This is a genomic window from Acidobacteriota bacterium (assembly GCA_016712445.1).
In the GTDB taxonomy this organism is placed as follows: domain Bacteria; phylum Pseudomonadota; class Alphaproteobacteria; order Caulobacterales; family Hyphomonadaceae; genus Hyphomonas.
The window spans coordinates 55,927-111,995 of the sequence record JADJRB010000003.1 but is presented as its reverse complement, the minus strand read 5'-3'; the positions used below and the strand labels follow the sequence as shown (position 1 = coordinate 111,995).

Below are 56,069 nucleotides of genomic sequence, written 5' to 3'. Positions count from 1 at the left end.
CGGCACGTTCATGCTGACCTGGGGCGACGGGGTTGCCGACGTGAACATCCCGGAACTGATCAAGTTCCACAAGTCGCACGGCAAGCTCGCGACGATGACGGCGGTGCGCCCGCCGGCGCGCTATGGCCACATGGAAATGGATGGCAACCAGGTGCGCGAGTTCTCCGAGAAGCCGCAGACGGGCGAAGGCTGGATCAACGGCGCCTTCTTCGTGCTTGAGCCCGGCATCTTCGACTATATCGAGGGCGACTCGATGATGTTCGAACACGATCCGATGCGCCGCCTGGCGGCAGACGGACAGCTGATGGCGTACAAGCACGGCTCCTTCTGGCAGTGCATGGATACGCTGCGCGAGAAGAAGATTCTGCAGGATTATTGGGACAGCGGAAGCGCGCCCTGGAAGCTCTGGTAAAGGTGGGAAAGATGAAAGTACTCCTGACGGGACATTGCGGATACATCGGCACGTTGCTGGGGCCGATGCTGCTGGAGCGTGGCCATGAAGTGTTCGGGCTCGACAGCGATATCTTCCGGGGCTCGAGCTTCCTGGACATCCGCACGCAGCTGAAGGCGCGGATCAAGGATTGCCGGGACGTCAGCGCAGATGATCTGCACCCGGACCACCTGGCGGGCTTCGATGCGGTGATCCACCTCGCGGGCCTCTCCAACGATCCGCTCGGCGATTTCCAGCCGCACCTGACCGAAGAGATCAACTACAAGGCTTCGTTGAAGCTGGCGCAGCTGGCAAAGGCCGCCGGCGTGTCGCGCTTCCTGTTCGCGTCGTCGTGCAGCAATTACGGCGCGGCAGGCGAAGACTTCCTGACCGAGAAGGCCGCCTTCAATCCGGTAACGCCTTACGGGGAATCGAAGGTCGCGGTGGAGCGGGCGGTGGCGCCGATGGCCGACGAGACCTTCAGCCCGACCTTCCTGCGCGCCTCGACCGCGTATGGAGTTTCGCCGCGCCTGCGGTTCGATCTCGTTGTCAACAACCTGACCGCCTGGGCGGTTGCGACCGGTGAAGTGCGCTTGAAGAGTGACGGCCAGTCCTGGCGTCCGATCGTGCATGTCGAAGACATCGCGCGCGCGTACGTGGCGATCCTCGAGGCCGACCGTGCCGACATCCACAACGAGGCATTCAACGTCGGTTCGACCACGGAGAATTACCGTATACGCGACATCGCGCATCTCGTGCAGGAAGTCGTGCCGGGCAGCCGCGTGAGCTTCGCCAATGATGCCGCACCCGACAAACGCAACTATCGCGTCGACTGCAACTACATTGCCCGCAAGCTGCACGGCTTCAAGCCGCAATGGACTGCGCGCCGGGGCATCGAGGAGTTGTATGACGCCTTCCTCAGCCGCAACCTGACAATCGAGGATTTCGAAGGCGCAAAGTTCAAACGCATCGCGCACGTCAAGCAGTTGATCGACGAAGGCAGCCTGTCGAACGACCTGCGCTGGCGCACGCCGGCGACGACCGAGGCCTGAGAGGACACAGATGATCGACGTTGAAGCGCCTTACGCGGCCCAGTCCAAGACCCTGACGGCATGCCGCTCGTGTGGTTCGCAGAAGATCGAAGTGTTCCTCGATCTTGGTATCGCGCCGCTGGTGGACCGCCTGGTCGAGGCGCACCGGAAGGACGAGATCGAGCCGGCCTTTCCGTTGAAGACGGTACTCTGCCACGACTGTTCGCTGGTGCAGATCACCGAGACGGTTGATCCGGAGCTGCTGTTCGAGGCGTCGTATCCGTATTACTCGTCCTTCTCGCCGGCGCTGCTAGCGCATTCGCGCGCCAACGTGCTCGACATCCTGGCGCGCCGAAAGCTGGGGCCGGACAGCCTGGTGATCGAACTTGCGAGCAATGACGGCTACCTCCTGAAAAACTATGTCGAGGCCGGTGTGCCGGTGCTCGGCATTGATCCCGCGCCGGGGCCGGCGGCGGCGGCGATGAAGATTGGTGTGCGGACGGTCAACGAGTTCTTCACGAAGAAGTTTGCCGATAAGCTGGTGGCCGACGGCGTGCGCGCTGACGTCATCCACGGCAACAACGTGCTGGCACATGTCGCCGATACGAACGGCTTCGTGGCCGGCATTGCCGCTGTGCTGAAGGATGACGGCGTGGTGGTGATCGAGGCGCCGTACCTGCGCCCGCTGATCGACCAGGTTGCGTTCGACACGATCTACCATGAACACCTTTGCTATTTCTCGGTCACCTCGTTCGATATCCTGTTCCGGCGCCACGGGCTTTACCTCAACGAGATCAAGCAGCTCGACATCCACGGCGGATCGATCCGTTATTTCGCCGAGAAAGTGGAGCGCGTCGGTGCGAGCGTGAAGGATGCGCTGGCGGCGGAGAAGCGCGACGGCCTGACGGGGATCGACTATTTCAAGGACTTTTCCGCGCATGTTGATCACCTGCGCCACGACCTTGTGTCGATGCTGAAGCGTCTCAAGGCGGAAGGCAAGACGATTGCGGCTTACGGCGCGGCCGCCAAAGGCTCGACGATGATCAACTATGCCGGGATCGGCACGGACCTGATCGATTTCGTCGTGGACCGCAATGTGCACAAGCATGGCAAGCTGATGCCGGGACAGAAAATTCCCATCCGTCCCGCGGAAGCGCTTGCCGAGGCGATGCCGGATTATGTGTTGTTGCTGGCCTGGAACTTTGCGGACGAGATCATCGCCCAGCAGGCGGCTTACCGCGAACGGGGCGGCAAGTTCATCATCCCCGTGCCGGTGCCGCGGATCGTCTGATGCGGCAGAATGGATCAGTTTTCGGGAGACGTGCGAATGTCCGGGCTTGAAACGAAGACGCAGGCGCGCGCCTCCGGAGCGACGGCCTGCCTGTGCCCGGCCTGCGGCGAGGCGCCGATGCGCGTGTTCCACGAGGCAACCGGCGTGCCCACGAATTCCTGCATCCTTCTGTCCTCGGAAGAGGAGGCGCGGGCCTATCCGCAGGGCGATATCCGGCTCGGCGTCTGCGAGGCATGCGGCTTCGTGTTCAACACCGCGTTCGACATCGCGAAGACCGAATATTCGGGTCGCTACGAGGAGACACAGGCCTATTCCGGCACGTTCAACAAGTTCCATACCGCGCTTGCCGAGCGGCTGATTGCGAAGCACCAGCTCTACGAGAAAGACGTGCTCGAAATTGGCTGCGGCAAGGGCGAATTCATTGCGCTGCTCGCAGACCTAGGCAGCAATCGCGGCGTCGGGATTGATCCGGGCGTCGATGTCAGCCGCATCGAGGGGAAGGCGGCCTCCAACGTCAAGTTCATTGCCGACTTCTACAACGAATCCTACGGCGACCACAAAGTCGACTTCCTCGCCTGCAAGATGACGCTGGAGCACATTCCGGCTGCGCTCGAGTTCGTGTCGGTGGTGCGGCGAGGGCTTGGCAACCAGACGGATGCGATCGTGTTCTTCCAGGTGCCGGAAGCCGGGCGCATCCTTGGCGAATGCGCATTCGAGGATGTGTATTATGAGCACTGCGCCTATTTTACGCCGGGCTCGCTCGCGCGCATGTTCCGCCGCGCCGGGTTCGCGGTGGATGAAGTGACGATCGAGTATGGCGCGCAGTACCTGACCATCGAGGCGAGGCCTCTGGCGGAGGGCGCGGACCCGACGCCGCCGCTCGCCATCGAGGACAGTGTCGGCGAAACGCTCAAGCTGGTTGATGCGTTCACGGCGCAGTTCGCGCGCACGCTGGCGAAGTGGAAGAAGGTCGTCGATGACGCCACGCGGCAGGGCCAGACGATTGTCCTGTGGGGGTCGGGTTCGAAGGCTGTCTCATTCCTGACGACGCTGAACGTCGGGGACGATGTGAAATATGTCACGGACATCAATCCGCACCGGCACAATCACTTCATGCCAATCACGGCGCAGCGGATCGTGCCGCCGGTGGAGCTGAAGGCGATCAAGCCGGATCTGGTGATCTGCCTGAACCGCATCTATGAGGATGAGATCAAGGCCGACCTCGCGGCGATGGGCCTCACGCCGCGCGTGCTCAGTCTTTAGCGCTTGCGCGCGGGCGCCGGCATCTTGAGCAGGTGGTGATGGACACCCACGGTCCGCTTCCTTTCGCAGAGATCAGCCCGGCGGCGTGGGACGCGGCGGCGGGCGGTCGCCGCACACCGATGCAGCAGCATATCTGGGCCAGCGCCTATGCCGAAACGCTGGCGCGTGGACCGGTCGAGGTTCATGTCGCCGGTGATGTCGGCGCGCCGCAGGCACTGGCGGCGTTTGCCCGGTCGTTGGTCGGGCCGGGGCAGTTGACCCTTCTTGGTGCCGAAGACCTTTGGGAATCGATTGAGGTTTCGTCCGTATCCGGAGAAGCGGAAACGGCGCTTGCAGCGGCACTGGCGGCGGGCGGCCGGCCGCTGAGGTTCGGGCATTACCCTTCGGACAGCGCTTTCGCCGCTGCGCTTCGCGCGCAGGCCAGAGGCGGCGGCCTGTGTGTGTCGCGGCCATTTCCGGGCCGGGCGATGCCGCGCATTGCGCTCGACGCCAGCTGGCGAGTGCCTGAGGCGAAACTCAGTGCGCGGCGGCGGTCCGACCTGAAGCGCATGGCGAGGATCGCAGGCGAGTTCGGCGCGGTAACCTACGAGATTGCCGCGCCGGGGCCGGCGGACATGGATGCGCTGGTGGACGAGGCGTTCGAGGTTGAAGCGCGCAACTGGAAGGGCCGGGCGGGCACGGCGATGGCGAGCGTGGCGCCGGTGGCGGCATTCTACCGGGCCTATGCGCGCCGGGCAGCTGCGGCCGGCATCCTGCGGCTCGCCTTCCTGCGGATTAACGGGTTGGCGGCGGCCATGCAGTTTGCCGTTCAATGCGATCAGGGATTCTGGCTGCTGAAGATCGGGTATGTCGACGAGTTCAAGCGGTGCTCGCCGGGAAACCTGCTGATGCGCCACACGATTGCGCATGCTGCTGAGGCGGGGCTGGGCACGTTCGAGTTCCTGGGCAAGGAATCCGAGTGGACGCGCCTGTGGACCGACGAGGCCCGGCCTGTGGCCAGCCTCAGGTTCTATCCCCTCAATCTTGCCGGTGCGGCCGTGTTGGCGGGTGATGCGGCCGGACAGATCCGCAAGAAGCTGCAGCGGCGAGAGACGGCGCCGGCGTCAGGGCAGGCGGACGTTTGAGACCAGCCGCCCGGTGGCGCGGCGCGGGATGCTCTCATAGCTGCCGAGCGGCAGGCGTTCGGAGGCCTTGGACACCAGCTTGTGTCCGGCGCGCAGCAGGGCTGCGACCGTGCCGGTGCGGGCGATGGCGCCTTCGCAGAGGTCGTACTGGTCGTTGGAGAACACCATCTTGTAATGCTGGTTGCCGCGGCCAAGGTCGATGACGGTCAAGCCGCGCGCGGCACCTTCCCGGATCGTGCTGAGGAGAAGCATCAGGCCGGGGCCATATTGGCGGTAGGTTTCGTCAAACGTGGTGTGCCACCAGCAGAGCACTGGTCCGCGGCGCATTCCGAAATGGGCGGCGATCAGTTTGCCTTCGCAGGTGAGGGTCGACATCAGGCCGGAAAACTCAGGCGCGTGGGCGCGGCGCAATTCGGCATGCAGTTGCTTGATCCACGGCAGCTCGAAGCCTGCCTGTGTGCCCTCTTTCGCGAGGGCGCGTGTCTTTGTCTCGACCAGCCAGTCCCAACATTCTTCGCGCCGGTCATCGAACGTGTAGACCACTTCGCCGACCTCGCGCTCGATCTTGCGGCCGCGGCGTTCCGTGTTCCGCACGGCGTCCCTGAGCGACGATGTGCAACCGGCGAGGTATGCCTCGTAGCCGTCGTCAAATCGGATGCGAGGCGATGTCGACTGGACGAACCCGCCGGACGCGAGCGGCTCAAGCTGGGCGGGGCAGTGATTGAAATCGTAGGCGCGCAAGCGGCAGGCCAACAACAGGTTCGAGGCGGTAACGCGGATACCAGGCGCGAGGATGGGGCCCTGATAATCCGAAAATGTTCCGCCCACGGGCTTTCCGATGCCGCGCCCGGTCGCGTGGAACGGGAAAAACCCGGCGCGCTTGCCGCCTGCGTGCAGGACCGCAACGCGCGTATCGCTGCGCGCGGCGCCGACGGCGCAGGTAAACTCGGGACTGAGGAAGGGACTGTCGAGCCAGGGACTCAATTGCTGGAACGCGCGCCAGCCGGCGATTTCGTCTTGTGTTAGATCCCGGGGGTGCTTGATGTCGGCGGACAAGCTTGCGCCCGGGCCCGGTCCCTCGTTCGGCACGATCAAGGGCGGTCCAGATACGCCGCTCAAAATCCGTCCCCCAAACACGTCGGTTTCAACTCGAGCCGCCATGCAATCATGCCGGATCGATGCCGCCAATATGTAAAACAAGTTCACGTCATTTTATTGGCAAAATACGTGTTGTGCCTGCGTTTCACTTGCTGTTGCAGGGTTATTCTTGCATAAATTTCCGGGGGCGCAATTCCGTTCAAGGATACAGGCTGGTGGTGCATGAAAATTTCACCTCCCGAGCGATTTGAAACCACGATTGGCGGCAAGACCGTCCACGGTCTGGCCATTCGCCTGACGGAAGAGCGGACCGGATCGGAGCGGCGCATCTGGGTGGCCGTGGATGCCGAACACGCCCGCCACCTCAGCACCCGGCAAGACGTCTTCCTGCCGTCCCTCGTTTTCCACGCGATGCTGATCGGGGAGGACCTTGATCTGGGCGGTCTCGCCGTCGAGGAATTTTTCCTGAGGAATGTCAGCCATGCGGCGAGCCAGTATGGGCACTGGTTCCACAAGCTGCGGGTGCCAAAGATCAGCAACCCATCGCATGCGGGCAGGGCGCCGAGAGGTGGGGGCTTCGCCGCCTTCTGTTCGGGCGGCGTCGATGGCTCTTTCTCGGTCTATCGGCACACGCGGAACAATCCGGCCGATGTCTCCCGCAGCCGGGAGCAGGACCTCGGTCATGCCTATCACGTTCTCTATTCCGACGAACCGGAGGGCATCGCCGGGCATGGCAAGGCCGCAGATGCGCTTGCCGAGGCGACCGCCAGCTGGGGCGTGCAACTGATCCGTGTCTACACGAACATTTACCTGTTCGCGCCGGTGCAGACGCAGAATTATGCAATGGTGTCCCACGGGGCAGCCTTTGCGAGCCTTGCGCATGCGCTGTCGGCAGAGACCGGGGCAACCTTGCTCGCCTCAAGCCACACCGACGGCTATTACCATCCCTATGGTTCGACGCCGGAAGTCGATCCGATGTTCTCGTCGGGCAGCATGGCTTTCATCAATGACGGCGGCCACTACACGCGGGCTGAAAAGGTGGAGTGCCTGTGCGGCGATGCGGCGGCGCGCCGTGCGCTGAATGTATGCGACCGGCGCGCGCCGATGGCGGACTATAAGAACTGTTCGCGGTGCCACAAATGCCTGCGCACGATGATCACCATTGATCTCTACGGAAAGGCAGGCGAAGCGACGCCTGCGTTTGACTGGCGCGACTATTCGCCGGAGGCATTCGGGCGCCTTCAGCTGCGCGGCGTGGGCATCGGAGATGAGCAGTTCTATGCCGAAGAGATCCGCGATGCGGCCGTTGGCAAGCGACCCGATATCGTCGTTGCCGCAAACCGTGCGGCCGTCCGCTCACGGATGTTCAAGCCGATGTTCATGGTGGAGGACATCGCCAAGAAGCTGCCGATCGGCGCCAGGGCGCGCCAGTCCCTGAAAGGCATCAAGAAGCAGATGCTGTCACTGATCGGGTCGGCGCGATGAAGCCGGACGGCGATCAATATGCGCGTTGAAGCCATCCGCGATATCGAGGCCGGCGACCTGCTCGGCCGCGCGATCACGCTGCGTTTCGACAAGGCGCGCGCGTCGCAGGAGCTTTTCATCCTTGTGCCGGCGACCTTTGGCGAAGAGATCAACCGGCGCGATGATGCTTTCCTGCCGGCGCTTGTCATGGCGGCGCTTGTCAACCGTGAGGATGTTGACCTTGGCGGCATGAAGGTCGATCCGCTGCTGCTTCGCAACTGCATCGCAGCGGCGCGCCAGCATCAGGCCTGGGTGAACCGGTTCCGGGTTCCCGAGGTTACAAACTTCCTCGAAGACGCTGCGCCGCGGCCGACATCGAAGCGCGTCGCGTCGTTCTTCTCGGGCGGCGTGGACAGCCTGTTCACGCTCCTGCGACACAGCCCTCTGGCGAGTGCAGAGGCGTCGCGCATCACCGACGAGAATATCTGCATGACCATGCACGTATTCCATTCGGGCGATGCAGGCGCCATCGTGCGCAACACGGAAGCGGAAGCGTCACTCGGCAAAGGCGCGACCTCGCTTGGCGCGGCCTTTGTGCCGGTGTTTTCGAACATCATGTCGTTCGACTACGAATGGTACCAGAACTATGCGCGCGTCACCCACGCGGCCGGTCTTGCTTCGATTGCGCGCCTGATGTCGAACGGCCTTTCGGACTGTCTCATCGCGTCCAGCCACACTTACGGGCAGCTGCAAGCCTGGGGGTCGTCGCCGATTGTCGACGGGTTGTACTCCGGGCGTGACCTGACCATCACGCATGACGGGTCGACGTTCAGGCGGTTCGAGAAGACGCATTTTCTTGCGCGCTCTCCGGCCGCTCTGGCGGCGATCAACGTCTGTGACCGGCTGATTGAAAACAAGGGGTATGTAAACTGCTCGCGGTGCCAGAAATGCCTGCGCACGATGACCGCGCTCGACCTCTGCGGTGTTTCTGGTGATGCCGTGCCGGCGTTTGACTGGTCCGACTATACGCCGCGCTCGTTCGGCGAAATCTACCTGAAGAACTGGAGCGAGCTGACCTTTGCGGAAGAGTTGGTCAAGGCAGCGCAGGCGAATGGCCGCACCGAGACGGCTCGCAGCATTCGCTCGGCGATCCGGCGGTCGCATCTGCTGGCACCCCTCGCGCATGCGGAAGACAGCGTTCGCCACTTCTCATTCGCGCGGCAGGGAAAATCCATACTGCTGAACCTTCGGGCAGGTACGTATCGCGCGCTTGGGCTGAGACGATAGGCGCGCCATGATCGACGTTCCTGTGTCGCATATAGAGCTCCTGATTGGCTTCATCATCGAAGCCACCGCGCCGTTCGAAGCGTGGCATGAACGCCTCATCCGTGAACTGAGAGCCTTGCCGGGCGTACAGATCGCTTGCGTGATACTCGATCCGGCGCGGCGGCGGCCTGCCTTCGCGAGTTCGCTCGAACAGGCAGCGTTCCAGATCGACAATCTCGTTACCAGGCGGCGCGGCGCGCAGGCGCGTCCGGATTGGCGCGGCGTGCAGATCGACGCAGGCGCTGCCGTGTGCGACAGGCCGCTGGATATCATGCTGGACCTGCGTGCCGAAGCGGGCGAGCTGTCTCAGCCGGTGGGCGAGGTCTGGACGGTCGACTTCCTGCGGGGGCCTGCCTCGCCTGAGCGCACCGGCATGCAGATGGCGGTGACGAGCCCCGGTGCTTTCCCGATCGCGCTGGAAGCCAGGACAGCGTCCGGCTACCAGACTATCGATCAGGCGGTGTGCGCCAGCCGGCGAAGCGCGGCCCGCAATCTCGAGCAGGCGCAGCAGGTGATCGTGGCGATGATCCTGCGGACGCTGCGCGCGCGGCTTTCTGGTGCGCAAGTCCGCGCGGGCCGGGCGAACGCACAGGACGCACTGACGCTGCAGGCGCCCGGCGCGGCGCCAAAGGATCAGGCGCTCTTGTTTGCAGGAAACTTCGTATCCTATGCGGCGGCCCGTGGTGCGGATACGTTGTCGAAGCGGGTGAGTGCCTGGAGCGGGATGCTCTCGCCGCATTTCCGGCTCTACCACGGGCGCGGGTCGCCACTCGACTTTTCGCCCGGTGAGGCGGAGGCGTTGTCGTCAAGCCGGAAACATTATCTCGCGGATCCGTTCCTGTTCCGCCGCGATGGCAGACTCTGGGCTTTCTTTGAAGTGTTCGACTATGTCGAGGACACGGGCTCGATCGGTGTTGCAGAACTCACGCATGACGGGCTCGGGCCGGTCAGCATCGTGATGTCCGGCGGCGGGCATCTCTCCTATCCGCATGTATTCGAGTATGCGGGGGAGATTTACATGATGCCGGAATGCTGCGCGCGCCGCCGCGTGGAGATCTGGCGGGCGGTGAATTTCCCGTTCGAGTGGGAGTTGGTTTCGTCAGCGCTCGAAGGTGCGTATGCAGTGGATTCCAACCTGCATTTTGACGGAGCAAAATGGTGGCTGTTCACCAACGCGGCGTTTGATCCGTCGGTTGATGCGGGGCTCGAGCTCAGCGTCTATGAAGCAGATGGTCCATTGCTCAAACGGCTGGAGCCGCACGCGCGAAATCCGGTCGTGGCCGACGCGCGCTACGCCCGAAATGGCGGGCGGGTATTCTGGAAGGATGGAAAGCTGTATCGCCCGGCGCAAAGCCTGGAATATGGACAGTATGGCTACGGACTATACCTGATGGAGATCCTGCGCCTGAGCCATTCTGAATATGAAGAGCGCCCTGTGCGCTTCATTCGGGGGTGCCACCATGTTGATTCCAACGGCGAGGACGTGATCTTCGACCTGCGGCGCGGCGTGTCGGGTGTGCAGGCAACGGCCATGGACAAGGCGAGGTGAAGCCTGCCGTGCGTGTGCAGAAAGTTGTCATTCTCAACGACCGGTCTGAAGCGCTGGGAGGAGCGACTTCGCTGGCGCTGCTGTCGGCGCGGCTGTTGCATGCGGCCGGCCTGAAGGTCGTCTACGTGACGGGGGACAGCGGGGCGCGTCACGGTCTGCCGTATGGCATTCGCGTAGTGGCGCTGGGCGGGTTGCCCTTGCTCGACCAGCCCTTCGCGCGCCGTGTCCGTGACGGCTTCGACAATGAAGCAGCTTTCCGGTTGGTGCGCGACGTGATTGCCGCAGAGGATGGTCCCGATACTGTCTATCACCTGCACGGATGGGCGCAGACCTTGTCGCCGGCGGTGTTCCGCGCATTGGCGCCGGTAGAGGAACGCCTTGTCGTATCAGCGCACGATTTCAGCCTCGTTTGCCCGAACGGGTCATATTTCAATTTCCAGACAGACACGGTCTGCCCTTTGGTTCCCCTCAGCGGTGCCTGCCTGGCGACGCACTGCGACAAGCGAAAGCGGGCCGAGAAAGCATTCCGCGTGCTGCGTATCCTTCGCCGCCAGCAACTGATTTCGCTTGCGCGGACGCCGGCCTTGATCGCGATGATTCACCCGGCGATGGAGGACTGGATCACGCGTGCGGGTGCCGACCATGGCCGGCTGCGCGTGCTGCGAAATCCGGTCACGCCTTTTTGCGCGACGCGGGTTGAGGCGGAGCGCAATGCCGACCTGTTCTTTATCGGCAGGTTGCAGCCGGAGAAGGGCGCGGTGCTGGCAGCCGAAGCGGCGCGCGCTGCGGGCAGGCGGCTGCGCGTGATCGGCGAGGGGCCAGAGCGCGATCTGCTCGCGAGCAGGTTTCCGAATGTGGTGCTGGAAGGCTGGCGGTCGCACAGCGAGATAGCCGGGTTGATCCGGGAAGCGCGCGCGCTTGTGATGCCGAGCCGGTTGCCCGAACCCTTCGGGCTGGTCGCGCTGGAGGCCTTGCAGAGCGGGGTGCCGTTGATTGCATTTGCGGATTCGTTCGTGGCGCAGGAGGCGGCCGGCACGGGCGCCGCGTTCCTTGCCGGCGAGCGCTCGCCAGAAGCGCTTGCGGGTGCGGTACGCCAGCTCGGATCGGACGACGTTGTCGCCGCCGCCAGCCGCGCGGGCTTCGAGAATTGCCGCGCATTCGCATCGACACCGGACAGCTGGCGGGACCAGATGATCGCGCTGTACGACGAGCAGTTGAGCCGTGCGCCCGTGTTGACGGGAGCCAGCCCATGAGAATTGCAGTCGTGGTCGCGACGCTCGGGCGGCCGGTTGAGGCAGGTGAACTGGCCATGGACCTTGCGGCGCAGACACGGCCGCCGGACGCCGTTGTGTTTTGCGTGATGGAGGGCGCGGACGCGCCAGCAGGACTCGACGGCATCTGCATGCGAACGATCGCCTGTGCGCGCAAAGGTTCGTGCGCGCAACGAAATATCGGCATTGATGCGGTGGCGGAAAGCGCGGATGTCATCGTGTTCATGGACGACGACTTCGTTCCGGCCGCGGACTATTTCGAGCAGCTCGAGCGGTTCATGGCGGCGCACAAGGAGGCGGCAGGGGTTACCGGCGAGGTGCTCGCAGACGGTGTGACGGGGCCTGGCCTGTCGCGCGAGGACGCCCTTACCCTGCTTGGGATAGACCGCGCCGCGGGAAATGCCGGCGGCGTGCGGCGCCGGCGCGGGCTGTATGGCTGCAACATGGCGGTGCGCGCGTCGGCGATGGGTGAATTGCGCTTTGATGAGCGCTTGCCGCTCTATGGCTGGCTTGAAGACCTTGATCTCAGCACGCGCCTTTCGCGCCGGGGCACGCTATATCATGCGAGCGCGCTACGCGGCGTGCACCGCGGCGTGAAGCGCGGGCGCACGTCCGGTGTCCGTTTCGGCTACTCCCAGATCGCCAATCCGCTCTATCTGCTCGTCCGGGGGCGGGCGCCGGTTCACTACGCATTTGCGAACATCTGCCGCAACCTTGCGGCCAACTTGCTGCGCGTGAGCAAGCCCGAGCCATGGGTGGACCGTAAGGGGCGGCTGAAGGGTAACGGCCTCGCAGCATGGGACCTCGTCCGTGGGCGGCTGAAACCCGAGCGGATACTCGAACTATAGTGTGGCGAGGGCCGCGGCACAGGCATCGATGCCCGCCCAGGTCTCTGCAATTGCCGTCGAATAAGTCTCAGCGGGAACGGGCTGTGCAATAGCCTTGACCACGGCATCTGCCACGCAGGCGGGCGGGACATCCTGCAGCATGCCAAGCACGAAATCGTGCCGGCCGACCGAAGCGAAAAATGCCGGCAGTTTGGCGTCCCAACCGAGGCCCACGTGCGCCACCTTGCAGGCGAAAGCGGTGATGCAGGCGTGCAGGCGATGCGCCACGATGGCGTCGCAGCCCGCGATGTTACGGACGAGGTCCGCCGGAATCGCAGGTCTCGGCAGTCGGGTGACGCGTTGCGCGGCGCCAGGCTCGGCGGTTGCCAAAACCTCTTCAAGAAAACGTTCGTCGTCGGACGGACCATTCGTGAACAGGGCGACGTCAAGGTCGCTAGCGATCAAGGCTGCGATCATCGCTGTCCAGGCGCTGCGGGCGTGCGCGTCGGAAACGGGTGTGCCGTGGGAATGCAGGTTCAGCGTCAATGGGTTGACTATGCCTACGCCGACGAGGCGCCGGTCGCGGCGAGGACGTTCAGGCACGGGGTAGACTTCGGCCGCCAGCAGACCGGGATCCCGGCAGAGACGGGCAGGGGGAAGTCCGGCTTCCGCGAAATGGGACTGCCAGTTGGCAACTGACGCCGCGTCGCGCACAGCAACATAGCTGGGCGCGAGCGTGGAAAGTGCGCGCCGGAACAGGCGCTCGCCCCCGGGAGACCAGTCCTTCGAGACACCCACGCCAAACACGGCAGAGGGCAGGCCTCGCTGACGGGCGAGCGACGCAACCGCGCCGATCTTTATCGGGAAGTTGAGGTCGGCGTCTCCCAGCAATTGGCCGCCGCCAAGCAGAACCCGGTCGCATGTCTCCAGTTGCGCGGACCAGATTGAGGTGTAGCGCGCCGAGATCAGTGTACGGAGGATGGCTGAAACAGCCATCTGCCGGAACGGTTGGGGCAATTTCGCGAGCATGGCGAGCGCGCGGCCGCGCCCAGCTCCCGAGGCCGAATCGAACCCGGTGCGGCCGGCCAGGTCTACCGACGCAAAGCTTGCCCCGGACAAGCGCTGGCCGAGCGCCCATTCGAGGCACTCCGCGATCAGGCCGTCACCGAGGTTCGGGCTGTACTTGACGTTGACCAGCGCGACCTTCATCGGCGGCCGCGCGTGGCTGAGGCGTAAAAGGTCTGACGGAGATCAGCGCGCGGCATGGACCATCCGACGGCGGGGTGCAGGCGCGCGCTGAGGCTGCGGGCGCACGCAGACGGCGATCGCGGCGAACGCGAAGAACAGGATGCCGGGGTCGACCAGCACGGCGGTCGTGACCATCATGGCGAGCGCGGTGATCGTGGCGGCCAGCGAGGCGCGGAACAGCACGCGGTGATTGCGCGTTTCGGGTGAAGCGGAACGGTTCAGGCCGGTGGGTTTCAGGAAGACCAGCCACATGAAGACCGCGGCACACACGAGGCCGGGCCAGCCGACATTCGCGAGGATGACCGGGATGATGCCGTTCGAGCGTACCGACCCGAGGCCAGCGCCGAAGCCGAAGGTTTCGCGGAACACGCGGAAGCCTTCCGATGCCCAGACGCCGCGCTCAAGGCCGCTGGCGCTCTCGCCCTTGCTGAAGATCATGCGGTCGGCCATGTCCATCACGTACTGGCCGGCAGGCGTGAGCACGATGATCGCCACTATGGCGACGAGGACCGGAAACGCGAGGACCATGATGACGCTGGCCCGGCGTCCGCCGCCTCCCCCAGCGATGTCGAACAGCGTGCGCAGGATCAGGAATGATCCGAGCACAACGAGGCCGAACCAGCCGGTCGACGACAGGGCCATGACCGCGAAGAAGCCATTGGCGATGCCGATGCCGCCGGCGACCCAGTCGTTCCGGTCGAAAAAGATCGACAGACCGTATGCGGCGAAGATGGCGCAGACAGATCCGAACGCGGACGGTTCCGGAAATCCGCCGATCAGCCGGTCAGTGCCGAGGATGCTCCAGTCAGCGACGATCGCGTAGTCAGCGGTGCGGATGAAATCCAGCAGGAAATCGAGGCGCAACATATCCATGAATCCGAGTGCGGCGTTCAGCAGGGCGGCTGCCAGCAGGGCGCGCGAAAGGTAGCCGGCGCCCTTCAGGCGGGCGACGCTGATCATCACGAGGAAGAAAGCGAAGCTCGCGAGCAGGTAGCCGGGCTGGGAGATGTTGGATGAGGTTGGTGCGAGCGGGATCAGTGTCGTGAAAAAGATCTCGCTCATGCGGACGCCGTCGATCGCGCGCTGGTAAGGCACGACCAAGACGTCGTGGAAGAACAGGCGAGGCAAGGCAAAAGCAGAAATGACCCCGTAGACGCAGAGGAGACCGAGCACCCACGCCGCGGCCGGAATGCTGGTCTCGTTGCGGCGGCCTGTGGCGAGCAGCTGGAGAACGGCAATCCCGGTGGTGAGCGCGGCGAGCCCCTGCAAGGCGAGGATGCTCAGCCCGCTTGCGGGAATATTGATGACCGCGGCCGCGCCGAGCGGCACCATCAGCAGGGTGAGGTAGGTTGTGGCGGAGATTCCGCGGAACACGGCCGCAACCCAAAGGCCGATCAATACGAAGCCAACCAGCGTTACCTGCATGAGGCGCCTCGATCAGCAAATGTGCAGAAGGACCGGAATGGGCACATCAACAAGACTTCACAGGCGGCGAAGCGCCAGCAGCGCTTCCGGTTTCAGGATGTACAGTACACCGATATAAGTGACCGCGCCGACGCCCACCTGGATCGCCAGCGATACGAGGAGCGGGATCCCTGCCTGAGCGGCGATCCACTGCGTGCCGATGACCACCGCGGCCATGGCGGCGAGCGGCGGGATGGCAATGCCGGCACCGCGCAAGGCAGGCCGCCATGCGAAGCCGCCATGCCGCCGGAGCACCCAGAACATGCTGCCCATCGTGAAGAGGCCGGCCGGGATGGCCGCCGAGGCAAGCGCATACAGGCCGAAGGGGCCGAGCAGGACCATCATGCTGGCGCTGACAGCGGCGTTCATCAGCATGATGCGCGGCAGGCGCTTGATCTCTCCAGCCAGAGAAAGAAGCGGCTCGGCGAGAACGCCCGGCACCACATGGATGGCGGTCAGTGCGAAGATCGCTGCGATTCCGCCGGAAGGTGCCCAGGCGGGCCCGAGGGCGAAGACGACAAGTTCGTTGGCGACGAATGACAGGCCCATGAATACCGGCGCCGTCATGAAGATGAACAGCGGCAGGATCGCGGTGGCGGCGTCGGCGAGGCGGGCGCGCAGGTTCGGATCGGCGGGGTCGGCGCTGTCGGCGGCGCGGCGAAGCTCGACCCATGCGATCATGCGCAGCGGCTCCATGACCAGTTCAGCGACGGACGACACCACGCGCTCGGCCGCCCGGTAGAAGCCTACTCCTGCCGGGCCAAGGAACGCACCGACGAGAAAGGTGGCGCTATTGCTCTGCACAAAGAAGATCAGACGGTTGGCAAGGATATGGAACGAGGTTGACAGCAACAGCCGGGTGCGTGCGCCGCGCAGCGTCAGGCCGCCGTGCCATCCGGCTTGCCAGGCCAGGAGGCCGGCGCAGGCGGCGAGGAACACGATCTTGCCAAAGGCGAGCGCGTAAACACCGTAACCCACGACGAGCGACCACGCGGCCACCGCAAAGGCGAGCGCCTCCGCTGCAATGCTCGCGATCGCAAAGGCGCGCACCTTGCCGCGCCGGACGAGTAAGCCGTTGAACGCATTGACGACCGGGGCAATCAGTACACAGACGCAGAAGAGCGCGGCCAGCTTGCCCGCTGCCTCGTGGCCGGTGAACTCCAGTCCCAGTGAAACCATCCCGCCCGCGAGCGCCATCGCGATGCCGCTTGCCATCGAGAAAGCCATCAACTGGTTGATCTCGCGCTGCGAATTGGCCGTGCTGATGATGACTTCACGCCATCCGGCGGCGGCGCCGACAAACAGCAATGCCGAAAAAGCCTGGATCAGCGCGAAGACGCCGAACTCAGCCGGCGTCAGGAACCGGGCTGCCATCAGGAACAATGTGATCTGCGACAGCTGGGCGGCTACCCGAGAGATCAGGATCCAACGCCCGGCGCCGGACGATTGGCCGCTATTCAGCTCCTGAGCAGCGGCGTCTGCAGTGTCGCTCACGGCTGCGCTCAATCCCGGTAGTAAGCGGAATACAGCTTGTAGTGCGAGCCGCCAAAGTCGTCATAAAGGGCCTGTGTGCGCAGGTCGGCCCGGGTGATTGCGACGCCGAGGATGTTTGCGCCTTCGGTATTGAGCAGCTGGATCGATTTGGCGACAGCCTTGCGGTGTGTCTTGCGCCAGCGCGCCGCGAAGATCAGCGTATCCGCAGCGGCGCCAATCACGCGGGCTTCGAGCACGGGCAAGGCGGGTGGGCAGTCGATCACCACGAGGTCGTAGTGCTGCTTCAGCTCTGTGAACAGCTTCTCGCATTCCTCCCGCGTCACAACGACGTTGGGATCGGAAGGCGCGTCGGCCACCGGCAGGATGGACAGGTGGCTATCCGCAAGCGGACGGATGGCTTCAGTGGCCGAAACCTTTCCCTGGAACACTTCCAGTAAGCCGACCTGCGCATCCGGCGCGATGGATTTGGACAAGGTGCGGCGATAAAGGTCCGCGTCAACGATGAGCACACGTTTGCTCTGCGTGGCCGCAAGAGCGGCAACACAATGCGTCAGCGTGGTCTTGCCTTCGCCGGGCAGGGCGGACGTGAAGGCCACGGTCAGGGCGCCTTCACGGCGCGAGGCCCGGAACAGTGTATGGAACAGATTTCGGATTGCTTCGGTGAAGGCCGACCTCGGCTTCCCGAGCATGTAGCGACTGAGCTGGTCGGCAGTGTATTGCTTCAAGAGGTTCTTGCGCGGTACGCCGGGCACGGTCGTGAGCAGCGGAAGCCCGATAAACTCCTCGACGTCCTCTGAGCTTGAGACGCCCTTCTCGAACATTTCGAACAACACAGCCGCAAAGCCGGCCAGCGCGAGCCCGACAAGCGCGCCGAGTGCGATATTGAGCTTGTGGTTGGGAGCGCTGGGTTCGGTCGCCGGCTCGGCCGCCGACACGAGGTGGGCATCGGAGCGCTGAAGCTGTGAGGCCTGCGTCACCTGTTCGGCGCGCGTCAGCAGGTCTTCATAGATCTCGCGCGACGCTGTCGCTTCGCGTTCGAGTTCACGTTGCTTGATCAGCTCGCGGTTGTTGCGGTTGAGCTGGCCATTCAGGTTGCGCAGTTCGGATTCCACCGAGGTCACCCGCGATTCCGCGACCTGCACGTCACTCTTAAGCGATGACAGGATCCTGCGGCGCTCGGCAGCGATGTTCAGCTCGAGTTCGTCGAGTTGGTTTTTCACGCGGATATATTCGGGGTGCAGCGTGCTGTACTGCGTCGAGATGTCGGCGAACTCCCGCGAGAGATCAGAGCGCTGGCTGCGAAGCGTTGTCAGGAGCGGCGATGTGATGACGTCGCTGCTCTGCGCTGTTGCGGAGTCGGCGTCGGCATATCTGAGCGCTTCATCCCGGCGAAGGCGCTTCTCGACGAGGTCGGCCTGCAGGACCAGCAGCTGGCTGGTCAGGCTTGCGATCTTGGCTTCGATGGTCGACACGCCGCCTGCATCGACGAGGCCCTGTTCTGACCGGAATTCCTGCACGGCCGACTCGGCTGACCGTACATCTTCGCGGAGCACGCCAAGGCGCTCCTGCAGCCATTCGCCGGCCTTCACCGTTTCGTCGACCTTGGTGGTCAGCTGGCCCGAGATGTAGATCGAGGTGAGCGTGTTTGCGATCAGCGCTGCCTTCTCAGGGTCTGAGCTTTTGGCATTGATGCTGATGACGTAGGTCAGGCCATCGCGAAATGCGGTCACGGACCTCTGAAGGGAGTCTGCGGCGAGCATGCGGCCGCGGCTGCCGGGTTCGGTCGCCTTGTCGCCGTCCGCCACGACGAGCGCGCCGTCCGGGCTGTCGGCTGCACCGGACGTGGCGACGCCCGGGCCCGGCATCCGCGCGGCGGGTTTCGTGCTGGTCAGCAGCGGATTGAATTCGGGGTCGGCATCAAGGTTCAGCTCGTCGACCACCTTGTTCATCATGTCGCGCGACAGGATCAGCTGGACTTCGGTATCCATGATCGTCGAGTCCGGGCGCACGCTCGTCGTCACGCCTGACTCGATGATCTGGCGGTCGCGCGGATCGATCAGCACGCGCGTGCGCGCCGAGTAGACATCCTTCATCTGGCTGGTCACGAACACGGCTGTGCCGGTGCACACGAGGAAGATGGCGGCCATCACTTTCGAACGGCGGCGGATGGCGAACCACAGGCTCCTGACATCCAGCGTGTCGCGTGCTCCTTCACCGGCAGGCGAGTTTGAAGTCCCGGCTTCAGGCGCGATGTGCAGGCGGTTCACGGTTGGAATATCCCTGTGTTCTACAGCGAACAATCGATAGTCAATCCGAGGGCCAAAAGGGCAGCTTTTCCTGCTTCAGGCGGGTCCCCGGCGCCTGAATACTGCCCGGTTACTTATTCAACAAATAACCGCGCATTGTAAGGGGCAATCCGAACGATCTCATGGCTTGCGAGCCGGCATTTTGAAGCGGTTGGAGGTCAGCATGTCGCGCATCAGCCACATGAGCACTTTCGGGTTCGACGCTGCACGGCTGAGCGAATAAGGAAGCCAGGCCGACCCGAAGGGCACGTACAACCGGCTGGGCACGTCATGGTCTTTCGCAACCTGGATGACGTCCTGCCGGGCGGCGGGATAAATCACTTCTTGCTCGCAGGCCGTGCCGGCGGCCAGCAAGGCGCTGATCGCCGTGCTGGAGAGCGCCGCCTGGTTTGTCGCCACACCGACGAATTTCGCGCGTCCGGCGATATGGGCGGCAAGATCAAGGTAGGCTGCCTCGATGTCTGCGCCGGTGTCGGGATCGTCCGCCCACTGGCCTTTTACGATGCGAATACTGAGACCAAGCGAGATGGCACGGTCAGCGTCACTGCGGCTGCGCTTCCAGCGGCCGGGCAGGGCGAGTCCGACGCCCTCAGGGCCGCACAGGTCGATCGCACGGAAGATGTCGTCGCTTTGCGCTGGGGCGTGGGAGTCGAACATTACACGGATGTGGCGGTCGCGCGCGTAGCCTGAGACGCTTGCGGCCAGGTCAGCCCGATCCCAGAGAGCGGGCGTCTTGATCGCGATAGCGCCGTCCAGGCCGGCGCGCTGCATGCCGTCAATCGCAGCGCGGTACTGACCGGCAACGAATTCCGGATCGTCCTTGCCGTCATTCCAGTAGCAGAGCGTGCAGGCATAGCCGTGCAGGTGCGCCTGTTCGGCAAGTCGCACGGCATCGCCGACCTCGTCTCCGGCCACATAAGAGCGCGTGGCATACCGGATCACGGGTGCAGCAATTGGTTCGAGCAGGCCGCGGATCATTCGGGCATCCGCTGGTAGGCCCGGATGTAATCTACGTACATCTTAACGCTGTCCGGTGTGTCGCGGGTCACGTCGTCGGCAATGACCGCCATGCTGACGAGCGGAAAGAATGGCTGGCGAAACTCCGGCTCGGTCGGCACGCTGAATATTTCGACGCGGTTGAAATAGAAGGTTGTTTCCTTCGGATCGATCTCGACGCCGTACATGTTGAAATGACCGGTCATCAGGCCCGGCTCGACTTCCTGCGTATGGCCCGAAACCCGCTTGTTCGTGTCAACGAGGCCCGGGTGCTTGATGACGCCGGAGGTGAACGTGTCAGGGCGGGCCGTGTAATGCTCGACAACGTCGATTTCCGATGTGCCCGTGTCGATCTTCGGATTGACGCCTATGAGCCAGAAGGTCGGCCAGAAGCCGGGGGCGTCCGGCATCTTCGCGCGGATTTCGAAATAGCCGTAAAGCTGCGACCAGCCGCTGTTGCATACATCGCGGGCAGACAGCATGCCGGTTTGCCATGATCCATCATCAAAGCGGCGCGCCTCGATTGCCAGCGCGCCGTCCTCAATGGTGAAGGGAAAGGTCTTCACCGGATCGGCGAAGGTCGCGTCGCCGAAATCCCCGTGCCAGGGCGTGTGGGCAATCCAGTCGGTGACGCACCCCCAGGGCGAGACGGAGAAGGAGTCGTTGAAATCCGCGATGAAGGACAGGCGAAGCTTGTCCGGATCGATGGTTCGCGGCACGGCCTTGGCGGGGCCTTCGCCAACCTGTTCGGCTGCGGCTGGCTGCGCGGCGGCATCGATCAGTTCGGGACGCGCCTGCGCCTTGCAGGCGGCGAGTGTCACGATCAGCGCTGTGAGACAGGTGACAGTCAGTCTGGCTGTGAGATGGATCGTGCGGCTGCTGCAGACGGGACCCGGCGCCATTCCGGCGCGGTTGTCGCGGTCGACCAGATCACTTCGCATGGAAGTCCCACCTGCCACTGTACTCTGGTCTGTGGGCTGGCCTCAGACCCGAGCCAACAACCCCGATGGGCCGTTTGAGCTCCGGTGTGAAACTAACATTCCAGATGCGTACCAGCAAATCCAATCAGAAAACGGCGCGGCGCGGAAATTGAATCGCGCGCGGGGAGAAGAATTACTTGAATTGACCAAAATCTATGCTGCGCGAATGCTTTTCTTCAAAGATGAGGGTTGCGCCGCGGTAGACTGTTCGGAATAGTTGCGGGGAAGTCCGAGTGGGGACGCGCGTTGAAAATTGCCATCACGACTGGAACGGATGCCGGATACCTTCCGGCGGCCTGCTGCCAGCTGAAATCCGTGTTCGACAACTTGCAGCCGGGCGCTGCCGAACTGTTCCTTGTCTGCTGCGACGTTCCGCGATCGGGCTATGACGCGGCCGAAGCCTTCTTCGCGGCGCGTGGCATGCAGGTGAGCATCATCAATGCCGATGCGATCGCCGACCGCATCAAGCCAGTGGCAAGCCGGTGGCCGCGCGCGGCTTATCTTCGCCTGTATTTCGACGACTTGTTCGACCGTTCATACGACCGGCTGGTGTATTTCGATGCGGATACGCGGCTGCGTAGTCCGGTGAAGCCGCTGCTGGATACCGACTTGCGCGGCCGGCCCGCTGCGGCGGCGCATGATTTCATCTATTATGTCACCGGCAATATCCGCCGCCGCCGCCGCGAGCTGAAGCTGGCTGACACAGCGCCCTACCTCCAGTCCGGCGTCATGCTGTTCGACTGGCCCGCCATGCTGGACCAGGGCTTGCTGGCGCGTGCGCGCGATTTCCTGCGTGATTTTCCGGAGGCCTGTCACGAGGCGCCGGACCAGGATGCGCTGAACCATGCGCTTGAAGACAAATGGACGCCGCTCGACCCGCGCTGGAACCTGCACGAGACCTACCTGAACTTCGGCGGCAAGCTCGTGCCGTATCTCGAACACTATACATCGACCAAACCCTGGTCGCGCAAACGGCCTGAACGCTGGCAGAGTGCGGCGGCGTGGTATGCGGAGCAGTTGAAGAACACCATCTGGTCGGACTTCATCCCGGCTCAGACCGCGAAGGATCGGCTCAAGGCGCGCACCGATTTCGCCAAGTTCCGTTACGGCTTCAAGCTGCGCAACGCGCTGTCGCGGTATGCGCCTTTCGTTCTTGATTTGATGAAGATGCCGCGTGAGCGGACGGACTTTGAAGAACTGCCCTGGTCACCGCGCAGCCGGCGGGATGTCGAAGACATGGCCGGCGCACTCGTCGACGAGGCGGCAGGCCGCCGTCCGCACATCCGCCCGCCCGAATCCGTTTTGTGCGACTATGGTAAGGGCCGCCCCATCGGGCTGTAAGTCAGCTGGCTGGACGCGGCACGCGCGCTGCGCTGCCCAGCGGAAACTTGCTGTCGTTCGGGTTGTCCGCTGCGGTCGGAAACGGCGGCTCGACGCCCCAGCGCAGGCTCAGTTCCTTCAGCCATGGATCCATGTGCTGGTGAAGCGCCATCTTGTTGAGGATCGACGTCTGCATCCGCCGCACGAACGACGCGGTATCGAAGCGGCGGGCGAGGTGGGAGATGGTCATCGGATCGAAGCGGTCTGCATCGGCCTCGAACTGCTCGATCGCGTTGGCAAGTGACTGTGCCGTTTGCTCCTCGAAAAACAGCCCGTTGCGGCCTTCGATCACGTAGTCCAGCGCGCCGCCCCGCTTGAACGCGATAACCGGCGCGCCCGACGCCATCGCCTCGACCGGGACGATCCCGAAGTCCTCTTCCGCCGGAAACAGCAGCGCCTTGCAGGCGGCATAGTGGTCCGCGAGCACCTTCAAGGGCACTTTGCCAAGCAATTCGACATTCTCCCCGGCTATACCGCGCAGCTTGTTCATCAGCACGCCGTCGCCGATGACTTTCAGCTTGCGGCCAAGCAGGTTGCAGGCTTCCACGGCGATGTCGGCTCGCTTGTAGGGCACGAACTCGCCGACATAGAGGTAGAAGTCTTCGCGCTCGCCGGCAGGGCGGAAGCGTTTGGTGTTCACCGGCGGCGGGATCACTTCGGACGGCCGGCGCCAGAACTTGTCGATACGCTGCGCGACGGCGGACGAGTTGGCGATGAAGTGATCGACGCGGGCCGTAGAGACGACATCCCAGATGCGCACCGCTGGCAGCAGCATGCGCATGCCCATCCGTGTGACCATTCCGGATTGCGCGAAATACTGTGCCTGCTGGTCCCAGATATAGCGCATGGGGCTGTGGCAGTAGCAGATGTGCAAGGCGTCGGGCCGGCAGATGACGCCCTTGGCGGGGCCGGATTCGCTCGAGATGACGAGGTCGTAAGCGCTCAGGTCGAGCGATTCCAAGGCTCTCGGCATTAGGCTGAGCATTTTCTTGTAGTGCTTGCGCGCGCCGGGAATGCGGCCGATGAACGTCGTCTCGACCTTGTGCTGGCGGATCGTTTCGGAGATCTCTTCGGGATTATAGACGTGCGTGAAGATGTCCGCATCGGGGAACATCTTGCACAATTGCTCAAGCACCTTTTCGCCGCCGCGCATGCCCACGAGCCAGTAGTGGATGATCGCGGTCTTCATGCTCGTCCGCCCTTTCTGAGCGAGCCGTGGCTGAGGCCAGAACGCCTGGCCTAGACGGCTCTCTTCCGAATGAGGGTGGCGGGCAGGGTCGCCAGCATGAACTTCAGGTCTGCCGTGAATGTTCGTGCGCGAACATATTCCCGATCGGCGCGGTCTCGCCCGGCTTGTCCGGCATGCGCGGCGCGGTTGATGCGCCAGGCGCCCGTGAAGCCCGGCCGCGCGGCAAGGTAGTAGATGACGTCCAGACCGTAACGCGGCAGTTCGTGCTCGCTGACCGGGCGAGGACCCACGAGGCTCAGGTCGCCTCGCAGCACGTTCAGAAGCATCGGCAGCGACGATACGCCGGCGCGCCGCAACATGCGGCCAAACCGGGCACCTTCGGGGTTTCCGCGCATTTTCGTCCGGAAGCTGATGAGATCGATTTCTTTCCCGAAACGTCCGATTCGCCGTTCAGTCACAAGCGGCTCGGCGCCCATCCGCATCCGGAGAATTGCCGCAGCAAGCAGCAACAGGGGCCCAAGAGCGATCAGGAGGGTCAGGGATACGGCGATGTCCAATAGGCGCCGGTACGGTTCAGGCCGTCCGGGTCCTGACCATTGGTATTCGGACAATGGCACCGCATCGCTCAATTCCGGGCCGGTCTTCGGGTCCAGCGGTTTGAATTCGACCGAGGGTGCATCAACCGCGCAAGGGAGGACTTCGGAGCGCGCAATTCCTTCGATCTGGAACGAAGCCGGTTCGGTTGCAGCGGCCACGGATGAATAGGAAAACGCGACCCTGGGCTGAAAGGGTGCGTAACTGTCATCGGCCGCGACGCCAATTCTTGGATCGCCGAGCAAACTCATTTTATTCCCCACATTCCAGCCGGCCCGCCGACTGGATTATGGTTTATAAATCATGAATGGCGCCGGCGCTGCAAGGCCTTTGCTTGGAAACCAGAGTAAAACTGCCTGACATGATTGTAATCATCGCGCCGGCGTCCTGGAGAACTGCCCATGCAGGCTGCAGCTGAGAGACAACTGAGTGCGAAGACTGCGGTTCAAGAATTTTTTGGGCTGAACCGGGGCGGGGCGCTCTGACTTGAGTACCCGGATGGTGCCACCTGAGAGAATTGAACTCTCGACCTCATCATTACCAATGATGCGCTCTACCCCTGAGCTAAGGCGGCATTGCCGGTTCGGTTCGCGGGCTTTAGCCTAAGCTCTCCGCCGTGAAAAGACCGTTTATCCGCTGAACATGAGCCAGAAACCGCCAACCCCCGAACAAGCCGAGCGCGAGGCCCGCCGGGTGGAAGCCCTGAGGGCCAACCTGAAGCGCCGGAAGGCCGCTGCTCGCAAGGAATCCGGCCCGGCGCCGGGTGCCGCCGAGAAGCCATGAGCCTGTCGCGGCTTGGCACCCAGGCTCTCAAACGCTCCCTTCATGCGGCGCTTGCTGCCGCTCTGACCGGCCCGCCGGTGCAGGAAATGTCGATTCCGATATTCGGCAGGCTGGCGGTGACGGTGAGCCATGCCGCCAGCCAGGATCTCCTCAAGGATACCGACCGCTTCGCCGTCGACGCGCGCAATGCCGGGAATTCGTCTGCTTTCGGCCTGCCTTTGCTGCCGAAGTCCCTCAAAGTGCTGGCGTCCAACGTGCTGACAATGGACGACCCGGATCACCGGCGCCTGCGCAAGCTCGTGGATGGCCCGTTCCGGCGCGCGGCGGTCGGCACGCTGCGTGCGCCCATAGCGCTGCAGGTCAGCCGGCTGCTCGACGGGATGGAGGCGGCGGGCCAGACCGATCTGGTGAACGGCTTGTTCCGGCCGCTGCCCCTTCAGGTCATCTGCGACCTGCTGGGGCTGGGCGAGAACCGCAAGCAGCTGTTCGCGCTGTTCGATGGCATCGCGGCAGGCAGCACGTTCTGGGGGATGGTGCGGGCGGTCTTCCAGATCGGCCCCGTCCAGCAGTTCTTCGGGGACGAGTTTGCCCGCGTCCGAGTCGAGCCGCGTCCGGGTCTCATCACCGAACTGGTGCATGCCGAGGCCGACGGCGACCGGATGAGCGAGGAAGAATTGCTGGCCATGGTGTTCGTCATGTTCGCGGCGGGCCACGAAACGACGACCCATCTGATGTCGTGCGGCCTTTACACCCTGCTGACCGAACCGGGCGCCCGCGACGCGGTGATGACCGCGGACGAGGAGGGGATGGGCGTGCTGGTGGATGAACTGATGCGCTACGGCGGTCCGGTGCAAATGACCAAGCCGCGCTATGTGAAGGCCGACACGGAATTCCACGGCAAGGCCCTGAAGCGCGGCGACAAGATCATGGCCCTGCTGGCTGCCGGCAACCTCGATCCGGCCGTGTTTGAGGCGCCCCTCGTGTTCGACCCGGCTCGCCGACCGAACAGGCATCTGGGCTGGGGCGGTGGTCCGCATATCTGCCTCGGTCTGCACCTCGCGCGGCTCGAAACCGAGGTCGCACTGAGTCAGATCTTCGCGCGTTACCCGCGCCTCCGGCTTGCGGTTCCGCCTGAAAAGCTCTCATGGACAGCACGCACCGGGCTGCGAGGCGTCACGGCAATGCCATTGCACCTGAACTGACGGTCAGGGCGCCCAGATCGTGGGCGGCCGATCCCGGGGATGGCCAGTTGGCGTGCCTTGCGGATAGCCGAGCGTGAATGCGGCGAAGGGCGTCAGGTTTTCGGGAATCGCAAGCCTTGCCTTGGTGTCCGGGTCGCGCAGCCAGTCCATCGGAGAGCCCACCCAGCAGGTTCCAAGCCCTCGCGCCTGCGCCGACAACATCAGGTTCTGCCCCGCACGGCTGCAGTCCTGCGCCGCCTGGCCGCCTTCATCCGCCTGGGCGCAGATGACGATCACCGCCGGCGCATTGAAGAACACCGAGAAGTCGTCCCGGTCCAGCCAGTCATACCCGGGCCCCGGCGGCCTCGTCTCGCGGACGTATTGGAGCGCCTGCATGCCGAACAAGGCAACCCGCTCGGCGCCTTCCACTACAATGAATGTGAAAGGCTCGTCGCCGCTGACCGGCGGCGTGGGCGCCTGTGCCGCGTCCCAGACGATTTCCTCGATCATGTGGCGGTCGACCGGGCGGTCCTGATAGGCCCGGATCGAGCGGCGGCTGTGGATGGCATCAACCGTGTGCATGGGGGAATGATCCGCATTGCGCCTGCCGGTCATACCTGAATCGGCCTGCGGCGTCATGGTCCGGGGCGGAAAACCCGATCCGGCGCACATTCCGGCCCTGACAAAGCCGCGAAGCACAGTATATCTCAGCGGCATGGACAGACTTCACATCACGGGCGGCACGCCGCTCAACGGCCACATCTCCGTCTCGGGCGCCAAGAACTCGGCGCTCAAGCTCATGGTTACCTGCCTGCTGACGGACCAGCCGGTTGAGCTCACCAACATGCCGAACCTGGCAGATACGCGCTTCCTGGCGCAGCTGCTGGAATCGCTCGGCGTCGAGGTCTACTGGCCGAAGGGCACCTCGACCTGCCACCTGAACGCGGCCGAGCTCAAATCGACCATCGCGCCCTACGAGCAGGTGCGGAAGATGCGCGCCAGCTTCAACGTGCTGGGCCCGCTGATCGCCCGCTCCGGCCATGCGACCGTGTCGCTGCCCGGCGGCTGCGCCATCGGCGCCCGCCCGGTGGACCTGCACCTGAAGGCGCTGGAAACCATGGGCGCGGACCTGCGCGTCGAGGGCGGCTATGTGAAGGCGGCGGCCATCCACGGCCTCAAGGGCGCCCACATCAATTTCTCCACGGTCAGCGTCGGCGCTACCGAGCACGCGATGCTAACAGCGACGCTCGCCAAGGGCGAGACGATCCTCGAAAACGCCGCGCGTGAGCCGGAGATCGAAGACCTCGCCAATTGCCTGAACACGATGGGCGCGCAGATAACCGGCGCGGGCACGCCGATCATCCGCATCAAGGGCGTCGAGAAACTGAACGGCACGTCCTATCCGGTCATGCCGGACCGGATCGAGGCGGGCACCTTCGCCATGGCGGCCGCTGCTGCCGGCGGCGATGTCACGCTGGATGGCGCGCCGGTCGAAGACCTCGGCGCCCTCATCGGCAAGCTGCGCGAGGCCGGCGTGACCGTGGATGCAGATGAAGCCGCCTCCACGCTGCGCATCCGCCGCAACGGCTCGGCGCTCAAGGCCGTCAGCCTGTCGACCCAGCCGCACCCCGGCTTCCCCACCGACCTGCAGGCCCAGTTCATGGCGCTGATGTGCACCGCGCAGGGCACCAGCATCATCCGCGAGACGATTTTCGAGAACCGCTTCATGCACGCCCCCGAACTCTCGCGCCTCGGCGCCGACATCCAGGTGCGCGGGCAGGAGGCAGTCGTGAAGGGCGTCGATCACCTGACCGGCGCACCGGTGATGGCGACGGATCTCCGGGCCTCGGTATCGCTCGTGATCGCGGCGCTCGCGGCCGAAGGCGAGACGGTCGTCAACCGCATCTACCACCTCGACCGCGGCTTCGAACGCCTAGAAGCGAAACTCGGGGGTTGCGGCGCAAAGATCGAACGCCGATCTGGCGAAGAAGAATAACCGCGGACAGGGGCTGATGACCGATCCGAAAGCGCTGCGCCTTTTCACGGAAGAGGCCGAGGACCTGAACATTATCGCGGCGGCCGTGCAGGACGCGGTCGTGAAGGCGGGCAACCTCAAGTACGAGCAGAAAAAACGGCGCTTCGGGCTGGAGCTGAACCGATACCGCTGGGAGACGGCGCCGGCGCGCAAGGGCGAGCAGGGCGAGCGCGTGCGGGCGCTGCTGGCGTTTGACGGCGTGCTGGGCGTGAAGACGCGGGCGGTGACCAAGACCGATCCCGAACTCATCCTCTCGCTGCTGAGCGTGACCTTCACGCCGGACGCCGAGCCGCCGGGCGGCAAGATCACGCTGTTGTTCGCCGGCGACGGCGAGATCGAACTGACGGTGGAGGCACTTGATGCCTCACTCATCGACAGCGACTACGTCTGGCCGACCCGTCACGTGCCGAGCCACGAACGGCGGAAGCGGTAGGGCTTACATCGGCGCCGCGTGACAGACGGCCTGGAGCTTATTGCCGTCGGGGTCGCGGACGTAAGCGCCATAATAGTTCGGATGGTAGTGCGGCCGCGGACCGGGCGGGCCCTCATCTGTGCCGCCATGGGTGAGGGCGGCAGCGTGGAAGGCATCCACCGTGGCGCGGTCCTTGGCGAGGAAGGCGACGTGCGTGCCGTTGCCGTTGGCGGCTGGCCGGCCGTCGAAAGTCGGACCGATGAAGATCTTCGGCCCCGCAGCCGGGCCATAGGCGACTCCGCCGTCATAAGCGAACAGGACCGGCAGTCCGAGCACGCCGGAGACGGCGTCCCAGAATGGCTTGGCGCGGGCCCAGTCATTGGTTCCGAGTGTGACATGGCTGAACATCTACGGCGCCTCCCGGCCTTGTTGTTGATCGGAGACTATCCCCGCGGGGCCGCTGCTGCCAAGCGCCCGTAAATTGCCCCATTCGCCGCCTTGCCAGCGCCCGGCGCGCGGTCCATGAAGCGGAGTTCACAAACGCCGGATCCGCCCCATGGCCCGCCATTTCGACGCTGCGAAGCCTCAGTTCGACGAGGTGCTGACGCGCTTTCTCGCCGAGGATCGCGGGCAGGGCGACGATGTGTTCGGCGTCGTGCGCGATATCCTGGCGGACGTAAAAAAACGCGGCGGCGCCGCCGTGGCCGACCAGACTGCGAAGTTCGACGGCTTGCAGATCGACCCGTCAACGCTGGAATCCGACAATGTGAACCTGCATGCGCTTGCCGCAGAATGCCCGGCGGACCTCCGCGCGGCGATCGATTTTGCGCATGACCGGATTGCGGCCTATCACGGCGCGCAGCGGCCGGCTGATCATCGGTTCACGGACGAAGCCGGCATCGAACTGGGCTGGCGCTGGACCTCGCTGGACTCGGTCGGCGTCTATGTGCCCGGTGGGCGGGCGAGCTATCCGTCGTCCGTGCTGATGAACATCGTCCCGGCACGGATTGCCGGCGTCGAACGGATCGTCATGGTGGCGCCGGCGCCCAAGGGCGAGCTGTCGCCAGCGGTGGCCTACGCGGCGCTAAAGGCGGGCGTGGACGAATTCTATCCGATCGGCGGAGCGCAGGCGGTCGGGGCGCTCGCCTATGGCGCGGGCGCGCTGAAGCCCGTCGACAAGATCGTCGGGCCAGGTAACGCCTATGTCGCCGAGGCAAAGCGGCAGGTGTTCGGCCTTGTCGGCATCGACACGATTGCCGGCCCGTCGGAGATCCTCGTGATCGCCGACAGTACCGCCAATCCGGACTGGATCGCCGCCGACCTCTTGAGCCAGGCCGAGCATGATCCGTCGAGCCAATCCATCCTGATCACTGTGGATGAGGCTGTGGGCAAGGCTGTGGATGCGGCTGTGGATAAACAGTTGAAAACGTTAGCGACGGGCGAGCGGGCACGGGAGTCGTGGGTCAATCACGGCGCCATCATCCACGTGCGCGACCGGCTGCAGGCCGCCGAGGTCGCCAACCGGATCGCGGCGGAGCACCTTGAGCTCTGCATCGACGACCCTGACAGCCTGCTGCCGCTAATCCGCCATGCCGGCGCAGTTTTCCTCGGCCACCACACGCCGGAAGCGCTCGGCGACTATGTGACGGGCTCCAACCACGTGCTGCCGACCAGCCGCGCGGCGCGGTTCTCGTCGGGGCTCGGGCTCTATGATTTTCTCAAACGGATGAGTGTCCAGCGGGCGGGACCGCATGGACTGGACGTGCTCGCGCCGGCGGCCCTGCGCCTTGCCGAAGCCGAACGCCTGCCGGCGCATGCGCGCTCGGTTTCGATCCGAACGAACCGGGGCGGGAGTGATGGGCACTGATCGCCTGATCGCAGTCCATATCGATGAAGACACGCTCGGGGCTTCCGGTCCGGACGCTGAGCACGAGCGACGCGTGGCGATTTTCGACCTGATCGAGGAGAACAGCTTCGCGGTGACGGGCCAGTCGCGAGGTCCCTACGTCCTGTCGCTCAGCCAGGCTGAACGCAGGCTGGTCTTTGCAATCCGCAACGAAGCGGGCGAGGACGTGCATACTTACATCCTGTCCCTCGGCCCCTTCCGGGGCGTCATCCGCGATTATTTCATGATCTGCGACAGCTATTACGACGCCATCCGCACACAGACTCCGCACCAGATCGAAGCCATCGACATGGCGCGCCGGGGCATCCACAACGAAGGCTCGGAGTTGCTGAAGGAGCGCCTTGAAGGCAAGATCGATATTGATCACACAACTGCTCGCCGCCTGTTCACCCTGATTTGCGCCTTGCACGCAGGCCAGGGCCGTGCACCCGGCACCTGAAGGGTTAGCCATGAAACTCAATGCTCTCCTTTTCGCTGCCAGCCTGGCCGCATTGGTGGCGTGCGAGGCGCGCAATCCGGTGCCGGCCCTGGAAGCCGATGCTCCGGTTGCTGACGATACGATCGAGGAAACGGCCCTGCAGGAAATCGAAGGCCTTGAGCCGATGAACCTGCGCGGCATGGAGCTTTTTGACGGCGACGCGACGATCTCGGTGGTCGACATGGGGCCGCAGGACGACCTGACCGGCCTGTCGCCGCCGAAGTTCGCGCTGCACTGCGATCCTTCGGCCAAGACGCTCGAAGCCGTTGCGCCTTCGCGCCAGCTCGGCATCTATGCGATGCCCGGTCCCGCGTCGCTGGTTGTGTCCGGGCAGGCGTTCGAAGGTGAGGCGGCAGTGACCGAAGATGAGGGGGCCGAAGTCAGCCTCACATTGCCGCTGTCGCCGGAACTGCTTGAGGCGGTCGCGACGACGCAAACCGCCCGGGTGGTGATCGGCGAAGGCTTTGCAGAGTCGAACATCGACACCAACGGCGTGTTCCCGGGGTTCGCGGGCCAGTGCAGCCTGAAGTCGGGAATTCCGCTTCCGCCGCGGTGATCAGGCGAGCGAAGTCCGGAACCGGCGGCTGCCCTGCAGCGACTTGCCGCTCGACAGCATCACTTCAAAATCTCCCGATCCGGTCGGTGTCATCGCGGCGATATGCGCCCGGTTGACGAGCCGCGAGCGATGGATGCGGGCGAAACCAAGACCATTGAGCCGGGTGTCCCAGGCTGCAAGCGTGCCTCGGACGAGATGCACCGCAGCGGCCGTGTGTATCTCGACATAATTGCCCGCCGCTTCGAGGTAGAGAATGTCCGACGGGGCAAGGAAAAGCGTCTTGCCCCCGTCGCGAACTTCGATCCGGTCCGGCGGTTCAGACGGCGAGGACGGGCTGTTGCGGCGGCGTTCCAGCCACATGGCGGCGGCGAAAACGGCCGCAAAGATGGCATAGGAGATGATATCCTTGCGCCATTCATAGATGAACGTGAGCCCGATGCCGCCCCGGAAGAAATCGTATGACTTGTCGAGAAGCAGATAGGTGCCGGTCCGGACGACGTAGAGCGCGAAGACGTGGGCAGCCGCGAAGGGCAGGGTGAGACCCGCGTGGACGGCGAGGGATGCCCAGACGCCGGGGCCATCGAGCGGCCAACGGCGCACCGCGAGGCCGACGAGCGGTGCGAGCAGTACGAGGATTGCCGCGCTGGAGGTCTCCCACAAGAACGGTTCGAACAGCTCAAAGCTCAAGCCGGCGCTGCGCAGGTCGATGATCTGCGAGGTGGCGTTGACCAAGATGATCGGGATGGACACCAGCGCGATCGCGCCCCACGGCCCCAGCCGGAAAGTTTGCTTGCCGCTTGTCCCCGGTTCGTCGCCGCTCGTCACAGTGAGGTTTCCGTTCGTCCCAGCCGGTTGCCATTCGTGGCTTAGGCGTAGCTCCACCCCCGGCGGTGCGCAACAACGCCGTGGCAACCCGCCCTTTGCCCCCGGAGCCCACATGACCCAACGCCGATTTGACCTCGACTGGCTTCGCATCACGGCCTTCGCCCTGCTGATCCTTTATCATTGCGGCATGTTCTACGTGACTTGGGACTGGCACGTGAAATCGAGCCGGGCCAGTGACGCGATCGAGCCGCTGATGATGCTGACGAGCCCGTGGCGGCTCTCGCTGCTTTTCCTCATCTCGGGCGCGGCGACCCGTTTCATGGCGGACAAGATGAAAACCGGCGCCTTCCTCGGGGCCCGGATGTGGCGCCTGTGGCCGCCCTTGTTGTTCGGCATGTTCGTGATCGTGCCGCCGCAATCCTACTATGAGATTTTGGAAGCCTATCAGGCCATGGGCCAGCCTCTCGGGCCGGTGCTGGACAACTTCTATGTGAAGTACGCAACCGCTTCGGGCGGCTGGTGCGATGCAGACGGGTGCCTGACGACGCCGACCTACAACCACCTCTGGTTCGTCGCCTACTTGATCCTCTACACCCTGGCGCTGGCCATTCTGTTGCCGCTGTTGCGGCGGCTGCCGGTAAAGCCGCTGGCGCGGCTGGTATCCGGACCAGGGCTGTTCCTGACGCCGTGGATATTCCTGACGGTGTGCCGGCTGACATTGTTTCCGTTGTTTGGCGAGACGCACGATTTCCGGGAAGACACTTACCTGCACGTCGTCTATTTCGCGGTGTTCCTGTTCGGTTTCGCGATTGCGAAGTATGAACCCTTCTTCGAAGCGGCGGTGCGGATGCGCTGGACGGCCCTCGGCATCGCGGTTGTCAGCTGGGCAGCGCTTGTGACCTATTTCCAGCTTGCCACGGATACGCCGCCCGAATGGCTGCGCCAGACGTTCCGGGCGGTGCGCGAAGCGGAGGCCTGGGGCGCAATCCTCGCCGCAATTGGCTTCTTCCACCTGCATCTTGCCACCCGCGACGGCCCGATCCGCCGCACGCTCTCGGAGGCGATCTTCCCATTCTATATCATTCACCAGACACTGATCGTCGTGCTGGGCCATTACCTGGACGACTTCCGGCTGCCCCTCGCGATCGAGGCAACCCTGCTGGTCTCGGGCACAGCGGCCGGGTGCTGGGCGTTCTACGAGCTCGCCCGCCGGACCGGGCCGCTGCGGGTGCTGTTCGGCCTTTCCCCTCCCGGCCGGCCTGCCGTGCTTCAGCCGGCCTGAAGGGCCCGACTCCCCCTCGCGCTTGCCGGAATCCCTTCAAGCCTGTATGGCGCAGCCCTGATTGACGAATGCGGGGCAAATCGCCTGTCAGCTGGAGAGAGCATGTCGAAAGAAGAACTCATCGAATTTGAGGGTACGGTAGTGGAACTGCTGCCGAACGCGACGTTCCGCGTGAAACTTGAGAACGATCACGAAATCATCGGGCACACCGCCGGCAAGATGCGCAAGAACCGCATCCGGGTGCTGGCCGGTGACAAGGTCATGGTTGAAATGACTCCCTACGACCTGACCAAGGGCCGTATCACCTACCGCTTCAAGTAAGCCGGCATGCCGGGCCGCCCGCCGCTCATCCTCGCGAGCGCGAGCCCCCGGCGCCTGGAACTCCTCGCGCAGGTCGGCATCGTACCCGACAAGGTTGCGCCCACCGACATCGACGAGACCCGCAGAAAGGACGAGGCGCCGCGCGCCCTGGCCGAACGGCTGGCGCGCGAGAAGGCCGCTGCCTGCACCGAAGCCGGGTTTGTTCTGGCGGCCGATACGGTCGTGGCCCTCGGTCAGCGAAATCTCGAGAAGGCGGCCGACGCTCCGGAAGCTGAAGCCTTCCTGCGCCTGCTCTCCGGTCGGTCGCACCAGTGCATCACCGGCGTGGCGGTGCGCGCTCCGGATGGTCGCATTGCCGCTCGGACTGTGCTTGCGCGGGTGAAGATGAAGCGGCTGACCGAGGGCGAAATTACCACCTACGTCGCGAGCGGCGAATGGAAAGGCAAGGCCGGCGGCTATGGCATCCAGGGCATGGCGGGCGGCTTCGTGACGTCTATCAACGGCAGCTACACCGCCATCGTCGGCCTGCCGCTTTACGAGACACGCATGTTGCTGGAAGGGATGGGCTGGCGGAACGCCTGACAGACGCTCGAAATACCTGCGGCAACACGCGCTATCAAAGACCTTTTGCCTTCACCCGGTCGCGGCCCGCGTTCTTTGCTTCGTAGAGATAGCTGTCGGCCGCTCCGATGAGATCGGTGGTGGTCATTCCGGATTCAAACAGGGCGATTCCGAAAGAAGCCGTGACGCCGGTGACCTTCTCTCCCCTCTCTCCGATCAGTATATATGAGCTCTTCAGACTATGCTTGATCTTTATGAGTAGATTGTGGGCCGCAACAACATCGGTCTGCGGAAGGATGATGGCGAACTCTTCTCCGCCGATACGGGCCACCATGTCCTGTCCCTTGATGTTCTGCGACACAAGGTGCGCGAAAGACTTGAGCACCTGATCCCCGGCCTGATGACCATGCGTGTCATTGATGTTCTTGAACTTGTCGATATCCGCCAACGCCAGGCAGAAACCCGGTCCGCCTCGTTTGGCCAGTTCAATCTGTTCGGACAGGCGCTTGTCGAAGGCGCGCCGATTGGCGATTGACGTCAGCGGATCGCGCATATGCTGACGCTGGATCTCCTCCAGTTCGGTATTCAGCGAAGATATCTGTCGCTGCGATTCCGACAGGCCCTTGCGGAGTTCGAGGGTTTTGGCTGCCATGCGCCGGTTTTCGGCGACCAGCTTGTTGAAGACCACATTTAATTCCTCGCCGGTCAATTCGGCCGGCATTGTCGCGCCGATGGCGTTCAGCGACGTCTGGAAGTCGTGGCTGGAGCGAACACTCTGCTGCACGATCTGGAGAACGTCCTTGATCTCCTTTTCCATTGCTTCGCCGATATCGCGCTGTGCTGTTTCGCTCGGCCGCGAAATGATCATCTCTTCGTAGATTGTGTCCACGTCTTCGGGCGGAAGTTTTTCCTTCGTTGAAAGGATATGATCAACACGGTCTACCAAGGCCCTGTCAGTACCAGCAACAAAGGCATACCAGACCGAGTAGGTCTTCGGATCCGGCAACGCGCGATGTTTCTCGATCAGTTCGAATGCCTTGACGGCATTGCGAACAACGACTTGCGAAGAGGCTTCGGGCGCAGACGGAGGATTTTCGGTTCGCGCGGTGGACCCGGACTGCATGGAGTTTTACCTTCTACATAGTGTAAGAAATTCTTAACAAGTTTACTGAACTCGGTTTGCGCACCCGTTAACGCCGCCCGTTCAGTTTGCGCTGTTTCTCAGGAAGAACAGGGCGCCTTTGCGCGAACTGAGCGCCAATGGCAGCACGCGTCGCATGTTGCTCGCACACCTCCCCGGCGGCTCGAAAAGGCTCGCGCCACCGAATGGTCACAACATTGCCCAATGTTGGCCGGGCGCGCTTGCGGAACGAAAACGTCCGACCGGTGTTGAGAAGGGATTAAGGATTTGAGCAATCCCGCTCTCCTTTCCGGAGCCTGCCATGAAACATCTTTTTGCCAGCTGCGCCGTTATCGCCCTGATGGCCGCGCCCGTCCTCGCCCAATCCACCAATGTGCCCCCGAACGATCCGCTCTCGGACGAGAATGTCATCGTTGACCCCGTCGACCCGGCCGATGTCTCGGTCGACGCGGATGTCGAGTCTGAAACTGATGTAATGGTGACGATGGCGCCCGAAACGGAAGCCGAAGTCGAAGACGCCGCCACCGTCGCCGCCGAAGAAGAAATTGAAGCGGCCGAAGCGGCGATCGAAGCCGAAGAAGAGCCAATGTTCCAGGCTCAGACCACGGACGAAGCCGAAACGGTCGCTGAAACGGAAATCGCAGCTGACGCCGCCGACACCGACATCGCGCAATCCGAGTCGGCCGAGATGACGGAAGAGACCGAAGTCGCTGATGCCGCCGTTGAGGCGCCCATCGACGTCGCCGAACTGCCGGCGGAGTATTCCACGGAAGATCTCAACGCCCTGATGCTCGCGCAGCTGAATGACGACGCCGAGGAAATAGCTTCGATGGATTTCGTCGCTGAGACGGAAAGCTTCGCGTCGTCGGAAACTTCGATGGAGAGCACGCCGGAAACGGACAGCTACGTGTCGACTGACACCGTCACGGCACCTGCCGACGATTATGCATCGACCGAATCCGGCGAGATGGCCGGCACCGAGAGCTATGCCGCAACTGAAACAGACGTCATCCCGGAAGAAGACAATTCGACCGAGATGAGGGCCGAGACCGAAGCCTACGCGGCGACCGAAACGGCGGAGGCGCCTGTCGAAACCTATGCCGAAACCGAAACCGAAATCGTTCCGGAAGAAGACACCGCCGTCAGCACCGAGACATATGCCTCGACGGAGACCGAAGCAGCGCCGCAAGCAGACACCTCCGCCATGACCTCCGACACGGAAACCTACGCCTCGACTGAGACGGATGTCATTCCAGAAGAGGAAACCACGGTTGGTACGGAGAGCTATGCTTCGACCGCAACGGACATGGTTCCGGACGAGCAGATGGCCGATCCGCAGGACTACGCCGCCATGGAGCCGGTCGATCCGGCCATGGAAGATGAAGCCGCCACCGTTGCCGAAGAAGCCGAGACCATGATGATGGCCGAGCAATCGGAAACCGAAGGCCTGACGGCTGAAGGTGATATCGACCAGAATGCGGTAGAGATTGCCGCCGGCGATGCGCGCTTCAGCACGCTGGTCGAACTGGTCGGCATCGCTGGCCTGGACGACGATCTCGCCATGGAAGGTCCGTACACGGTCTTCGCTCCGACGAACGAGGCCTTCGCTGCGTTGCCTGAAGAAACGCTCGCCCGCCTCAAGACGGCAGAAGGCAAGCCGGAACTTGTCGAGATCCTGAAAGCCCACGTGGTGACGGGCGCGGTCAAGGCGGATGAAGTCCCGCTCGCCGGTCAACAGGCTCAGACGCTTGCGGACACTTCGTTGAACCTGATGGGCAGCACCGAAGGCACGCTGAACGTCGATGGCACGGTCCACACAGTCGGCGACGGCATCTTCGCCAGCAACGGCGTGGTCTATGCGGTTGACGCCGTGATCCTGCCGGAGACGCCGGCGGAGTAACGCCGCTAAGCCCAACAATGCAAAGGCCGGCTCTCGCGAGCCGGCCTTTTTCTTTTGTGAGGAGGTCTGTCAGGCCCGTTCGAAGGCCGAGACCGCGAACACGCAGAGCGCGGCGCCGGCTGCAATCGCCAGCCACATCGGATTGCTCATCGCTGCGGTGCTGAGCTGGTTGACGGCGGCGGTGCTCAGTTCGGTCGGGGCCGTCGTCAGCACTTCGGTGACAGTCTTGTCCACACCCACCCATTCGGCCAGCAACTGGGGCAGCTGCATCGCGGCGATCGCGGCGCCGGCAAGGCCCAGGCTTCCCACCACCAGACGGCGCATTGCCTTCTGCCGGCGCACGGAGTGCATCACCTGACGGGTAAAGGGTTCTGCGACCAATGCGTTGTCCTCGACCCGGAAGAGGTCAGTGAGGTCCTTGTAGGCATCTTGTTCACGCATGTTTCTCACTCCATCACGCCACGTTGGCATTTTCAAGGCGCATCCGTAGCAGGGCGACCCCGCGCAGGACGTGTGACTTCACGGTTCCCAAGGGCCAGCCCGTCACATCGGCTGCCTCCTGGTGGGTCATCCCCGTTGCGACGCACAGCACCACACAGACGCGCTGGGCTTCGCTGAGGGTTTCGAGGGCGCGGGTGAGGTCCATCCGCATCTCGTGCTGGTCCGCCGAGCGATCGAACGGGATGATCTCCGCCGTCTCGTCGAACTCGATTTCCATCTTCTGCCGGCGGCGCCATTGCAGGAATTCCCGCCAGCAGATGGTGCAGATCCAGGAGCTGAACGTTCCGCCGGCATAGGTCGAGATTTTCTGCCATGCCGTCAGGAACGTGACCTGGGCGATGTCATCGCCTTGAGCCTCGGACCCGGTCAGGCGGCGGGCCATCCCGCGCACCTTTCCCTGGTGCCGCTTCACGAGTTCGGCAAACGCTGCCTCATTTCCTCGTGCGGCGGAGTGGGCGAGATCAGGATCACTTCTCATGTCTCGCCCTCCCGAGGCCACCAGCCAGAGATCAGGCCTCCGGCTTGCCACGGCTGAATGCCCAGAGGCCAATATACGCGATGCCCATGAAAATCGGGAATGTCGCGATGCCGAGCATCGGGGTGATCGCTTCGGATTCTTCCATCCCGATCAAGGTGCCGAGAACCGCAAAGGCGGCGCCGAAGGCCAGGAAGAGCACGCCGCGGCGCAGGTCGGCCCGGACCGGGTCCGTCACCATGGACATCCGGTCCATGAGGGCCGGCGAGAGCTCCTGGCCCTTGTCGATGGCATGGCGCAGCGTCTCATGGATGGTCGTGCGCTTGCGGCTGTTGAAGTAGCTGACCAGCCACACAATGCCGACAACCATGCCGAACATTGTGACTGGGACGATGATTTCCTCACCCATCTGGGGCTCCGTTTCAGTGCTTTCCAGCGGAATTGCTGGTGTTCATGCCCGTAAGATGCAGGCAGGGGCATTGCTGGATGCAGCTGGGTGAAAATTTCTTGCTGCAGATCGGGCGCACGGCGCCGCTTGCCCAACCGGGCGGGGCCGCTTAGGTGCGGGGCATGGTCAAGATCCGGTCCAAGAAACAGCGCCGCAAGCATGTGGCAGCCGATCTGGCGACCCCCGCAGGGCGGGCGCGGGCGCGGCGGGAGCTGGTCTGGGGCGACCATGGCTTCCTGCGGGCGCGTTTCCGCAACCTGCACCAGATCTCCCCGGAAATGTGGCGTTCCAACCAGCCATCGCCCCGCCAGATCGCAGAGCACGCAAAAGAACGCGGCATCCGCACGATCCTGAACCTGCGGGGGCCGACGACGCAGGGCTATTACCTGCTGGAGAAGGAAGCGGCCGAGAAGGCGGGCATGGAAGTCATTGATTTCCAGGTGTTTTCGCGCGATCCGCCGACCCGGGAGGCCGTTTTCGCCGCCCGCGACCTGTTCGAGCGGATCGAGTATCCGGCGCTGATGCACTGCAAGTCCGGCGCAGACCGGGCCGGCATCATGGCAGTTCTCTACAAGCTCCTGCGCGAACGGGTGCCGTTCCAGGAGGCCCGCGCCCAGCTTTCCGGCAAGTACCTGCACATCAAACACGGCAAGACCGGCGTGCTGGATGCGTTTCTGGACGAGTACGAGACTTTCAATGCAGGCCGCGATCCGGCGCACTGGAAGCCGTTCCTTGACTGGGTGGCGGAGGACTATGACCGCCTCGCCTTGAAAGAGGCCTTCGCCCGCAAGCTGGGCAAGGGGCCCCAGCTGGACGTTCTCCTGCGCCGGGAATAGCGCTTTTCAGCCGTCTGAAATCATGCCAGCACTCGCCTCCGGGAGTTTCAAAGAGGGGTTCGCATGCGGAATCTTGCGATAGCTGCACTGGTCTGCACGGCTCTGGCCGGGTGCGGCGGCCTTGGCCGGCCAACCGACAAGCAGGCGCTCGTTTCAACCTGCATCGAGAAAGGCGAAGCCGAAGCAACCTGCAATTGCGTGGCGACGGCTCTTGAGAAAAACCTGTCGCCCGAACTGTTCAAAAAGGTCGCAAAGGCCGCAGGGCACGAGAAGCGGGACATGGTGGAATACATGAGCAGCCTTCCCGTGGAGGATCTGCTTGCGTTCTCAGCAGTTACCAACGACCTTGAAGCCTGCGGCGCCGCCGCGACTTCGGGAGAATAATGCCAAGCAGGCGGGGCCTAGCCCGGAGCTTGCAGTCAGACACGACTATCGTGACGCTCACCGGCGCACGGCCTAGAACAGGACGGAACCAGGAAGGGGATCCTCATGAAGTTCATTATCATCAACAGTTTCCGGATCATGGTGTATGTGGCCTATATCGCCATCATCGTGGCCGGCATCGCACTCGGCATTTACCAGAAGGGTGAATTCACCGGCGAGCTGCTGGGCCTGTCTGGCCCGATTGCCCAGGTCGCCGATTTCGCCGTGTTCAGCTTCGGCGGCTGGGTTGCCGCCAGCATCATCTGCGGCCTGATCGTCACGCTGATGGACATCCGCGACGACATCAACGACCGCCTCCCGGACGCGCGCCGGGACATGTAGTGCCAGCCCTGACGGGCAAGTGAGTAATTCAGGACCGCCGGAAAACTCCGGCGGTCTTTTCATGGGAGGAAACCTGAAATGACCCCAGTTGCGATTTCTGCGATCTACATCGCCGCCAACATTGTCCTGCTCTGGTACCTGTCTTTCCGGGTGATCGGCCGCCGCCAGAGTGCGCGCGTCTCGCTTGGCACGGGCGGGGACTCCGAGCTCGAGATCCGCACTCGGGTGCATGGCAACGCATCCGAATACATTCCGGTGACGATGCTCGCTCTTTTCGTACTGGCGTCGATGGGCGCGCCGGGCTGGGCCATCCATGCGGTCGGCGCCGTGTTCACGCTCGGCCGGGTGTCCCACGCCATCGGTTTGTCCCGCACCGTCTTGCCGCTGCGTGCAGGCGGTATGGTGCTCACCTGGCTCGGGATGCTGTCGGCGGCGGGCGGTCTCGTCTGGCTGGCCTTGCGCTGAACTGACCGCACCGTCCCCGTTGCGCGCTGGCGCGGCGCGGTCCATCTAGCGCGGATGACTGGATTTACTGTTCCCCCGGCAGACCTGCTTGCCGGCCTGCTGGATAACTGCCTGAAGGCCGGCGCCAGCGCCGCTGACGCCCGTATCGGAGTGGCCGACGGCGTCAGCGTATCGGTCCGCGATGGCAAGCTGGAGAGCATCGAGCGCGAGGAAAGCGCCAGTGTCGCACTTCGCTGCTTCTTCGGACAGCGCCAGGCGCATGTCTCTGGTGCGGACCTTTCGCCCGCCGGACTCAAGGCGCTCACCGAGCGCTGCGTCGCGATGGCCCGTGCGGTGCCCGAGGACAAGTATTGCGGCCTGCCGGACGCCGCCCAGCTGATGCAGGGCAACGCCGACATGGACCTCACCGGAGAGGCGGAGCTTCCGGCCGAGATACTCGAGCGCGAAGCGCTGGCCGCAGAAGCGGCAGCGCTGGCCGTGCCCGGCATCAAGACCGTCGCCGGCTGCGGCGCCTCCTGGAACCGCTCCGAACGCTGGGTGGCCGCAACGAACGGCTTTCGCGCCTGGAAAACCGGAACGTCCACCAGCCTCGGTCTCGCTGCCGTCGCCGAGAAGGACGGGCAGATGGAGCGCGACTATGACAGCTGGTCAGTCCGCTTCGACAAGGATCGTCCGTCTGCTGAAGAAATCGGGCGCACCGCCGGCGAACGCACGATCGCCCGCCTTGGCGCGCGCAAGGTCGACACGCAGAAGGCCGCCGTGATTTTCGACCGGCGGGTGTCTGACAGCCTGATCGGCGCCTTTCTTGGCGCTATCTCCGGCCCCTCCGTCGCGCGCGGTGTGAGTTTCCTGAAGGACCGCATGGGCGAGCAGGTGTTCGCCAAGGGCGTCTACCTGACCGATGACCCCCACCGTCCGCTCGGCATGGGCAGCCGAGCGCATGATGGCGAAGGACTGCCCGTGTCCGAAGCGCACCTGATCGAGGACGGCCGCCTGACTCGCTGGCTGCTGAACATATCCACCGCGCGCCAGCTGGGGCTTGCGCCGAACGGCTTCGCCGGGCTCGGCTTCGGCGATCCGCCGGGCGTGTCGACGTCGAACGTCTACTTGCGCGCGGGCAGCCAATCGCCCGGCGCGCTTGCCAAACAGGCCGGCAAGGGCCTGCTGGTCACCGACATGTTCGGACCGTCGATCAATCCGAACACAGGCGATTATTCTGTCGGCGTCGCGGGCTTCTGGTTCGAGAACGGCGAGATTGCCTACCCGGTTTCCGAAGTCACCGTGGCGGGCGACCTGCCTGCCATGTTTGCCCGCCTCGTTCCGGCGTCCGACCTCGAACTGCGCAGCACGCGCGATGCCCCGTCGATCCTCATCGAGGACATGAACCTTGCGGGCAGCTGAGCGCACGCTGGAGGAAGACTTGCGGCTGCTGTGCCGCCTCGCGCAGGACGCCGGCGACCTTGCAATGTCCTACATCCGGCAGGGCGGGGCAGAAGCCTGGAACAAGACGAAGGGCGGCGGGCCTGTCACCGAAGCAGACCTCGCCGTGAACAGGCTGTGCGCCCGGACGCTCAAGGCCGCCCGGCCCGAATACGGCTGGCTGTCGGAAGAAACGCTGGACGATCCAGCGGCGCGGCAGAAGTCCCGCGTCTGGGTGGTCGACCCGATCGACGGCACGCGCGCCTATGTCGATGGTGACCCGAACTGGTGTGTCGGCCTCGCAGTGGTCGAGGACGGCGAGGCGGTTGCCGGCGTCGTCTATGCGCCCGCGCTCGGCCAGTTCTTCGATGCCCGGCGCGGCAGCGGCGCCCGCCGGAACGGTAAAACAATACAGGTGTCCGGGCGCCAGCGGGAAGCCGGTCTTCGCCTGATCACCAACGAGGGGCTCACCAAACATCCGGATTGGCGGGAGCCCTGGCCTGAGGTGCACCTCGCCCATCCGAAGCCCAATGCCACGCTCCTTCGCATGGCCCTTGTGGCCGCTGGGGACTGGGACGCGGTGCTCGTCCTGTCCGCCAAATCGGACTGGGACCTGGCGGCTGGCACCGTGCTCGTCACGGAGGCAGGCGGTCAGGCGACGACCCACACCGGCGCGCCGCTGGTGTTCAATCAGGCGATTCCGGCCCAGCCGAGTGTCCTCGCCTCTGGAAACGCGCTTCATCCTTTGTTAGTGCGCCGCACAGGATATGTCAGCCTTCCGGATCCGCAGGCGCGGGCCCCCCAGAAGTTGCCGCCAGAAACGACGGAGCCTCCAAAGATGCCTGCCAAGGAAACCCACGGCAAACAACTCCTCCACATCGTGTTCGGCGGCGAGCTGAAGGATGTCACCGGGGTCGAGTTCGAGGACCTGTCGCAGCTGGATTTCGTCGGCGCCTTCCCGAACTACCAGGAAGCCTACGATGCCTGGAAGGCGGCCGCCCAGCGCACCGTTGACCACGCGGAGACGCGCTATTTCATCCTGCACGCGCACCGGCTGCTCGATCCGGCGACGGGAGACACCCATCACGTCTGAGACCGCTCCGCCGGTGGCCGAGCGGTCCCTCTGGCGACTGTTCAAGGCGCATTTCTGGCCGCACCGGGCATGGTTCATCGGGGGCACGGCGCTCGCGCTGCTGACGGCGCTTTGGGGCATCGGCTATGTCGCGGTGCTGGATTTCGTCGGCAATTCCCTTCAGTCGCAGATCACCGGCGAGGCCGGCGGCGTATCCCGCGGCTGGATCTGGACCGGTATCGCGGCCATCATCGGCCTCACCATCGCGCGCTCGCTGTCGATGTATGGCATGACGCTGCTGAACAACACCGGCGTGCAGCGCGGTCTCGTCAGCGTGCAGACGGTCCAGTACGACGCCCTGACCGACGGCGACTTTGCGCGCGTCGCCTCGGATGCCTCCGGCAGCTTCGTTTCGCGCTTCATCAGCGACGTGATCTCGATCCGCGAGGCGGCCCTGCGCTTCGCCAACAACTTCACCAAGAGCCTGGCGACCGTCATCGGCGTGCTGGTCTGGCTATTCTGGAAAGACTGGCAGCTCGCGCTGATCATCGCGGTTGTCTATCCGCTGGCGCTCGGCCCGGTCGTCTCGCTCGGCAATTCGGTGCGCAAGCGCGCCAAGAAGGCCGCCGAGCAGACCGGCGAAGTCACCTCGCTCCTCTCTGAAGGCTTCCAGTCCGCCCGCGTCATCAAGGCCTACGGCCTCGAGAGCTGGCAGAAGGCGCGCGCCCGAAAAGGCTTTTCGGAGCGCTCCGAGCTTTTCCTGAAAGTCCTGTCGAAGCGGGCAGGGGTTGATCCTGTGCTGGAGGTATTCGGCGGCTTTGCGCTGGCGGCGCTACTGGGGTTCGTCGCCTGGCGCATCTCCCAGGGCGAAAACACTTTGGGCGACCTGCTCGGCGTGATCGGCGCGGTCGCCGTCGCCGCGCCGGAAGTGCGCGCGCTCGGCTCGATCAGTGCCGTTGCGCAGGAAGGCGCCGCCGCGGCTGACCGGGTGTTCGAGATTGTTGATGCCGCGCCGAAAGTCGCCGACAGGCCCGGCGCAGTAGCCATCACCGCCACACGCGGCGCGGTTGCCTTCAGGGATGTGCATTTCACCTATCCGGACGGCTCGCCGGCACTCCGCGGACTGACTTTTTCGGCGATGGCCGGCGAAAAGGTGGCGTTCGTCGGCGCTTCGGGCGCGGGCAAGTCCACCGTCTTCAACCTGTTGCTTCGCCTCTATGATGCAAGCTCCGGATCGGTGACGATCGACGGGCTCGATGTGCGCGATGTGACCGGCACGTCGCTGCGCCAGCACATGGCGCTGGTCGCGCAGGATGCGGCGCTGTTTGACGACACGGTCGGCGCCAACATAGCGCTGGGCGCGCCGGGGGCTTCGCAACACCGGATTGTCGCAGCGGCGCGCGATGCCAACGCGCACGAGTTCATCGAGAATTTCCCGCTTGGGTATGATACACCCGCCGGTGAGATGGGCCGCAACCTCTCCGGCGGCCAGCGCCAGCGCGTGGCGCTTGCACGGGCCATTCTCCGCAACGCGCCCATCCTTCTGCTTGACGAAGCCACGTCCGCGCTTGACGCCGAAAGCGAGTTCAAGGTGCAGGATGCGCTCGCCCGTTTCAGCCGTGAACGGACGGTCCTCATCATTGCGCACCGGCTTTCGACCGTACGCGCCGCCGACCGGATCATCGTGATGGAAGACGGCCGCACGGTCGAAGAAGGCACCCATGACAGCCTGATGGCGAAAGGCGGCGCTTACAAGCGGCTGGTGGAATTGCAGCTCAGCTAGCTAGTCGCCGGTAAAATCCGGATCGCGCTTCTCGAAGAAGGCTTTCACGCCTTCCTTGAAATCGTCTGTCTGCTGCATCAGCGCGAAGGCTTCGAGGTCGCGGTGGGCGGTCGCCTTCGCGAGCGCCAGCGCGGCGATGTTGACATCCTGCTTCACCATTTTCAGCGCCGTGGGCGGAAGCTTTGCGGCAGCCTCGGCAATCTCGCGCGCCTTGGCGAGCGCGCCGCCCGGCGGGGTGACGTGATCGACAAGTCCCCAGGCGAGCGCGTTTGCGGCATCGACCTTTTCGCACAGACCGGCAATGCGTTTTGCCCGTGCCGGACCGACCAGCGCGACGAAGCGCGGGATCGAGCCCCAGCTCATGTTCATGCCGCGCTCGACTTCCGGCACATAGATCGTGGATGCCTCGGACACGACGCGCAGGTCGCAGGAAACAGCGAGCGCAGCGCCGCCGCCAACACACCAGCCTTCGATGGCGCAGATGGTCAGCGCGTCGACCGCTTCCCAGGCTTCGCACATCGCGGGACCAGTGCGCAGGCGCACGCGCCGTTCCGCAAGCCCCAGCCGGCGTACGTCGACGCCTTCAGGATCGCGCAGGTCCGCGCCCATCGTGAAGTTGTCCTGCCGCCCGCCGAGGATCACGGCCGAAATGGCCGGGTCGCCCGCGAACAGCCGGGCCGCTTCCGTCAGTTCGCGCATCAGTTTCTGGCTGAGGGCATTCGCCTTCACGCCGGTATCGAATGACACGGTGGCGACGCGGCCTTCCGTCTGGATACGGACGAGATCCATGGCCTCAGTTCGACGGGCCTTCCGGCCGCTCCTGCGGCATCAGTGTCGCGGCATGGCGGATGAACTTCGCCAGCTTCTCGGCGCTTTCGGCGCCCTGCGCGGCAATCCGGCGGTTGGCGATATAGGTCGGCACGCCGCTGATACCCATCTGCCGGAAAGTCTCTGCTTCCTGGCGCACATTTTCGGTGTCGGCGCCGGAGGCGAGCAGGTCGGCGACAATCTCGGGGTCGAGGTCGATCGAGCGCGCCACGTCCGTCAGCACACCGTGGTCGCCGATGTCGCGCGCGTCCTCGAAGTAGGCCTTGAACAAGGCTTCCTTCGCTTGCGCTCCTTTGCCCTGGCCTTGCGCCCAGCGCACGATCCGGTGGGCGTCAAAGCTGTTCGGCCGGTGGGTGATGGCGTCGAACCGGTAGGGGATCCCTTCGGCGTTGCCGTAGTCGACAAGCGCCTGTCGCATCGCGGCCATCCGTTCCTTGCCTTCCGGCGAGGTGACACGGCCCGACATGTAGGCCTTGTAGTCCACGCCTTCCTTCGGGATCGTCGGGTCCAGCTCGTAGGGCCGGAAGAGCAGCTGCACATCCACTTCGGGGGCAAGCTTGCGGGCATCCTCGATGCGGCGCAGGCCAAGCCAGCACCACGGGCATACGAGGTCCGATACCATTTCGATCACGACGGTCATGCGCGGACTATAAGCCAGCTGTGCGACCCCGTCACCTTTCGGGCGGTGTTTCCGCCGCGTCGGGATCAAGGCCCCGGATTTCCATGGCGCGGCGGATGTCGCGGGCGAGCCAGACATCCGGCTTCGGCTCCGGCTTGCGGCGGATTTCCAGACCAAAGGGCAGCGTCATGCTTTCCGGCCGCGCCGCAGGCGCCATTGCAGGCGCCGCGAAGATCGATTTTGGTTCGCGCTCGGGGATCATCGCGGCGACGAGGAACCCGGCGGCGATGATCGCGCCTGCCCAGACGTTCGATTTGAACACACCGAGCGCAGCGCCTTCGCCGCGCGTCTTCAGAGTCATTGCCTGCCAGAGGCCGTGCGTCAGGAAGCCCAGCGCTGCCACCGCGCCGATCCGGCCGGCATCGTTGAAGGCCGCCGCCAGGGCGATCAGCGCCGCCGCCCCGATATGAAAGCAGAACGAGATCAGCACGGCACGCTTGCCGAACAGCCGCGCCGTCGAGCGCACGCCGATCAGCGCGTCGTCTTCCTTGTCCTGCAGCGCGTAGATGGTGTCGTAGGCGACCGTCCAGAGGCACAGGCCGAAGTAGAGCAGGTACACAGGGCCGGTGATCAGGCTGGCGGTCGCCGCGCCGACGAGCACGCCCCAGTTGAAGGTCAGCCCCAGCCACGCCTGCGGCCACCAGGTGACCCGCTTGGCATAAGGATAGACCGCGACCAGGGGCAGGGCGAGCAGGGCCGTAATCTTGGCGTCGCCCGGCAAGAGCAGCCACACGGCAAAGCCAACGGCGAGCTGCGCGAACATGAAGGCATAGGCCTGCTTCAAACTGACCGCGCCAGAGGGGATTGGCCGCAAAGCCGTGCGCGCGACTTTTGCGTCGAAGTCCCGGTCGGTGATGTCATTCCAGGTGCAGCCTGCGCCCCGCATCGCGGTGGCACCGGCAAGGAACAACAACGCCCAGCCGATGTCGGCCACGAACAGCCCGCCCGAAAGCCGCTGGAACAGAAGCCCGATCAGGCAGGGCAGGTAAAGCAGCCAGATTCCGACCGGCCGGTCGAGCCGGGCCAGCATCGCGTAGGGGCGCCAGGCTGCCGGCAAGGCAGCCAGCCAGCCGCGCAGGGCTGTGTCGGCCGGGAAGCTGAACCCTCCCGAATTGTCTGAGCGCGGCGGCTGGGTCATCACCAGCGGATATAACTGATCTGCCATGTTCTCGCACCGGTTGTGGTTCTAAAACCACAAGGCGTGATGCAAAAACCACACCTGACAGGCGAGCCCGAACGGCGTTATACCGCCCGGCATGCCGACAACGCCCCGACTCTTTGTTTCTGCTGATCTTTCTGCCGGCCGTCCGGTCACGCTGGATGACGAACAGTCGAACTATTTGCTGCGGGTGCTCAGGCTCCAGCCGGGCAGCGAGGTGCGCGTATTCAACGGCCGCGATGGAGAATGGGACAGCCAGATCTCGTCCGCGACCGGCAAGAAAGCCGAGCTTTCGCCGGTTGTGCAACGCCGCGCGCAGCCGCCCGCCGCGTCGCCCGCGCTGACGCTGATGTTCGCGCCCGTGAAGAAGGACGAGACCGACTTCATCGTGGAGAAAGCAACGGAACTGGGCGCCGGTTCGATCCGTCCGGTCCTCACACACCGGACCCAGACACGCAGCGTCCGCCTCGACCGGTTCCGGAAGATTGCGCTGGAGGCCGCCGAACAGACCGAGCGGCTTGACCTGCCGCAGGTCGAAGACCTCGTATTGCTCGATTTTGCACTCGCTGGGCTGCCGCCTGGAACGGCCGTCCTGTTCTGCGATGAGGCGGGTGACGAGGCCGGAGCACCTTGGGGGGGCAGCACGGGCCGGGCAGACCCTTTGCGCGCGGTCGCTGAACGCCTCAAGGGCAGGAACGCGGCAATCCTGATCGGGCCGGAAGGCGGTTTCACGCCGGAAGAGCGCGCTCACCTGCGCACCCGCGCGGACACCTTCGCGGTCAGTCTCGGCCCGCGCATCCTGCGCGCCGAAACGGCCGCGGCGGCGGCGATGGCCGTCTGGCAGTCGATCTGCGGCGACTGGGGCTGAGCCGGGGACCCTTCGGCTACGCGCCAACGCCTAGGCCCGGCTGGCGCCGATTTTCGGCGAGCCATTGGCGTTGCCACAATTCGCCCTTATCTGCACACCGGAAAGAATGAAGCCGGGAGGCCTGACGGTGACGACGCCCACGACCGACATCGACGAGGCCTCGCCGCGCATTAGCGGCAAGACCGAGCTTGTTGAATACTTGGAAGCCGGCTCCAAGCCCAAGGCGGACTGGCGGATCGGCACAGAACACGAGAAGTTCGGCTTCCTCTGGGACGGCCTCAAGCCGCTGCCCTATGAGGGCAAGGCGTCGGTCAAGGCCATGCTCGAAGGCCTGCGCGACCGGTTTGGCTGGGAGCCGATTGTCGAGGGTGGCCACCTTATCGGCCTGAAGAAGAACGGCGCCAGCGTCAGCCTCGAGCCGGGCGGACAGTTCGAGCTGTCAGGCGCGCCGCTTGAATCGATCCACGACACCTGCACCGAGGTCGGTCAGCACCTTTCGGAAGTCCGCGAACTCGCCGAACCCCTTGGCATCGGCTTCCTCGGCCTCGGCGCGAGCCCGATCTGGAGCCTGGCCGATACGCCGGTGATGCCCAAGGGCCGCTACAAGATCATGACGGCCTACATGGATAAGGTCGGCCGTCTTGGACGGCAGATGATGTTCCGCACCTGCACCGTGCAGGCGAACCTCGATTTCGGCTCGGAAGCCGACATGGTGCAGAAGCTGCGCGTATCGCTCGCGCTGCAGCCGCTCGGTACGGCGCTGTTTGCCAACTCGCCCTTCATCGATGGCCGGCCCAACGGCTTCCTCTCCTATCGGTCGCAGATCTGGACCGATACGGACCCCGACCGTTCGGGCATGCTGCCCTTCGCCTTCGAACAGGGCTTCGGGTTCGAGCAATACGTGGACTATGCGCTCGATGTGCCGATGTATTTCGTGCGCCGCGGCGGGCAGTACCTCGACGCAAGCGGCCTCAGCTTCCGCGATTTCATGGACGGCAAGCTGGCGATCCTGCCGGGTGAGCGCCCCGCGATGGACGATTTCGCCGATCACCTGTCGACCATCTTCCCGGAAGTGCGCCTGAAGCGCTTCCTCGAGATGCGCGGCTCGGACGCCGGTCCCTGGGACCGGCTCTGCGCTTTCTCGGCCTTCTGGACCGGTATCCTTTATTCCCAGTCCTCGCTTGATGCGGCCTGGGACCTCGTGAAGAGCTGGACGGCGCCGGAGCGGGAAGCGATGCGCCAGGGCGTGCGCACGCTCGGCCTCAAGACGCCGGTGCCCGGCGGCCGCTCGATGCAGGATCTTGCGAAAGACGTGCTGGCCATCTCGCGGGCCGGCCTGCGCGCGCGCGGTCGCCTCTCGGCGGCAGGCGATGACGAATCAGGCTTCCTGTCGGGCCTCGACGAGATCGCCGCCTCGGGCCTGACACCGGCCGAGCGCCTGCTGCAGCGCTATTACGGTCCGTGGAACCGCGACCTCTCGAAGGTGTTCGCGGAAGAGGCATATTAGGCCCGAAAAACACTCCACAAACCGTCCATAAATCGGCGTGTGGACCGTATGGAGCATTTTCGTTGCGCAAGCGCGGGCGAAGGCAACGGCAAATTCCTCCTTGAGCCCCCTCTCCGGGCGTGGTCAAACCTTCGTCACAATTGGCGCAGGGGCGCCTGAGAGCACGGGGCAGGGCTTTGACCGATTCAGTTTCGACCGGCGGCGCGGTGGATACCGCCCGGGACACTTCCTTCTTCGGCCACCCGAAGGGGCTCGCAGTCCTCTTCTTCGCCGAAATGTGGGAGCGCTTTTCCTACTACGGCATGCGCGGCCTGCTGATCATATACCTGACCCAGCACTTCCTGTTTTCGGATGAAAAATCGGCGCTCGTCTACGGCGCCTACACGGCCCTCGTCTATGTGATGACGATCATCGGCGGCACGCTTGCCGACCGGTATCTCGGACAACGCAAGGCGGTCACGTTCGGCGCCATCCTGCTGGTGCTCGGTCACTTCGGCATGGCCTTCGAAGGCTCGGGCTCGAAAGAGATCGCAACCATCAATGGTGCCGAGTACCAGCTGACGCTCGACGGGCGCGGCGGCGACGGCAAGCAGATCATCGTGCAAGGCGACAAGGTCTCGCCGATCAGTTTCGACAATGAGACCAACGAACTGGTGATCGAGGATGCCGCGCTTATGGGCTTGCCCGAGCGCATCAGCCGCGACTCCTATGAAACGAAGATCATCACCGAAGAGCTGTTCAAGAACATCCTCTTCCTCTCGCTCGCGCTGATCATCGCCGGCGTCGGTTTCCTGAAAGCCAACATCTCGACCATCGTCGGGGCGCTTTACCCGGTGGGCGATCCGCGTCGCGACTCGGGCTTCACGATTTTCTACATGGGGATCAACCTCGGCTCGTTCCTTTCGTCGATCACCTGCGGCATCCTGGGCATCGTCTACGGCTGGGCCTGGGGCTTCGGCCTCGCAGGCATCGGCATGCTGGCAGGCCTGATCGTGTTCCAGTGGGGACAGAAGTTCCTCGGCGGCCGCGCTGACCCGCCGGACGAGGCCGCGCTCAAGAAGTCCTTCCTCGGCCCGATCAATGTGGAGATGGCCTGCTACCTCGCCGGCCTTCTGATGATCGGCCTGTCGATGTTCCTTGTGATGAACGAGGAACTCGTCGGCGGCATCCTCGGTCCGATTGGCATCATTATGTTCATCGTGCTGGTCGGCTACGCCGTGCTGCGGCTGAAAGGCACGGCGCGCAACCGGATGTTCGCGGCCATCTACTTCGTGCTGGCGCAGATCCCGTTCTGGGCGCTGTTCGAGCAGGCCGGATCGTCACTCAATCTGTTCACGGATCGTCTGGTGGACCGCAACCTGCTCGGTTGGTCGGTGCCCGCGCCCGTGTTCCAGGCCCTCAATGCGGGCTTCATCTTCATCTTCGCTCCGGTCGTGGCATGGCTCTGGATCTGGCTGGCGAAGCGCAAGTGGGAACCGTCCACGCCGGTCAAGTTTGCCATCGGCGTGTTCGGCGTCGGCCTCGGCTTCCTGGCGCTCGTTGCCGGCATCAAGACCGTCGGCCCCGCCGCGATGACGCCGGTGATCTTCATCTTCCTCGTATACTGGATCCACACGATGGCCGAACTGATGCTTTCGCCAGTCGGCCTGTCGGCGGTGACCAAGCTTGCCCCGGCCGAAGTGGTCGGCATGACGATGGGCGCCTGGTTCCTGTATTCTGGCCTCTCGAACTTCCTCGCGGGCATCATCGCCCAGTCAACCGGTTCGGAAACCATCGGCGGGCAGCTCACCGACGTCGCGGCGGCAAAAGCCACCTATGTCGATGTCTACTCGTCGGTCGGCCTGATCGGCATCGGAATCGCGGTGCTGATGCTGCTGATCTCGCCGCTGATCAAGCACTGGATGAAGACCGACGACGGCACGCTGGTCTGAGATACTGGATCAAGTTCCAGATGAAGAAAGGGCGGCCCGATTGGAGCCGCCCTTTTGATTCTTACAAACGCTTGACGCTTCAGTCCTTCGTGACCGGCAAGCCCGCATCGATCCAGCCGCCCGCCATGCTCATGCCGCCAGTGACATTGTAGACATTGGTGTAGCCAGCGGCTGCCGCTTTTTCAGCGGCCGCGCCGGAGCGCTGCCCAGAGCGGCAGATGAAGGCGATGGCAGTCTCTTTCCGGCCGCCAGCGGCGACGGCCAGCTGGTCGAGAAAGTCCGTAGCCTGAAGGGTGATGCGCACGGCCCCCGGCGCAGTGCCGGTCTCGGCCCGCTCCTCGGCGCGGCGCACGTCCACCAGCAGAACCTGTCCGGCCTTCACCTGCTCGTAAACAGTCTGCACCGAGACCGTTTGCGCGGCTGCATGGCCCGCGCCGCCGAGCGCAAACATGGCCGCTACGATCGACTGGATATTCATGCGTGTCTCCTTGTTCAGCCGGCGCCGCCGACCGTGAGTGATCCGACCTTGAGGGTCGGCTGGCCAACGCCGACCGGCACGGACTGCCCAGCCTTGCCGCACACGCCGACGCCGTCATCCATCGCGAAGTCGTTGCCGATCATCGTGACGTCCGAGAGCGCTGTCGGGCCGTGGCCGATCAGGGTCGCGTTCTTGACCGGCGCGATCACCTTGCCGTTTTCGACGAGGTAGGCCTCGGTGCACTGGAACACAAAGTTGCCGGAGGTGATATCAACCTGGCCGCCGCCGAAGTCGACCGCCCAGAGGCCGCGCTTGATCGAGGCAACGATTTCCTTCGGATCGCGGTCGCCGCCCAGCATCACCGTATTGGTCATGCGCGGCATGGTTTGCGACTCGTAGCTCTCGCGCCGGCCGTTTCCAGTCGGCTGCATGCCCATCAGGCGGGCGTTCATGCGGTCCTGCATGTAGCCCTTGAGGATGCCATCCTCGATCAGCACCGTACGCTGGGTCGGCGTGCCCTCATCGTCGAACGAGAGCGATCCACGGCGCGCTTCGATGCTGCCATCGTCGATCACGGTCACGCCCTTGGCGGCGACCTGTTCGCCTATCCGCCCGGCGTAAACCGATGTGCCCTTGCGGTTGAAGTCGCCTTCGAGCCCGTGGCCTACGGCTTCGTGCAGGAGCACGGCCGGCCAGCCGGGACCGAGCACGACTTCCATTTCGCCCGCCGGGGCAGGGATCGACTGCAGGTTCACATCGGCTTTCTGGATCGCGCGGCGCACCATCGCTTTCCAGCGCTCCGGCTGGATCCACTCGTCATAGGCGGCGCGGCCACCCGCGCCCGAGCCTGCCGACTCGCGCCGGCCGTTTGCTTCCAGCGTGACGGACACGTTCAGGCGTACGAGCGGGCGGATGTCGTTGAAATGCGCGCCGTCGGGGCGGAGGATGTCGACTTCCTGATGGCTGCCGGACAGCGAGACGGACACCTGCACCACACGCGGGTCCGAGGCGCGCGCAAAGGCGTCGATTTCGGCGAGCAGGTTTGTCTTGTCGGTGAAGCCGGGCGTCAGAGTCGGATCGATTGGCGCATAGAGGCGGCGGTTGGTCGGCTGGGGGCCCGCGGCCAGCTTGCCGGCATAGCCCCGCTTTGCCTGAGCCGCCGTGCCAGCGGCGCGGCGGATAGCGTCCAGCGTCAGTTGCGAGGCATAGCCCGCGCCCTGCGAATCGCCGGCTACCACGCGCAGGCCAAAGCCCTGGTCTGTATCAAAAGCCGCCGATTTCAGACGCCCGTCATCGAAAACGAAGCTCTCTGAGCGCGACCGCTCGATGTAGAGATCGGCATCGTCGGCGCCGCGCGCGGCATCTGTGAGCAGCGGCAAAGCGCTGGTCAGGTCGAACGGGAGGGGTGTATCGGTCATCCCCGCAACATGTGGCGGCGGCGCGGTGGCCGCAAGCCACATCCTTCAGGCAGGTCAGATCACCGCGCGGATCCGGGCCGGCAGGCGCCGGCGGTCAGGACGGGCGTCGGAGACGCGGACGCCGCCGAAAAGCATGCCTGCCACAACGGCAGCGGCGCTCACGGCCGCGAGGATCTTGAATCCGGTGGCGATTTCATCGGCGACACCGAAATAGCCTGCGGCAACCGCTGCTGCCGTCAGAACACCCGTACCCATCATCACAGCCGTTCGCATTTTTGCTTCTCCTGCACTGTTCACAGGAATCAATACGTGCAAGCCGCGCGGTGGTTTCAGGAAAAGTCAAAAATTATATGGGCTTGGCCCGTGTCAATTGGTTGTGACCTGGAACCGGGCCAGCTGGCGGTCCGTCGCCGGGAAGTCCGGATTGAGTTCCTTCGACTTCACGAAGTCGTAGTAGGCGCCCTCGACATCGCCCGTATTCTCGCGGGCAATCGCCCGGTTGTAATAGGCGGCGTAGAGATCTTCCGAATCCAGCTCGATGGCCTTCTCGAGGGACACGAGCGCGGAGTTGAAGTCCTTCTTGAAGATGTAGGCCGCGCCTTCGTTGAGCCATGTCGCGCCGGTCGCCGGCTTCAGGCGCTTTGCGACCGCATAGTCGGACAGCGCTTCGTCATAAGAACCCTGTCGCATCCGCAGCACGCCGCGATTCGTGTAGGTCGCCGCCTTGTTGGCCAGGTTCAGCGCCTCCAGCTCGATGGCGCGGCTGCACAGCTCTTCGGCGTCGCCCGGCCGGCCCAGGTCGAACTTCACCGCTTCGTAGCATTCCCGGGCAATGCCGCCACCGAGAACCATCACCTGCGCCGAGGCCAGCGGGGCAGCGCAAGCAAAGCAGGCAGCGAGAATGAGGGGCCGTATCATCGTCAACTCCCAGTATTTTCTATGCTCGCCAGATAGCACGATTTCGCCTCTGCGGCGATGCGCTGCGACAATTTTGAGCGCGGAAATCGCTGGGGTTCGGGCCGAGGCTGGTATAGGAAGTGCCCGAATCCGAACCGAACAGAGGTTTTCCATCGTGCGACACCTGATTGCCGCCCTGTCCGCCAGCCTTTTCGCCGCGCCGGCTTTCGCGGCCCTGCCAGTGGACGGTGCGATCAACTTCCAGCCTGCTGCGACCCGCATTGCCGAGCGTGTGCACGAGTTCCACCACGTCCTGCTTTGGATCATCACGCTGATCACGGCGCTGGTTACGGTGCTTCTCGTCTGGGTCATGGTCCGCTACAGCCAGCGCGCCAACAAGACGCCGCGCAAGTTCAGCCACAACACCACTGTTGAAGTGGTCTGGACCGTGGTGCCGGCGCTGATCCTGGTTGGCATTGCCAGCCTGTCCTTCCCGAACCTCTACTACCAGAACGTCGCGCCGAACCTCGGCGAGATCGCGGCGACCTCGAAGAAGCTGCTGGCAGAAGGCAAGACGGCCCAGCACCTGGCTTATACCAAGAACTATTTCCCGGACGCGGCCGAGAAGGGCTTTGTCAACGTCAAGGTTCAGGGCAACCAGTGGAACTGGACCTACACTTATCCGGACATCACCGACGAGTCGGGCGCCGCCATCGAGTTCGTCTCGAACGGTGTCCACAAGGGCCGTCCGGGCGACAAGGAAGCCTATGAAGCCAGCACCGGCCGCACCGATTTCGATGCGCTCCCGATCAACTATGCCGTCGACTATCCGAT

General features: G+C 64.1%; 56 protein-coding genes and 1 tRNA gene (2 of these 57 only partly in view). 33 read left to right on the top strand and 24 right to left on the bottom strand.

Annotated features, from left to right (window positions below):
• The 5 genes in view from rfbF to IPK75_16780 are tightly spaced (at most 38 nt apart) and all read left to right on the top strand, a layout consistent with a single transcriptional unit that may run on beyond the window.
• Positions 1–412, top strand: partial view of a glucose-1-phosphate cytidylyltransferase gene (gene rfbF / locus IPK75_16800; GenBank protein MBK8200007.1) — the 3' portion only. The gene continues 356 nt to the left of window position 1, outside the view; 412 of the gene's 768 nt are visible here — the last part of the coding sequence; its start codon lies off the left edge, out of view; its stop codon occupies positions 410–412.
• An 11-nt stretch (positions 413–423) separates the two neighbouring features.
• Positions 424–1,482, top strand: a complete 1,059-nt coding sequence (locus IPK75_16795) for an NAD(P)-dependent oxidoreductase (protein ID MBK8200006.1) — start codon at positions 424–426, stop codon at positions 1,480–1,482.
• Positions 1,483–1,492: 10 nt separating this feature from the next.
• Complete coding sequence (locus tag IPK75_16790) at positions 1,493–2,752, top strand: class I SAM-dependent methyltransferase (GenBank protein MBK8200005.1); 1,260 nt, start codon at positions 1,493–1,495, stop codon at positions 2,750–2,752.
• A 36-nt stretch (positions 2,753–2,788) separates the two neighbouring features.
• Positions 2,789–4,015: a methyltransferase domain-containing protein gene (locus tag IPK75_16785; protein ID MBK8200004.1), complete on the top strand. Its 1,227-nt coding sequence runs from the start codon at positions 2,789–2,791 to the stop codon at positions 4,013–4,015.
• 38 nt (positions 4,016–4,053) lie between these two features.
• Entirely contained in the window at positions 4,054–5,139 is a 1,086-nt protein-coding gene (locus tag IPK75_16780; GenBank protein ID MBK8200003.1) for a GNAT family N-acetyltransferase, read from the top strand.
• Here the strand turns inward: IPK75_16780 and IPK75_16775 are convergent.
• Positions 5,119–6,258 (bottom strand): GNAT family N-acetyltransferase, encoded by a 1,140-nt coding sequence (locus tag IPK75_16775; GenBank protein MBK8200002.1) that lies wholly within the window; start codon positions 6,256–6,258, stop codon positions 5,119–5,121. The genes IPK75_16780 and IPK75_16775 overlap by 21 nt on opposite strands.
• A gap of 201 nt (positions 6,259–6,459) precedes the next feature.
• Between IPK75_16775 and IPK75_16770 the strand changes: the two genes are divergently transcribed.
• The 5 genes from IPK75_16770 to IPK75_16750 are packed head-to-tail and all read left to right on the top strand — an operon-like array spanning position 6,460 to position 12,695.
• On the top strand, positions 6,460–7,722 hold the full coding sequence (locus tag IPK75_16770; protein MBK8200001.1) for a hypothetical protein: 1,263 nt from the start codon (positions 6,460–6,462) through the stop codon (positions 7,720–7,722).
• An 18-nt stretch (positions 7,723–7,740) separates the two neighbouring features.
• Complete coding sequence (locus IPK75_16765) at positions 7,741–8,988, top strand: hypothetical protein (GenBank protein MBK8200000.1); 1,248 nt, start codon at positions 7,741–7,743, stop codon at positions 8,986–8,988.
• A gap of 7 nt (positions 8,989–8,995) precedes the next feature.
• Positions 8,996–10,576, top strand: coding sequence for a hypothetical protein (locus tag IPK75_16760; GenBank protein MBK8199999.1), 1,581 nt, complete (start codon positions 8,996–8,998; stop codon positions 10,574–10,576).
• Positions 10,573–11,829, top strand: coding sequence for a glycosyltransferase family 4 protein (locus IPK75_16755; GenBank protein ID MBK8199998.1), 1,257 nt, complete (start codon positions 10,573–10,575; stop codon positions 11,827–11,829). The genes IPK75_16760 and IPK75_16755 overlap by 4 nt, the downstream gene beginning before the upstream one ends.
• Positions 11,826–12,695 (top strand): glycosyltransferase, encoded by an 870-nt coding sequence (locus IPK75_16750; protein ID MBK8199997.1) that lies wholly within the window; start codon positions 11,826–11,828, stop codon positions 12,693–12,695. Before IPK75_16755 ends, IPK75_16750 begins: the two co-directional genes overlap by 4 nt.
• On the opposite strand, the gene IPK75_16745 is transcribed toward IPK75_16750, so the two are convergent.
• The 6 genes from IPK75_16745 to IPK75_16720 all read right to left on the bottom strand — a co-directional run bounded on the left by IPK75_16745 (position 12,690) and on the right by IPK75_16720 (position 21,123).
• Positions 12,690–13,883 (bottom strand): polysaccharide pyruvyl transferase family protein, encoded by a 1,194-nt coding sequence (locus tag IPK75_16745; GenBank protein MBK8199996.1) that lies wholly within the window; start codon positions 13,881–13,883, stop codon positions 12,690–12,692. The two genes, IPK75_16750 and IPK75_16745, sit on opposite strands and share 6 nt — an antisense overlap.
• A 42-nt stretch (positions 13,884–13,925) precedes the next feature.
• Complete coding sequence (locus IPK75_16740) at positions 13,926–15,347, bottom strand: hypothetical protein (protein MBK8199995.1); 1,422 nt, start codon at positions 15,345–15,347, stop codon at positions 13,926–13,928.
• Positions 15,348–15,404: 57 nt separating this feature from the next.
• Positions 15,405–16,880, bottom strand: coding sequence for an oligosaccharide flippase family protein (locus IPK75_16735; protein ID MBK8199994.1), 1,476 nt, complete (start codon positions 16,878–16,880; stop codon positions 15,405–15,407).
• Positions 16,881–16,888: 8 nt separating this feature from the next.
• On the bottom strand, positions 16,889–19,147 hold the full coding sequence (locus tag IPK75_16730; GenBank protein ID MBK8199993.1) for a polysaccharide biosynthesis tyrosine autokinase: 2,259 nt from the start codon (positions 19,145–19,147) through the stop codon (positions 16,889–16,891).
• Positions 19,148–19,306: 159 nt separating this feature from the next.
• Complete coding sequence (locus tag IPK75_16725) at positions 19,307–20,164, bottom strand: proline dehydrogenase (GenBank protein ID MBK8199992.1); 858 nt, start codon at positions 20,162–20,164, stop codon at positions 19,307–19,309.
• Positions 20,161–21,123 (bottom strand): glycoside hydrolase family 16 protein, encoded by a 963-nt coding sequence (locus IPK75_16720; protein MBK8199991.1) that lies wholly within the window; start codon positions 21,121–21,123, stop codon positions 20,161–20,163. Before IPK75_16720 ends, IPK75_16725 begins: the two co-directional genes overlap by 4 nt.
• Positions 21,124–21,408: 285 nt before the next feature.
• Between IPK75_16720 and IPK75_16715 the strand changes: the two genes are divergently transcribed.
• Positions 21,409–22,503, top strand: coding sequence for a glycosyltransferase family 8 protein (locus IPK75_16715; protein MBK8199990.1), 1,095 nt, complete (start codon positions 21,409–21,411; stop codon positions 22,501–22,503).
• A gap of 1 nt (position 22,504) precedes the next feature.
• Here the strand turns inward: IPK75_16715 and IPK75_16710 are convergent, their stop codons facing one another.
• The 3 genes from IPK75_16710 to IPK75_16700 form a co-directional block, all read right to left on the bottom strand.
• On the bottom strand, positions 22,505–23,731 hold the full coding sequence (locus IPK75_16710; protein MBK8199989.1) for a glycosyltransferase: 1,227 nt from the start codon (positions 23,729–23,731) through the stop codon (positions 22,505–22,507).
• Between the two features lie 50 nt (positions 23,732–23,781).
• Entirely contained in the window at positions 23,782–24,570 is a 789-nt protein-coding gene (locus tag IPK75_16705; GenBank protein ID MBK8199988.1) for a sugar transferase, read from the bottom strand.
• 254 nt (positions 24,571–24,824) lie between these two features.
• Positions 24,825–24,899 (bottom strand) — tRNA-Thr (locus IPK75_16700).
• 68 nt (positions 24,900–24,967) lie between these two features.
• Here IPK75_16700 and IPK75_16695 point away from each other — a divergent pair.
• Together IPK75_16695 and IPK75_16690 are read left to right on the top strand one after the other, a co-directional pair.
• Positions 24,968–25,108, top strand: coding sequence for a hypothetical protein (locus tag IPK75_16695; GenBank protein MBK8199987.1), 141 nt, complete (start codon positions 24,968–24,970; stop codon positions 25,106–25,108).
• A gap of 86 nt (positions 25,109–25,194) precedes the next feature.
• Positions 25,195–26,310: a cytochrome P450 gene (locus IPK75_16690; GenBank protein ID MBK8199986.1), complete on the top strand. Its 1,116-nt coding sequence runs from the start codon at positions 25,195–25,197 to the stop codon at positions 26,308–26,310.
• A gap of 3 nt (positions 26,311–26,313) precedes the next feature.
• Here IPK75_16690 and IPK75_16685 read toward each other — a convergent pair whose 3' ends face one another.
• On the bottom strand, positions 26,314–26,871 hold the full coding sequence (locus IPK75_16685; protein ID MBK8199985.1) for a nitroreductase family protein: 558 nt from the start codon (positions 26,869–26,871) through the stop codon (positions 26,314–26,316).
• A 133-nt stretch (positions 26,872–27,004) separates the two neighbouring features.
• Here IPK75_16685 and murA point away from each other — a divergent pair, with 133 nt between their 5' ends.
• Both murA and IPK75_16675 read left to right on the top strand, forming a co-directional pair.
• The gene (murA, locus tag IPK75_16680; protein ID MBK8199984.1) at positions 27,005–28,285 is read left to right on the top strand and encodes a UDP-N-acetylglucosamine 1-carboxyvinyltransferase; all 1,281 of its coding nucleotides are present in this window, start codon (positions 27,005–27,007) and stop codon (positions 28,283–28,285) included.
• A 16-nt stretch (positions 28,286–28,301) separates the two neighbouring features.
• Complete coding sequence (locus IPK75_16675) at positions 28,302–28,757, top strand: DUF2948 family protein (GenBank protein MBK8199983.1); 456 nt, start codon at positions 28,302–28,304, stop codon at positions 28,755–28,757.
• A 3-nt stretch (positions 28,758–28,760) separates the two neighbouring features.
• Here the strand turns inward: IPK75_16675 and IPK75_16670 are convergent, their stop codons facing one another.
• Positions 28,761–29,144, bottom strand: coding sequence for a VOC family protein (locus IPK75_16670; protein ID MBK8199982.1), 384 nt, complete (start codon positions 29,142–29,144; stop codon positions 28,761–28,763).
• Between the two features lie 148 nt (positions 29,145–29,292).
• Between IPK75_16670 and hisD the strand changes: the two genes are divergently transcribed.
• Genes hisD through IPK75_16655 form a run of 3 tightly spaced genes read left to right on the top strand, consistent with a single transcriptional unit; the run spans position 29,293 to position 31,676 of the window.
• A complete protein-coding gene (gene hisD, locus IPK75_16665) occupies positions 29,293–30,603 on the top strand; it encodes a histidinol dehydrogenase (GenBank protein ID MBK8199981.1) in 1,311 nt (436 codons plus the stop codon).
• Positions 30,593–31,081 (top strand): UPF0262 family protein, encoded by a 489-nt coding sequence (locus tag IPK75_16660; GenBank protein ID MBK8199980.1) that lies wholly within the window; start codon positions 30,593–30,595, stop codon positions 31,079–31,081. Before hisD ends, IPK75_16660 begins: the two co-directional genes overlap by 11 nt.
• A gap of 10 nt (positions 31,082–31,091) precedes the next feature.
• Positions 31,092–31,676: a hypothetical protein gene (locus IPK75_16655; protein ID MBK8199979.1), complete on the top strand. Its 585-nt coding sequence runs from the start codon at positions 31,092–31,094 to the stop codon at positions 31,674–31,676.
• Here IPK75_16655 and IPK75_16650 read toward each other — a convergent pair whose 3' ends face one another.
• Positions 31,677–32,501: a LytTR family transcriptional regulator gene (locus IPK75_16650; protein MBK8199978.1), complete on the bottom strand. Its 825-nt coding sequence runs from the start codon at positions 32,499–32,501 to the stop codon at positions 31,677–31,679.
• A gap of 112 nt (positions 32,502–32,613) precedes the next feature.
• Here IPK75_16650 and IPK75_16645 point away from each other — a divergent pair, with 112 nt between their 5' ends.
• The 3 genes from IPK75_16645 to maf all read left to right on the top strand — a co-directional run bounded on the left by IPK75_16645 (position 32,614) and on the right by maf (position 34,686).
• A complete protein-coding gene (locus IPK75_16645; GenBank protein ID MBK8199977.1) occupies positions 32,614–33,783 on the top strand; it encodes an acyltransferase in 1,170 nt (389 codons plus the stop codon).
• 102 nt (positions 33,784–33,885) lie between these two features.
• Complete coding sequence (infA, locus tag IPK75_16640; protein ID MBK8199976.1) at positions 33,886–34,104, top strand: translation initiation factor IF-1; 219 nt, start codon at positions 33,886–33,888, stop codon at positions 34,102–34,104.
• Positions 34,105–34,110: 6 nt separating this feature from the next.
• Positions 34,111–34,686, top strand: coding sequence for a septum formation protein Maf (maf, locus tag IPK75_16635; protein MBK8199975.1), 576 nt, complete (start codon positions 34,111–34,113; stop codon positions 34,684–34,686).
• 34 nt (positions 34,687–34,720) lie between these two features.
• Here the strand turns inward: maf and IPK75_16630 are convergent, their stop codons facing one another.
• A complete protein-coding gene (locus IPK75_16630; protein ID MBK8199974.1) occupies positions 34,721–35,788 on the bottom strand; it encodes a GGDEF domain-containing protein in 1,068 nt (355 codons plus the stop codon).
• A gap of 319 nt (positions 35,789–36,107) precedes the next feature.
• Here IPK75_16630 and IPK75_16625 point away from each other — a divergent pair, with 319 nt between their 5' ends.
• Entirely contained in the window at positions 36,108–37,706 is a 1,599-nt protein-coding gene (locus IPK75_16625) for a fasciclin domain-containing protein (protein ID MBK8199973.1), read from the top strand.
• 69 nt (positions 37,707–37,775) lie between these two features.
• Here the strand turns inward: IPK75_16625 and IPK75_16620 are convergent, their stop codons facing one another.
• The 3 genes from IPK75_16620 to IPK75_16610 are packed head-to-tail and all read right to left on the bottom strand — an operon-like array spanning position 37,776 to position 39,091.
• Positions 37,776–38,147: a hypothetical protein gene (locus IPK75_16620; GenBank protein ID MBK8199972.1), complete on the bottom strand. Its 372-nt coding sequence runs from the start codon at positions 38,145–38,147 to the stop codon at positions 37,776–37,778.
• Between the two features lie 13 nt (positions 38,148–38,160).
• The gene (locus tag IPK75_16615; GenBank protein ID MBK8199971.1) at positions 38,161–38,685 is read right to left on the bottom strand and encodes an RNA polymerase sigma factor; all 525 of its coding nucleotides are present in this window, start codon (positions 38,683–38,685) and stop codon (positions 38,161–38,163) included.
• 31 nt (positions 38,686–38,716) lie between these two features.
• Positions 38,717–39,091 carry a hypothetical protein gene (locus IPK75_16610; GenBank protein ID MBK8199970.1) on the bottom strand — a complete coding sequence of 125 codons (375 nt, stop codon included), beginning with the start codon at positions 39,089–39,091 and terminating at the stop codon, positions 38,717–38,719.
• A 161-nt stretch (positions 39,092–39,252) separates the two neighbouring features.
• On the opposite strand from IPK75_16610, the gene IPK75_16605 reads away from it, so the two are divergent.
• The 7 genes from IPK75_16605 (at position 39,253) to IPK75_16575 (ending at position 45,470) form a co-directional block, all read left to right on the top strand.
• Positions 39,253–39,966 (top strand): tyrosine-protein phosphatase, encoded by a 714-nt coding sequence (locus IPK75_16605; protein MBK8199969.1) that lies wholly within the window; start codon positions 39,253–39,255, stop codon positions 39,964–39,966.
• A 63-nt stretch (positions 39,967–40,029) separates the two neighbouring features.
• Complete coding sequence (locus tag IPK75_16600) at positions 40,030–40,350, top strand: hypothetical protein (GenBank protein ID MBK8199968.1); 321 nt, start codon at positions 40,030–40,032, stop codon at positions 40,348–40,350.
• A gap of 105 nt (positions 40,351–40,455) precedes the next feature.
• The gene (locus IPK75_16595) at positions 40,456–40,731 is read left to right on the top strand and encodes a hypothetical protein (protein MBK8199967.1); all 276 of its coding nucleotides are present in this window, start codon (positions 40,456–40,458) and stop codon (positions 40,729–40,731) included.
• Between the two features lie 78 nt (positions 40,732–40,809).
• Complete coding sequence (locus tag IPK75_16590; protein MBK8199966.1) at positions 40,810–41,196, top strand: MAPEG family protein; 387 nt, start codon at positions 40,810–40,812, stop codon at positions 41,194–41,196.
• A gap of 54 nt (positions 41,197–41,250) precedes the next feature.
• Positions 41,251–42,597, top strand: coding sequence for a TldD/PmbA family protein (locus IPK75_16585; GenBank protein MBK8199965.1), 1,347 nt, complete (start codon positions 41,251–41,253; stop codon positions 42,595–42,597).
• Between the two features lie 28 nt (positions 42,598–42,625).
• Positions 42,626–43,708 (top strand): DUF4170 domain-containing protein, encoded by a 1,083-nt coding sequence (locus IPK75_16580; GenBank protein MBK8199964.1) that lies wholly within the window; start codon positions 42,626–42,628, stop codon positions 43,706–43,708.
• Entirely contained in the window at positions 43,596–45,470 is a 1,875-nt protein-coding gene (locus tag IPK75_16575) for an ABC transporter ATP-binding protein (GenBank protein ID MBK8199963.1), read from the top strand. The genes IPK75_16580 and IPK75_16575 overlap by 113 nt, the downstream gene beginning before the upstream one ends.
• Here IPK75_16575 and IPK75_16570 read toward each other — a convergent pair whose 3' ends face one another.
• Genes IPK75_16570 through IPK75_16560 form a run of 3 tightly spaced genes read right to left on the bottom strand, consistent with a single transcriptional unit; the run spans position 45,471 to position 48,115 of the window.
• Positions 45,471–46,259 (bottom strand): enoyl-CoA hydratase/isomerase family protein, encoded by a 789-nt coding sequence (locus IPK75_16570; GenBank protein MBK8199962.1) that lies wholly within the window; start codon positions 46,257–46,259, stop codon positions 45,471–45,473.
• Positions 46,260–46,263: 4 nt separating this feature from the next.
• A complete protein-coding gene (locus IPK75_16565; GenBank protein MBK8199961.1) occupies positions 46,264–46,938 on the bottom strand; it encodes a DsbA family oxidoreductase in 675 nt (224 codons plus the stop codon).
• A gap of 31 nt (positions 46,939–46,969) precedes the next feature.
• Positions 46,970–48,115, bottom strand: a complete 1,146-nt coding sequence (locus IPK75_16560; protein ID MBK8199960.1) for a 4-hydroxybenzoate octaprenyltransferase — start codon at positions 48,113–48,115, stop codon at positions 46,970–46,972.
• Between the two features lie 118 nt (positions 48,116–48,233).
• On the opposite strand from IPK75_16560, the gene IPK75_16555 reads away from it, so the two are divergent.
• The 3 genes from IPK75_16555 (at position 48,234) to IPK75_16545 (ending at position 52,442) form a co-directional block, all read left to right on the top strand.
• The gene (locus IPK75_16555; GenBank protein MBK8199959.1) at positions 48,234–49,004 is read left to right on the top strand and encodes a 16S rRNA (uracil(1498)-N(3))-methyltransferase; all 771 of its coding nucleotides are present in this window, start codon (positions 48,234–48,236) and stop codon (positions 49,002–49,004) included.
• 106 nt (positions 49,005–49,110) lie between these two features.
• Complete coding sequence (locus IPK75_16550; GenBank protein ID MBK8199958.1) at positions 49,111–50,511, top strand: glutamate--cysteine ligase; 1,401 nt, start codon at positions 49,111–49,113, stop codon at positions 50,509–50,511.
• Between the two features lie 275 nt (positions 50,512–50,786).
• Positions 50,787–52,442, top strand: coding sequence for a peptide MFS transporter (locus tag IPK75_16545; GenBank protein MBK8199957.1), 1,656 nt, complete (start codon positions 50,787–50,789; stop codon positions 52,440–52,442).
• A 79-nt stretch (positions 52,443–52,521) separates the two neighbouring features.
• On the opposite strand, the gene IPK75_16540 is transcribed toward IPK75_16545, so the two are convergent.
• The 4 genes from IPK75_16540 to IPK75_16525 form a co-directional block, all read right to left on the bottom strand.
• Positions 52,522–52,920 (bottom strand): rhodanese-like domain-containing protein, encoded by a 399-nt coding sequence (locus tag IPK75_16540; GenBank protein ID MBK8199956.1) that lies wholly within the window; start codon positions 52,918–52,920, stop codon positions 52,522–52,524.
• Between the two features lie 14 nt (positions 52,921–52,934).
• Positions 52,935–54,338 (bottom strand): metalloprotease TldD, encoded by a 1,404-nt coding sequence (gene tldD, locus IPK75_16535; GenBank protein MBK8199955.1) that lies wholly within the window; start codon positions 54,336–54,338, stop codon positions 52,935–52,937.
• Positions 54,339–54,392: 54 nt separating this feature from the next.
• On the bottom strand, positions 54,393–54,611 hold the full coding sequence (locus IPK75_16530; protein ID MBK8199954.1) for a hypothetical protein: 219 nt from the start codon (positions 54,609–54,611) through the stop codon (positions 54,393–54,395).
• 93 nt (positions 54,612–54,704) lie between these two features.
• Positions 54,705–55,256: a tetratricopeptide repeat protein gene (locus IPK75_16525; protein ID MBK8199953.1), complete on the bottom strand. Its 552-nt coding sequence runs from the start codon at positions 55,254–55,256 to the stop codon at positions 54,705–54,707.
• 154 nt (positions 55,257–55,410) lie between these two features.
• On the opposite strand from IPK75_16525, the gene coxB reads away from it, so the two are divergent.
• A protein-coding gene (gene coxB, locus IPK75_16520) for a cytochrome c oxidase subunit II (GenBank protein MBK8199952.1) crosses the window boundary here: on the top strand, positions 55,411–56,069 show its 5' portion. Its footprint extends 340 nt past the window's final position; 659 of the gene's 999 nt are visible here — the first part of the coding sequence; the start codon lies at positions 55,411–55,413; the stop codon falls past the right edge of the window.

Excerpts from the sequence above, each read along its gene's own strand:
- IPK75_16795 (MBK8200006.1), top strand. The coding sequence starts at position 424 with ATGAAAGTACTCCTGACGGGACATTGCGGATACATCGGCACGTTGCTG.
- IPK75_16790 (MBK8200005.1), top strand. The coding sequence starts at position 1,493 with ATGATCGACGTTGAAGCGCCTTACGCGGCCCAGTCCAAGACCCTGACG.
- IPK75_16785 (MBK8200004.1), top strand. The coding sequence starts at position 2,789 with ATGTCCGGGCTTGAAACGAAGACGCAGGCGCGCGCCTCCGGAGCGACG.
- IPK75_16780 (MBK8200003.1), top strand. The coding sequence starts at position 4,054 with ATGGACACCCACGGTCCGCTTCCTTTCGCAGAGATCAGCCCGGCGGCG.
- IPK75_16770 (MBK8200001.1), top strand. The coding sequence starts at position 6,460 with ATGAAAATTTCACCTCCCGAGCGATTTGAAACCACGATTGGCGGCAAG.
- IPK75_16765 (MBK8200000.1), top strand. The coding sequence starts at position 7,741 with ATGCGCGTTGAAGCCATCCGCGATATCGAGGCCGGCGACCTGCTCGGC.
- IPK75_16760 (MBK8199999.1), top strand. The coding sequence starts at position 8,996 with ATGATCGACGTTCCTGTGTCGCATATAGAGCTCCTGATTGGCTTCATC.
- IPK75_16750 (MBK8199997.1), top strand. The coding sequence starts at position 11,826 with ATGAGAATTGCAGTCGTGGTCGCGACGCTCGGGCGGCCGGTTGAGGCA.
- IPK75_16745 (MBK8199996.1), bottom strand. The coding sequence starts at position 13,883 with ATGAAGGTCGCGCTGGTCAACGTCAAGTACAGCCCGAACCTCGGTGAC.
- IPK75_16740 (MBK8199995.1), bottom strand. The coding sequence starts at position 15,347 with ATGCAGGTAACGCTGGTTGGCTTCGTATTGATCGGCCTTTGGGTTGCG.
- IPK75_16725 (MBK8199992.1), bottom strand. The coding sequence starts at position 20,164 with ATGATCCGCGGCCTGCTCGAACCAATTGCTGCACCCGTGATCCGGTAT.
- IPK75_16720 (MBK8199991.1), bottom strand. The coding sequence starts at position 21,123 with ATGCGAAGTGATCTGGTCGACCGCGACAACCGCGCCGGAATGGCGCCG.
- IPK75_16710 (MBK8199989.1), bottom strand. The coding sequence starts at position 23,731 with ATGAAGACCGCGATCATCCACTACTGGCTCGTGGGCATGCGCGGCGGC.
- IPK75_16695 (MBK8199987.1), top strand. The coding sequence starts at position 24,968 with ATGAGCCAGAAACCGCCAACCCCCGAACAAGCCGAGCGCGAGGCCCGC.
- IPK75_16690 (MBK8199986.1), top strand. The coding sequence starts at position 25,195 with ATGTCGATTCCGATATTCGGCAGGCTGGCGGTGACGGTGAGCCATGCC.
- IPK75_16685 (MBK8199985.1), bottom strand. The coding sequence starts at position 26,871 with ATGCACACGGTTGATGCCATCCACAGCCGCCGCTCGATCCGGGCCTAT.
- murA (MBK8199984.1), top strand. The coding sequence starts at position 27,005 with ATGGACAGACTTCACATCACGGGCGGCACGCCGCTCAACGGCCACATC.
- IPK75_16675 (MBK8199983.1), top strand. The coding sequence starts at position 28,302 with ATGACCGATCCGAAAGCGCTGCGCCTTTTCACGGAAGAGGCCGAGGAC.
- IPK75_16670 (MBK8199982.1), bottom strand. The coding sequence starts at position 29,144 with ATGTTCAGCCATGTCACACTCGGAACCAATGACTGGGCCCGCGCCAAG.
- hisD (MBK8199981.1), top strand. The coding sequence starts at position 29,293 with ATGGCCCGCCATTTCGACGCTGCGAAGCCTCAGTTCGACGAGGTGCTG.
- IPK75_16660 (MBK8199980.1), top strand. The coding sequence starts at position 30,593 with ATGGGCACTGATCGCCTGATCGCAGTCCATATCGATGAAGACACGCTC.
- IPK75_16655 (MBK8199979.1), top strand. The coding sequence starts at position 31,092 with ATGAAACTCAATGCTCTCCTTTTCGCTGCCAGCCTGGCCGCATTGGTG.
- IPK75_16645 (MBK8199977.1), top strand. The coding sequence starts at position 32,614 with ATGACCCAACGCCGATTTGACCTCGACTGGCTTCGCATCACGGCCTTC.
- infA (MBK8199976.1), top strand. The coding sequence starts at position 33,886 with ATGTCGAAAGAAGAACTCATCGAATTTGAGGGTACGGTAGTGGAACTG.
- maf (MBK8199975.1), top strand. The coding sequence starts at position 34,111 with ATGCCGGGCCGCCCGCCGCTCATCCTCGCGAGCGCGAGCCCCCGGCGC.
- IPK75_16630 (MBK8199974.1), bottom strand. The coding sequence starts at position 35,788 with ATGCAGTCCGGGTCCACCGCGCGAACCGAAAATCCTCCGTCTGCGCCC.
- IPK75_16625 (MBK8199973.1), top strand. The coding sequence starts at position 36,108 with ATGAAACATCTTTTTGCCAGCTGCGCCGTTATCGCCCTGATGGCCGCG.
- IPK75_16620 (MBK8199972.1), bottom strand. The coding sequence starts at position 38,147 with ATGCGTGAACAAGATGCCTACAAGGACCTCACTGACCTCTTCCGGGTC.
- IPK75_16615 (MBK8199971.1), bottom strand. The coding sequence starts at position 38,685 with ATGAGAAGTGATCCTGATCTCGCCCACTCCGCCGCACGAGGAAATGAG.
- IPK75_16610 (MBK8199970.1), bottom strand. The coding sequence starts at position 39,091 with ATGGGTGAGGAAATCATCGTCCCAGTCACAATGTTCGGCATGGTTGTC.
- IPK75_16605 (MBK8199969.1), top strand. The coding sequence starts at position 39,253 with ATGGTCAAGATCCGGTCCAAGAAACAGCGCCGCAAGCATGTGGCAGCC.
- IPK75_16600 (MBK8199968.1), top strand. The coding sequence starts at position 40,030 with ATGCGGAATCTTGCGATAGCTGCACTGGTCTGCACGGCTCTGGCCGGG.
- IPK75_16595 (MBK8199967.1), top strand. The coding sequence starts at position 40,456 with ATGAAGTTCATTATCATCAACAGTTTCCGGATCATGGTGTATGTGGCC.
- IPK75_16590 (MBK8199966.1), top strand. The coding sequence starts at position 40,810 with ATGACCCCAGTTGCGATTTCTGCGATCTACATCGCCGCCAACATTGTC.
- IPK75_16585 (MBK8199965.1), top strand. The coding sequence starts at position 41,251 with ATGACTGGATTTACTGTTCCCCCGGCAGACCTGCTTGCCGGCCTGCTG.
- IPK75_16575 (MBK8199963.1), top strand. The coding sequence starts at position 43,596 with ATGCCTGGAAGGCGGCCGCCCAGCGCACCGTTGACCACGCGGAGACGC.
- IPK75_16570 (MBK8199962.1), bottom strand. The coding sequence starts at position 46,259 with ATGGATCTCGTCCGTATCCAGACGGAAGGCCGCGTCGCCACCGTGTCA.
- IPK75_16565 (MBK8199961.1), bottom strand. The coding sequence starts at position 46,938 with ATGACCGTCGTGATCGAAATGGTATCGGACCTCGTATGCCCGTGGTGC.
- IPK75_16560 (MBK8199960.1), bottom strand. The coding sequence starts at position 48,115 with ATGACCCAGCCGCCGCGCTCAGACAATTCGGGAGGGTTCAGCTTCCCG.
- IPK75_16555 (MBK8199959.1), top strand. The coding sequence starts at position 48,234 with ATGCCGACAACGCCCCGACTCTTTGTTTCTGCTGATCTTTCTGCCGGC.
- IPK75_16550 (MBK8199958.1), top strand. The coding sequence starts at position 49,111 with ATGAAGCCGGGAGGCCTGACGGTGACGACGCCCACGACCGACATCGAC.
- IPK75_16545 (MBK8199957.1), top strand. The coding sequence starts at position 50,787 with ATGTGGGAGCGCTTTTCCTACTACGGCATGCGCGGCCTGCTGATCATA.
- IPK75_16540 (MBK8199956.1), bottom strand. The coding sequence starts at position 52,920 with ATGAATATCCAGTCGATCGTAGCGGCCATGTTTGCGCTCGGCGGCGCG.
- tldD (MBK8199955.1), bottom strand. The coding sequence starts at position 54,338 with ATGACCGATACACCCCTCCCGTTCGACCTGACCAGCGCTTTGCCGCTG.
- IPK75_16530 (MBK8199954.1), bottom strand. The coding sequence starts at position 54,611 with ATGCGAACGGCTGTGATGATGGGTACGGGTGTTCTGACGGCAGCAGCG.
- IPK75_16525 (MBK8199953.1), bottom strand. The coding sequence starts at position 55,256 with ATGATACGGCCCCTCATTCTCGCTGCCTGCTTTGCTTGCGCTGCCCCG.